General features: G+C 42.1%; 70 protein-coding genes, 1 rRNA gene, 1 pseudogene and 2 other annotated features (1 of these 74 only partly in view). All 72 genes and pseudogenes read left to right on the forward strand.

Annotation, left to right across the window (positions count from 1 at the left end; all coding sequences use genetic code 11):
* The first annotated feature begins 1 nt into the window (after position 1).
* Positions 2-117: ribosomal RNA gene (rrf, locus tag ACP69X_RS17970) — 5S ribosomal RNA — on the forward strand.
* A gap of 177 nt (positions 118-294) precedes the next feature.
* Positions 295-759, forward strand: a complete 465-nt coding sequence (locus tag ACP69X_RS17975) for a CtsR family transcriptional regulator (RefSeq protein WP_003217184.1) — start codon at positions 295-297, stop codon at positions 757-759.
* Positions 760-773: 14 nt separating this feature from the next.
* Positions 774-1,331, forward strand: coding sequence for a UvrB/UvrC motif-containing protein (locus tag ACP69X_RS17980; protein ID WP_024425862.1), 558 nt, complete (start codon positions 774-776; stop codon positions 1,329-1,331).
* 4 nt (positions 1,332-1,335) lie between these two features.
* Positions 1,336-2,427, forward strand: a complete 1,092-nt coding sequence (locus ACP69X_RS17985; RefSeq protein ID WP_041084744.1) for a protein arginine kinase — start codon at positions 1,336-1,338, stop codon at positions 2,425-2,427.
* On the forward strand, positions 2,424-4,859 hold the full coding sequence (clpC, locus tag ACP69X_RS17990; RefSeq protein ID WP_007496263.1) for an ATP-dependent protease ATP-binding subunit ClpC: 2,436 nt from the start codon (positions 2,424-2,426) through the stop codon (positions 4,857-4,859). The genes ACP69X_RS17985 and clpC overlap by 4 nt, the downstream gene beginning before the upstream one ends.
* Positions 4,860-4,952: 93 nt before the next feature.
* Positions 4,953-6,332 (forward strand): DNA repair protein RadA, encoded by a 1,380-nt coding sequence (gene radA, locus ACP69X_RS17995; RefSeq protein WP_041084743.1) that lies wholly within the window; start codon positions 4,953-4,955, stop codon positions 6,330-6,332.
* A gap of 2 nt (positions 6,333-6,334) precedes the next feature.
* The gene (gene disA, locus ACP69X_RS18000) at positions 6,335-7,414 is read left to right on the forward strand and encodes a DNA integrity scanning diadenylate cyclase DisA (RefSeq protein ID WP_024425581.1); all 1,080 of its coding nucleotides are present in this window, start codon (positions 6,335-6,337) and stop codon (positions 7,412-7,414) included.
* A gap of 153 nt (positions 7,415-7,567) precedes the next feature.
* Positions 7,568-8,668: a PIN/TRAM domain-containing protein gene (locus ACP69X_RS18005; protein ID WP_041084746.1), complete on the forward strand. Its 1,101-nt coding sequence runs from the start codon at positions 7,568-7,570 to the stop codon at positions 8,666-8,668.
* Between the two features lie 13 nt (positions 8,669-8,681).
* A complete protein-coding gene (gene ispD / locus ACP69X_RS18010) occupies positions 8,682-9,368 on the forward strand; it encodes a 2-C-methyl-D-erythritol 4-phosphate cytidylyltransferase (protein WP_041084742.1) in 687 nt (228 codons plus the stop codon).
* Between the two features lie 6 nt (positions 9,369-9,374).
* Positions 9,375-9,851, forward strand: coding sequence for a 2-C-methyl-D-erythritol 2,4-cyclodiphosphate synthase (gene ispF, locus ACP69X_RS18015; protein ID WP_003216928.1), 477 nt, complete (start codon positions 9,375-9,377; stop codon positions 9,849-9,851).
* A 94-nt stretch (positions 9,852-9,945) separates the two neighbouring features.
* Positions 9,946-11,397, forward strand: coding sequence for a glutamate--tRNA ligase (gene gltX, locus ACP69X_RS18020; protein ID WP_269104236.1), 1,452 nt, complete (start codon positions 9,946-9,948; stop codon positions 11,395-11,397).
* Positions 11,397-11,627 (forward strand) — a binding site (T-box leader). Its footprint overlaps the gene before it by 1 nt.
* 81 nt (positions 11,628-11,708) lie before the next feature.
* Positions 11,709-12,362: a serine O-acetyltransferase gene (gene cysE / locus ACP69X_RS18025; protein WP_034283914.1), complete on the forward strand. Its 654-nt coding sequence runs from the start codon at positions 11,709-11,711 to the stop codon at positions 12,360-12,362.
* On the forward strand, positions 12,359-13,759 hold the full coding sequence (gene cysS, locus ACP69X_RS18030; protein ID WP_075612257.1) for a cysteine--tRNA ligase: 1,401 nt from the start codon (positions 12,359-12,361) through the stop codon (positions 13,757-13,759). The genes cysE and cysS overlap by 4 nt, the downstream gene beginning before the upstream one ends.
* A gap of 3 nt (positions 13,760-13,762) precedes the next feature.
* The gene (locus ACP69X_RS18035) at positions 13,763-14,194 is read left to right on the forward strand and encodes a Mini-ribonuclease 3 (protein ID WP_024425587.1); all 432 of its coding nucleotides are present in this window, start codon (positions 13,763-13,765) and stop codon (positions 14,192-14,194) included.
* Positions 14,178-14,927, forward strand: coding sequence for a 23S rRNA (guanosine(2251)-2'-O)-methyltransferase RlmB (gene rlmB, locus ACP69X_RS18040; RefSeq protein WP_024425588.1), 750 nt, complete (start codon positions 14,178-14,180; stop codon positions 14,925-14,927). The genes ACP69X_RS18035 and rlmB overlap by 17 nt, the downstream gene beginning before the upstream one ends.
* 2 nt (positions 14,928-14,929) lie before the next feature.
* Complete coding sequence (gene rae1 / locus ACP69X_RS18045; RefSeq protein ID WP_024425589.1) at positions 14,930-15,442, forward strand: ribosome-dependent mRNA decay endonuclease Rae1/YacP; 513 nt, start codon at positions 14,930-14,932, stop codon at positions 15,440-15,442.
* A 63-nt stretch (positions 15,443-15,505) separates the two neighbouring features.
* Complete coding sequence (gene sigH / locus ACP69X_RS18050) at positions 15,506-16,162, forward strand: RNA polymerase sporulation sigma factor SigH (protein ID WP_008345424.1); 657 nt, start codon at positions 15,506-15,508, stop codon at positions 16,160-16,162.
* Positions 16,163-16,238: 76 nt separating this feature from the next.
* A complete protein-coding gene (gene rpmG, locus ACP69X_RS18055) occupies positions 16,239-16,388 on the forward strand; it encodes a 50S ribosomal protein L33 (RefSeq protein WP_008356502.1) in 150 nt (49 codons plus the stop codon).
* 34 nt (positions 16,389-16,422) lie between these two features.
* Complete coding sequence (gene secE / locus ACP69X_RS18060; RefSeq protein ID WP_008345422.1) at positions 16,423-16,599, forward strand: preprotein translocase subunit SecE; 177 nt, start codon at positions 16,423-16,425, stop codon at positions 16,597-16,599.
* Between the two features lie 171 nt (positions 16,600-16,770).
* On the forward strand, positions 16,771-17,304 hold the full coding sequence (nusG, locus tag ACP69X_RS18065) for a transcription termination/antitermination protein NusG (protein ID WP_003217197.1): 534 nt from the start codon (positions 16,771-16,773) through the stop codon (positions 17,302-17,304).
* A gap of 171 nt (positions 17,305-17,475) precedes the next feature.
* A complete protein-coding gene (rplK, locus tag ACP69X_RS18070; RefSeq protein ID WP_003216956.1) occupies positions 17,476-17,901 on the forward strand; it encodes a 50S ribosomal protein L11 in 426 nt (141 codons plus the stop codon).
* A gap of 99 nt (positions 17,902-18,000) precedes the next feature.
* Complete coding sequence (gene rplA / locus ACP69X_RS18075) at positions 18,001-18,699, forward strand: 50S ribosomal protein L1 (RefSeq protein WP_007496292.1); 699 nt, start codon at positions 18,001-18,003, stop codon at positions 18,697-18,699.
* Between the two features lie 49 nt (positions 18,700-18,748).
* Positions 18,749-18,889, forward strand: a sequence feature (ribosomal protein L10 leader region).
* A 69-nt stretch (positions 18,890-18,958) separates the two neighbouring features.
* Positions 18,959-19,459, forward strand: coding sequence for a 50S ribosomal protein L10 (rplJ, locus tag ACP69X_RS18080; protein WP_041084739.1), 501 nt, complete (start codon positions 18,959-18,961; stop codon positions 19,457-19,459).
* 48 nt (positions 19,460-19,507) lie between these two features.
* A complete protein-coding gene (gene rplL, locus ACP69X_RS18085; RefSeq protein WP_008345418.1) occupies positions 19,508-19,873 on the forward strand; it encodes a 50S ribosomal protein L7/L12 in 366 nt (121 codons plus the stop codon).
* A 96-nt stretch (positions 19,874-19,969) separates the two neighbouring features.
* Positions 19,970-20,575 (forward strand): class I SAM-dependent methyltransferase, encoded by a 606-nt coding sequence (locus tag ACP69X_RS18090; RefSeq protein ID WP_024425591.1) that lies wholly within the window; start codon positions 19,970-19,972, stop codon positions 20,573-20,575.
* A gap of 255 nt (positions 20,576-20,830) precedes the next feature.
* Complete coding sequence (rpoB, locus tag ACP69X_RS18095; protein ID WP_073978985.1) at positions 20,831-24,412, forward strand: DNA-directed RNA polymerase subunit beta; 3,582 nt, start codon at positions 20,831-20,833, stop codon at positions 24,410-24,412.
* Between the two features lie 61 nt (positions 24,413-24,473).
* Positions 24,474-28,073 (forward strand): DNA-directed RNA polymerase subunit beta', encoded by a 3,600-nt coding sequence (gene rpoC / locus ACP69X_RS18100; protein ID WP_024425592.1) that lies wholly within the window; start codon positions 24,474-24,476, stop codon positions 28,071-28,073.
* Between the two features lie 145 nt (positions 28,074-28,218).
* Positions 28,219-28,467, forward strand: a complete 249-nt coding sequence (locus ACP69X_RS18105) for a 50S ribosomal protein L7ae-like protein (protein ID WP_024425593.1) — start codon at positions 28,219-28,221, stop codon at positions 28,465-28,467.
* A 113-nt stretch (positions 28,468-28,580) separates the two neighbouring features.
* Positions 28,581-29,000, forward strand: a complete 420-nt coding sequence (gene rpsL, locus ACP69X_RS18110) for a 30S ribosomal protein S12 (RefSeq protein ID WP_008356518.1) — start codon at positions 28,581-28,583, stop codon at positions 28,998-29,000.
* Positions 29,001-29,121: 121 nt separating this feature from the next.
* On the forward strand, positions 29,122-29,592 hold the full coding sequence (gene rpsG / locus ACP69X_RS18115) for a 30S ribosomal protein S7 (protein ID WP_008356520.1): 471 nt from the start codon (positions 29,122-29,124) through the stop codon (positions 29,590-29,592).
* Positions 29,593-29,646: 54 nt separating this feature from the next.
* Positions 29,647-31,725, forward strand: a complete 2,079-nt coding sequence (gene fusA, locus ACP69X_RS18120; RefSeq protein WP_024425594.1) for an elongation factor G — start codon at positions 29,647-29,649, stop codon at positions 31,723-31,725.
* A gap of 118 nt (positions 31,726-31,843) precedes the next feature.
* Complete coding sequence (gene tuf, locus ACP69X_RS18125; RefSeq protein WP_034283892.1) at positions 31,844-33,034, forward strand: elongation factor Tu; 1,191 nt, start codon at positions 31,844-31,846, stop codon at positions 33,032-33,034.
* A 110-nt stretch (positions 33,035-33,144) separates the two neighbouring features.
* The gene (locus ACP69X_RS18130) at positions 33,145-34,104 is read left to right on the forward strand and encodes an alpha/beta fold hydrolase (RefSeq protein ID WP_269104226.1); all 960 of its coding nucleotides are present in this window, start codon (positions 33,145-33,147) and stop codon (positions 34,102-34,104) included.
* A gap of 218 nt (positions 34,105-34,322) precedes the next feature.
* Positions 34,323-34,631 carry a 30S ribosomal protein S10 gene (gene rpsJ / locus ACP69X_RS18135; protein ID WP_003156464.1) on the forward strand — a complete coding sequence of 103 codons (309 nt, stop codon included), beginning with the start codon at positions 34,323-34,325 and terminating at the stop codon, positions 34,629-34,631.
* Positions 34,632-34,668: 37 nt separating this feature from the next.
* Positions 34,669-35,298: a 50S ribosomal protein L3 gene (rplC, locus tag ACP69X_RS18140; protein WP_041084736.1), complete on the forward strand. Its 630-nt coding sequence runs from the start codon at positions 34,669-34,671 to the stop codon at positions 35,296-35,298.
* A gap of 27 nt (positions 35,299-35,325) precedes the next feature.
* On the forward strand, positions 35,326-35,949 hold the full coding sequence (rplD, locus tag ACP69X_RS18145) for a 50S ribosomal protein L4 (RefSeq protein WP_007496312.1): 624 nt from the start codon (positions 35,326-35,328) through the stop codon (positions 35,947-35,949).
* Entirely contained in the window at positions 35,949-36,236 is a 288-nt protein-coding gene (rplW, locus tag ACP69X_RS18150) for a 50S ribosomal protein L23 (RefSeq protein WP_003217016.1), read from the forward strand. The genes rplD and rplW overlap by 1 nt, the downstream gene beginning before the upstream one ends.
* A gap of 28 nt (positions 36,237-36,264) precedes the next feature.
* Positions 36,265-37,098, forward strand: coding sequence for a 50S ribosomal protein L2 (gene rplB, locus ACP69X_RS18155; protein WP_024425599.1), 834 nt, complete (start codon positions 36,265-36,267; stop codon positions 37,096-37,098).
* Between the two features lie 57 nt (positions 37,099-37,155).
* Entirely contained in the window at positions 37,156-37,434 is a 279-nt protein-coding gene (rpsS, locus tag ACP69X_RS18160) for a 30S ribosomal protein S19 (RefSeq protein ID WP_003216920.1), read from the forward strand.
* A gap of 17 nt (positions 37,435-37,451) precedes the next feature.
* Entirely contained in the window at positions 37,452-37,793 is a 342-nt protein-coding gene (gene rplV / locus ACP69X_RS18165) for a 50S ribosomal protein L22 (RefSeq protein WP_007496316.1), read from the forward strand.
* Positions 37,794-37,796: 3 nt separating this feature from the next.
* Positions 37,797-38,453 carry a 30S ribosomal protein S3 gene (rpsC, locus tag ACP69X_RS18170; RefSeq protein WP_003217241.1) on the forward strand — a complete coding sequence of 219 codons (657 nt, stop codon included), beginning with the start codon at positions 37,797-37,799 and terminating at the stop codon, positions 38,451-38,453.
* Between the two features lies 1 nt (position 38,454).
* Entirely contained in the window at positions 38,455-38,889 is a 435-nt protein-coding gene (rplP, locus tag ACP69X_RS18175) for a 50S ribosomal protein L16 (protein ID WP_003156478.1), read from the forward strand.
* Positions 38,879-39,079, forward strand: a complete 201-nt coding sequence (rpmC, locus tag ACP69X_RS18180) for a 50S ribosomal protein L29 (protein ID WP_003217155.1) — start codon at positions 38,879-38,881, stop codon at positions 39,077-39,079. Before rplP ends, rpmC begins: the two co-directional genes overlap by 11 nt.
* Positions 39,080-39,104: 25 nt before the next feature.
* Positions 39,105-39,368: a 30S ribosomal protein S17 gene (gene rpsQ / locus ACP69X_RS18185; protein WP_003216906.1), complete on the forward strand. Its 264-nt coding sequence runs from the start codon at positions 39,105-39,107 to the stop codon at positions 39,366-39,368.
* Between the two features lie 39 nt (positions 39,369-39,407).
* Positions 39,408-39,776, forward strand: a complete 369-nt coding sequence (gene rplN / locus ACP69X_RS18190) for a 50S ribosomal protein L14 (RefSeq protein ID WP_003216882.1) — start codon at positions 39,408-39,410, stop codon at positions 39,774-39,776.
* A gap of 35 nt (positions 39,777-39,811) precedes the next feature.
* Positions 39,812-40,123: a 50S ribosomal protein L24 gene (gene rplX / locus ACP69X_RS18195; RefSeq protein WP_008356538.1), complete on the forward strand. Its 312-nt coding sequence runs from the start codon at positions 39,812-39,814 to the stop codon at positions 40,121-40,123.
* 25 nt (positions 40,124-40,148) lie between these two features.
* The gene (gene rplE, locus ACP69X_RS18200; protein WP_024425600.1) at positions 40,149-40,688 is read left to right on the forward strand and encodes a 50S ribosomal protein L5; all 540 of its coding nucleotides are present in this window, start codon (positions 40,149-40,151) and stop codon (positions 40,686-40,688) included.
* A 22-nt stretch (positions 40,689-40,710) separates the two neighbouring features.
* A complete protein-coding gene (rpsN, locus tag ACP69X_RS18205; protein WP_008356542.1) occupies positions 40,711-40,896 on the forward strand; it encodes a 30S ribosomal protein S14 in 186 nt (61 codons plus the stop codon).
* A 31-nt stretch (positions 40,897-40,927) separates the two neighbouring features.
* Positions 40,928-41,326 carry a 30S ribosomal protein S8 gene (rpsH, locus tag ACP69X_RS18210; RefSeq protein ID WP_007496327.1) on the forward strand — a complete coding sequence of 133 codons (399 nt, stop codon included), beginning with the start codon at positions 40,928-40,930 and terminating at the stop codon, positions 41,324-41,326.
* A 31-nt stretch (positions 41,327-41,357) separates the two neighbouring features.
* The gene (gene rplF / locus ACP69X_RS18215; protein ID WP_008345395.1) at positions 41,358-41,894 is read left to right on the forward strand and encodes a 50S ribosomal protein L6; all 537 of its coding nucleotides are present in this window, start codon (positions 41,358-41,360) and stop codon (positions 41,892-41,894) included.
* 32 nt (positions 41,895-41,926) lie between these two features.
* On the forward strand, positions 41,927-42,289 hold the full coding sequence (gene rplR / locus ACP69X_RS18220; protein WP_008356544.1) for a 50S ribosomal protein L18: 363 nt from the start codon (positions 41,927-41,929) through the stop codon (positions 42,287-42,289).
* Positions 42,290-42,313: 24 nt separating this feature from the next.
* Positions 42,314-42,814, forward strand: a complete 501-nt coding sequence (gene rpsE / locus ACP69X_RS18225) for a 30S ribosomal protein S5 (RefSeq protein ID WP_007496332.1) — start codon at positions 42,314-42,316, stop codon at positions 42,812-42,814.
* 13 nt (positions 42,815-42,827) lie between these two features.
* Entirely contained in the window at positions 42,828-43,010 is a 183-nt protein-coding gene (gene rpmD, locus ACP69X_RS18230; RefSeq protein WP_003217067.1) for a 50S ribosomal protein L30, read from the forward strand.
* Between the two features lie 30 nt (positions 43,011-43,040).
* Positions 43,041-43,481: a 50S ribosomal protein L15 gene (gene rplO, locus ACP69X_RS18235; protein ID WP_003216888.1), complete on the forward strand. Its 441-nt coding sequence runs from the start codon at positions 43,041-43,043 to the stop codon at positions 43,479-43,481.
* Position 43,482: 1 nt separating this feature from the next.
* Positions 43,483-44,775, forward strand: coding sequence for a preprotein translocase subunit SecY (gene secY / locus ACP69X_RS18240; RefSeq protein WP_007496334.1), 1,293 nt, complete (start codon positions 43,483-43,485; stop codon positions 44,773-44,775).
* A gap of 55 nt (positions 44,776-44,830) precedes the next feature.
* Complete coding sequence (locus ACP69X_RS18245; RefSeq protein ID WP_024425604.1) at positions 44,831-45,484, forward strand: adenylate kinase; 654 nt, start codon at positions 44,831-44,833, stop codon at positions 45,482-45,484.
* Positions 45,481-46,227: a type I methionyl aminopeptidase gene (gene map, locus ACP69X_RS18250; protein WP_003217210.1), complete on the forward strand. Its 747-nt coding sequence runs from the start codon at positions 45,481-45,483 to the stop codon at positions 46,225-46,227. The genes ACP69X_RS18245 and map overlap by 4 nt, the downstream gene beginning before the upstream one ends.
* A gap of 27 nt (positions 46,228-46,254) precedes the next feature.
* Positions 46,255-46,560 (forward strand): annotated as a pseudogene (locus ACP69X_RS18255) (KOW domain-containing RNA-binding protein).
* On the forward strand, positions 46,538-46,756 hold the full coding sequence (gene infA, locus ACP69X_RS18260; protein WP_003217190.1) for a translation initiation factor IF-1: 219 nt from the start codon (positions 46,538-46,540) through the stop codon (positions 46,754-46,756). The pseudogene ACP69X_RS18255 and the gene infA overlap by 23 nt, the downstream one beginning before the upstream one ends.
* A gap of 31 nt (positions 46,757-46,787) precedes the next feature.
* Positions 46,788-46,901, forward strand: a complete 114-nt coding sequence (gene rpmJ / locus ACP69X_RS18265; protein ID WP_003156543.1) for a 50S ribosomal protein L36 — start codon at positions 46,788-46,790, stop codon at positions 46,899-46,901.
* Between the two features lie 21 nt (positions 46,902-46,922).
* On the forward strand, positions 46,923-47,288 hold the full coding sequence (gene rpsM, locus ACP69X_RS18270) for a 30S ribosomal protein S13 (protein ID WP_003217023.1): 366 nt from the start codon (positions 46,923-46,925) through the stop codon (positions 47,286-47,288).
* A gap of 20 nt (positions 47,289-47,308) precedes the next feature.
* The gene (gene rpsK, locus ACP69X_RS18275) at positions 47,309-47,704 is read left to right on the forward strand and encodes a 30S ribosomal protein S11 (protein ID WP_003217231.1); all 396 of its coding nucleotides are present in this window, start codon (positions 47,309-47,311) and stop codon (positions 47,702-47,704) included.
* A 175-nt stretch (positions 47,705-47,879) separates the two neighbouring features.
* The gene (locus ACP69X_RS18280) at positions 47,880-48,824 is read left to right on the forward strand and encodes a DNA-directed RNA polymerase subunit alpha (RefSeq protein WP_003217009.1); all 945 of its coding nucleotides are present in this window, start codon (positions 47,880-47,882) and stop codon (positions 48,822-48,824) included.
* A gap of 75 nt (positions 48,825-48,899) precedes the next feature.
* Entirely contained in the window at positions 48,900-49,262 is a 363-nt protein-coding gene (gene rplQ / locus ACP69X_RS18285; RefSeq protein WP_003216944.1) for a 50S ribosomal protein L17, read from the forward strand.
* A gap of 126 nt (positions 49,263-49,388) precedes the next feature.
* Complete coding sequence (locus ACP69X_RS18290) at positions 49,389-50,231, forward strand: energy-coupling factor ABC transporter ATP-binding protein (RefSeq protein ID WP_008356549.1); 843 nt, start codon at positions 49,389-49,391, stop codon at positions 50,229-50,231.
* Complete coding sequence (locus tag ACP69X_RS18295; RefSeq protein WP_039175989.1) at positions 50,207-51,076, forward strand: energy-coupling factor ABC transporter ATP-binding protein; 870 nt, start codon at positions 50,207-50,209, stop codon at positions 51,074-51,076. The genes ACP69X_RS18290 and ACP69X_RS18295 overlap by 25 nt, the downstream gene beginning before the upstream one ends.
* A complete protein-coding gene (locus ACP69X_RS18300; RefSeq protein WP_426052947.1) occupies positions 51,073-51,870 on the forward strand; it encodes an energy-coupling factor transporter transmembrane component T family protein in 798 nt (265 codons plus the stop codon). Before ACP69X_RS18295 ends, ACP69X_RS18300 begins: the two co-directional genes overlap by 4 nt.
* A gap of 11 nt (positions 51,871-51,881) precedes the next feature.
* On the forward strand, positions 51,882-52,625 hold the full coding sequence (gene truA, locus ACP69X_RS18305) for a tRNA pseudouridine(38-40) synthase TruA (protein WP_075612261.1): 744 nt from the start codon (positions 51,882-51,884) through the stop codon (positions 52,623-52,625).
* 165 nt (positions 52,626-52,790) lie between these two features.
* On the forward strand, positions 52,791-53,228 hold the full coding sequence (rplM, locus tag ACP69X_RS18310; RefSeq protein WP_003217042.1) for a 50S ribosomal protein L13: 438 nt from the start codon (positions 52,791-52,793) through the stop codon (positions 53,226-53,228).
* Between the two features lie 20 nt (positions 53,229-53,248).
* Complete coding sequence (rpsI, locus tag ACP69X_RS18315; protein ID WP_007496354.1) at positions 53,249-53,641, forward strand: 30S ribosomal protein S9; 393 nt, start codon at positions 53,249-53,251, stop codon at positions 53,639-53,641.
* Positions 53,642-54,189: 548 nt separating this feature from the next.
* Entirely contained in the window at positions 54,190-55,029 is an 840-nt protein-coding gene (locus ACP69X_RS18320) for an HNH endonuclease (protein ID WP_426052948.1), read from the forward strand.
* A 273-nt stretch (positions 55,030-55,302) separates the two neighbouring features.
* On the forward strand, positions 55,303-55,701 hold the 5' portion of the coding sequence (locus tag ACP69X_RS18325) for a GNAT family N-acetyltransferase (RefSeq protein WP_426052949.1). 126 nt of this gene lie beyond the right edge of the window; only the first 399 of its 525 coding nucleotides appear in the window; its start codon is at positions 55,303-55,305; its stop codon lies off the right edge, out of view.

The following is a 55,701-nucleotide window of genomic DNA, read 5'->3' on the forward strand; positions in this document are numbered from 1 at the left end:
GTTTGGTGGCGATAGCGAAGAGGTCACACCCGTTCCCATACCGAACACGGAAGTTAAGCTCTTCAGCGCCGATGGTAGTTGGGGGTTTCCCCCTGTGAGAGTAGGACGCCGCCAAGCTTCTATAAGGATCAGTTCCAGTCGGAACTGGTCTTTTTTGTGTTTTTGGGAGGTTTGGCACCATATAAATGTGGAAATAATATTGTTAGTTGAGCGATTATCTTGAAAAATCGACCGAAAAAATTTATAGTAAGATTAAAGTCAAATATAGTCAAAGTCAATGGAGGAGGAGGCGGAGTGGCACAAAATATTTCTGATATCATCGAGCAGTATTTGAAGGAAGTCTTAGATCAGAACGGTCGAGAAATATTAGAAATTAAGCGCAATGAAATTGCAGATAAATTTCAATGCGTACCTTCACAAATTAACTATGTTATCAATACACGCTTTACGAGCGAGAGAGGCTATATCGTTGAAAGTAAGCGTGGCGGCGGTGGCTATATCCGCATCATTAAAGTCAAAATGAATGATGAAGTCGACTTATTGAACAACATTATTTCCCAAATATATCATCGTTTATCACAGGCTGCATCTGATCATATCATCATGCGTCTTGTTGAAAATAACATTTTATCTGAAAGAGAAGCTAAGATGATGATTAGTGTCATGGATCGTTCTGTATTGCATATTGATTTACCTGAACGTGATGAACTGCGTGCTCGGATGATGAAAGCGATGTTAAATGCTTTGAAATTAAAGTAAAGCGGGTGAAAAGATTGATTTGTCAAGAATGTAATGAGAGACCAGCCACTTTTCACTTTACGAAAGTTATAAATGGAGAAAAACAAGAAATGCACATATGTGAACAATGTGCAAAAGAAAACAGTGATTCATATGCTATGAGTGGAAACCAAGGTTTCTCGATTCACAACTTATTATCAGGTTTATTGAATATTGATCCTAGCTTCACCACAAGTGCTAACAAGGGCTCGTCTATTTTTCAAGAAGCGAAAGAAGTGGACCAATGTCCTAAGTGTGGCTTAACCTTTCAGCAGTTCAGAAAAACAGGCCGATTTGGCTGTGCAGAATGCTATCGTACATTTGATCAGTATCTGAACCCTGTTTTACGGAAAGTCCATAGTGGAAATACAGTCCATAATGGGAAAGTCCCAAAACGAATTGCCGGCAGCCTGCATGTCCGGCGGAAACTTGAGTTAATGCAGCAAGAGCTGAAGCAGCTGATTGAACAGGAAGAGTTTGAAAAAGCAGCAGAAGTTCGAGATCAAATTCGTGCATTAGAGCATGAGCAATCTCAGCAGAGGGAGGGAGATTAACGACATGTCGCTCCAGCATTTTATTCAAGACGCTCTAAGTCAGTGGATGAAACAAAAAGGACCAGAAAGTGACATTGTTCTAAGCAGTCGTATCCGGCTAGCGCGCAATCTAGAGCATGTTCGTTTCCCAACTCAGTTTTCTCAAGAAGAAGCTGAAGCTGTTCTCCAGCAATTCGAGCAAAAGTTTGCTAGCCAGGCAGTGAAGGACATCGGAAACTTTGTACTGATTCGAATGAATGAAACGCAGCCTTTAGCAAAGAGGGTACTTGTTGAAAAACATTTGATCAGCCCCAATTTAGCTGAATCAAGATTTGGCGGCTGTTTGCTTTCTGAAAATGAAGAAATCAGTGTGATGTTGAATGAAGAAGACCATATTCGAATCCAATGCTTATTCCCAGGTTTTCAGCTAGCCAATGCACTAAAAGCGGCTAATCAGGTAGATGACTGGATTGAAGAGCAAGTGGATTATGCATTTTCTGAAAAGCGAGGATACTTAACAAGCTGTCCGACCAATGTAGGTACAGGTATTAGGGCTTCGGTCATGATGCATTTACCAGCATTAGCGCTCACAAGACAAATGAATAGGATTATTCCCGCCATCAATCAATTAGGTCTTGTGGTCAGAGGAATTTATGGTGAAGGCAGCGAAGCAATAGGGAACATCTTTCAAATATCAAATCAAATGACACTTGGTCAATCAGAAGAAGACATTGTAGATGATTTAAATAGTGTGACCGCTCAGCTCATTGAACAAGAGCGATCTGCACGAAAAGCGTTATATCAAACATCTAAAATTGAACTTGAGGACAGAGTGTACCGGTCCTTAGGGATTTTGGCCAATTGTCGTATGATTGAATCAAAAGAAACAGCAAAGTGTTTGTCAGATGTGCGGCTTGGAATTGATTTAGGTATCATTAAGGGGCTTTCAAGTAATATACTGAATGAACTCATGATTTTGACCCAGCCCGGTTTCCTTCAACAATATTCAGGAGGAGCCTTGGAGCCAAATGAACGAGATATAAAACGAGCAGCGATTATTAGAGAAAGGCTGCGCTTAGAAATGCATAGGAATGGACAGGAGGATGAAACGATATGATGTTTGGAAGATTCACTGAAAGAGCTCAAAAGGTATTAGCACTTGCACAAGAAGAAGCCATTCGCCTAGGCCATAAGAACATAGGTACTGAGCACATTTTACTTGGCCTTGTACGTGAAGGTGAGGGCATCGCTGCCAAAGCGTTAGAAGCACTGGGCCTTGTTTCAGATAAAATCCAAAAAGAAGTCGAAAGCTTGATTGGAAGAGGGCAAGAGGTGTCTCAAGCTATTCCTCACTATACGCCTAGAGCGAAGAAGGTCACTGAGCTTTCAATGGATGAAGCAAGAAAGCTAGGTCATTCCTATGTAGGGACAGAACATATTCTATTAGGTCTTATTCGTGAGGGAGAGGGTGTCGCTGCCCGTGTCTTAAATAACCTCGGAGTGAGCTTAAATAAAGCACGTCAGCAAGTCCTGCAGCTGCTTGGAAGCAATGAAACAGGTGCATCTGCAGCAGGCTCTAATAGCAATGCAAATACGCCGACGCTAGATAGCTTGGCAAGAGATTTAACTGCTATCGCAAAAGAGGACAGCTTGGACCCTGTGATTGGCCGAAGCAAAGAAATTCAACGTGTCATTGAGGTTCTAAGTAGAAGAACAAAAAATAACCCTGTGTTGATTGGTGAGCCTGGTGTTGGTAAAACAGCCATCGCAGAAGGTCTTGCACAGCAAATTATTCATAACGAAGTGCCTGAAATCCTGCGTGATAAACGAGTGATGACACTGGATATGGGAACTGTTGTAGCTGGAACGAAATATCGTGGTGAATTCGAGGATCGTTTGAAAAAAGTCATGGACGAAATTCGTCAGGCAGGAAATATCATTCTCTTTATCGATGAGCTTCATACACTCATTGGTGCTGGTGGAGCAGAAGGTGCGATTGATGCGTCTAATATCTTGAAGCCATCCTTAGCACGTGGAGAGCTTCAATGTATTGGGGCGACAACGTTAGATGAGTACCGTAAATACATTGAAAAGGATGCCGCGCTTGAACGACGTTTCCAACCAATTCAAGTAGATCAGCCGTCTGTTGATGAGAGTATTCAAATCTTAAGAGGCCTTAGAGACCGGTATGAAGCACATCACCGTGTGTCTATTACAGATGAAGCGATTGAGGCGGCAGTGAAGCTGTCTGACCGTTATATTTCTGACCGATTCCTTCCAGATAAGGCGATTGATTTAATTGATGAGGCAGGTTCGAAAGTCCGTTTACGTTCGTTCACAACACCGCCTAACCTAAAAGAACTAGAGCAAAAGCTGGATGAAGTACGCAAGGAAAAGGATGCTGCAGTTCAAAGTCAAGAATTTGAAAAAGCAGCTTCTCTTCGCGATACAGAGCAGCGTTTGCGTGAAAAAGTAGAAGTCACAAAGAAATCATGGAAAGAAAAGCAGGGACAAGAGAATTCAGAGGTATCTGTAGATGATATCGCAATGGTTGTTTCCAGCTGGACGGGAGTGCCTGTTTCGAAAATTGCTCAAACGGAGACAGATAAGCTTCTGAATATGGAACAATTGCTCCACTCTCGTGTGATCGGACAGGATGAAGCGGTTGTCGCTGTAGCAAAAGCGGTAAGACGTGCGCGTGCTGGCCTGAAAGATCCGAAGCGTCCAATCGGCTCCTTTATCTTCTTAGGTCCAACAGGGGTTGGTAAAACGGAGCTTGCAAGAGCACTCGCCGAGTCTATTTTCGGTGATGAAGAAGCAATGATCCGTATTGATATGTCTGAATACATGGAGAAACACTCTACATCCAGACTTGTTGGGTCACCTCCAGGCTATGTAGGCTATGATGAAGGTGGACAGCTGACTGAAAAAGTGAGAAGAAAACCTTATTCTGTCGTTCTTTTAGACGAGATTGAAAAGGCACATCCAGATGTATTTAATATCTTATTGCAAGTGTTAGAAGATGGTCGTCTGACTGATTCTAAAGGGCGTACCGTTGACTTTAGAAATACGATTTTGATTATGACATCAAACGTTGGAGCTAGTGAGCTGAAGCGCAATAAATATGTTGGCTTTAACGTGCAAGATGAAAGTCAAAATTACAAGGATATGAAAGGCAAAGTGATGGGCGAGTTGAAACGTGCGTTTAGACCTGAGTTTATCAACCGTATTGATGAAATCATTGTCTTCCACTCGCTTGAGAAGAAACATCTAAAAGAGATCGTGTCTCTCATGTCTGATCAATTGACAAAACGCTTAAAAGAACAAGACCTATCGATTGAATTGACGGAAGCAGCAAAAGCGAAGATTGCCGACGAAGGTGTAGATCTTGAGTACGGTGCGCGTCCGTTAAGAAGAGCGATTCAAAAGCATGTAGAAGATCGACTTTCTGAAGAGCTTCTGAAGGGCAATATTGAAAAAGGTCAACATATCGTATTAGATGTGGAAGATGGAGAAATTGTCGTAAAAGCAACGGCTGCTACGAACTAATATAGTAAGAAAAAAGTGTGAGGCATACCAGTAAGATGTATGCCTCCCTTTACTTATTTTCTGACCAGTATAAGGAGTTGTATTCTTCAATCTATGGCTAAGACAAAATCAAAATTTATATGCCAATCGTGCGGTTATGAGTCAGCCAAATGGATGGGGAAATGTCCAGGCTGTGGCACGTGGAACAGTATGACAGAAGAGGTCGTTCGCAAAGAGCCAGTAAACCGTCGAAGTGCTTTTAATCATTCTGTTCAAACCATTCAAAAACCTTCACCTATATCTGCAATTGAAACATCCGAAGAACCCCGAATTAAAACGAATTTAGAAGAATTTAACCGAGTATTAGGAAGTGGAATTGTCAAAGGCTCTCTTGTTCTCATTGGCGGAGATCCTGGGATTGGGAAGTCCACATTATTATTACAAGTATCCGCACAGCTCTCAGACAAAAATCAGAATGTGTTATACATATCTGGTGAGGAGTCCATTAAACAAACGAAGCTAAGAGCGGACCGCCTTGGCATTGAAAGCGCCTCTTTACATGTTTTGGCTGAAACCGATATGGAGTATATAACGTCTGCTATACAGGAGATGAAACCTGCTTTTGTTGTGGTGGATTCGATTCAAACCGTTTATCAAAGCGATATCACGTCAGCTCCCGGCTCTGTATCTCAAGTAAGAGAATGTACAGCGCAGTTGATGAAAATTGCCAAAACAAATGGTATTCCTATTTTTATCGTTGGTCACGTGACCAAAGAAGGTTCGATCGCAGGTCCACGCCTTTTAGAGCATATGGTGGACACAGTTCTTTATTTTGAAGGCGAGCGTCATCATACGTTTCGTATCTTACGGGCGGTCAAAAACCGATTTGGTTCAACGAATGAATTGGGAATTTTTGAAATGAGAGAGGAAGGGCTCACGGAAGTATTAAACCCATCAGAAATCTTTTTAGAAGAGCGGTCGGCAGGTGTATCTGGTTCGTGTGTTGTTGCCTCAATGGAAGGAACAAGACCCGTACTTGTCGAGATACAGGCATTAATTTCCCCGACAAGCTTTGGGAATCCGCGAAGAATGGCCACTGGCCTTGATCATAATCGAGTATCGCTGCTCATGGCAGTTTTAGAAAAACGCGTGGGGCTGCTGCTGCAAAACCAAGATGCCTATTTAAAGGTCGCAGGCGGTGTGAAGCTTGACGAACCGGCGATTGACTTAGCTATTGCCGTCAGTATTGCATCAAGCTTTAAAGATGCAGCGCCGCATCAAGCGGATTGCTTTATAGGAGAGGTCGGTCTGACGGGAGAAGTCAGAAGGGTATCAAGAATTGAACAGCGAGTGCAGGAAGCTGCGAAACTAGGGTTTAAGCGAATGTTTATTCCTCAGGCGAATATAGACGGATGGAAAAAGCCGAGAGGGATTGAGTTAGTTGGTGTAGAAAATGTAGCGGAGGCACTTCGAATTTCACTAGGGGGATCATAGAAATGGAAAAAGAGAAAAAAGGAGCGAGAGAACTCGATCTCTTAGATATTGTACAGTTTGTGGCACCAGGAACACCTCTGCGGGCAGGGATTGAAAACGTCCTAAGAGCCAATACTGGCGGGCTCATTGTTGTTGGTTATAATGACAAAGTAAAGAGTGTGGTAGATGGAGGATTTCACATTAATTCGGCCTTCTCCCCAGCACATTTATATGAATTGGCGAAGATGGACGGGGCTATTATTCTTAGCGATTCTGGTCAAAAAATCTTGTATGCGAATACACAGCTGATGCCAGATGCCACCATCCATTCATCGGAAACAGGCATGAGGCACCGGACGGCTGAACGTGTAGCAAAGCAGACAGGCTGCTTAATCATTGCCATTTCTGAACGGAGGAACGTCATTACCTTATACCAAGGGAATCGTCGTTATACGCTGAAAGATATTGGCTTTATTTTAACAAAGGCCAATCAAGCCATTCAAACACTTGAGAAATATAAAACGATTTTAGATCACGCCATTTCTGCGTTAAGCGCCCTAGAATTCGAAGAGCTTGTGACCTTTGGTGATGTATTATCCGTCCTGCACCGCTACGAAATGGTACTCAGAATCAAAAATGAAATCAATATGTATATCAAAGAGCTCGGTACAGAGGGACACTTGATCCGTCTGCAAGTCAATGAGCTGATTACAGATATGGAGCAGGAAGCGGCTTTATTTATTAAAGATTACGTGAAAGAAAAGATCAAAGATCCGTATGTGCTGCTTAAACAACTTCAAGATATGTCGAGCTTTGAGCTTTTAGATGATTCCATTCTGTACAAGTTACTTGGATATCCAGCTTCTACAAATATTGACGAATATGTGTACACAAGAGGATATAGATTACTCCATAAAATCCCTAGACTGCCAATGCCAATCGTCGAAAATGTGGTTGAAGCATTCGGTGTGCTAGATCGAATTATGGAAGCAGATGTACAAGAATTGGATGAAGTAGAAGGAATTGGAGAAGTAAGAGCGAAAAAGATAAAAAAAGGATTAAAAAGGTTACAAGAAAAACATTATATCGATCGTCAGCTTTAAGAAGAGAAATTTTTCTCTATTACGGTTAAAAATGGATGAATATGGGTATATTAATGATGGTTTTGTTTTCTGTTGCTCTTGATAGGAAACTTAAACATATATCAATGTCAGATGAAGGTGGATTGACAGATGAAAAATAAAGGAGGTGAAGGTATGTTAAAAAGAATCGTTCAGGCGTTTTTTATCATTTTGGGTGCAGTTGTGGGGATTTTTATCATTCCAGAGTTATTTCTGCTTTTAAATGTAAAGGACATACCTTTCATAACAAATGCTTACTCTTCAGCACTAATAGGAGCCATTGTGTTCTTCATCATTGGTAAATGGTGCACAGGTTATGTGGTAAATTGGGTGAAATGGATCGAGGATTCTCTATTGAAGGCGCCTCTTCCTGATCTTATATCTGGAAGTTTCGGATTAGTATTTGGACTTATTCTAGCATATCTTATTGTAAACGTGATCCCGCTAAACAATATCCCATATCATATTTTTGGTACCATTATTCCGATTTTCCTGGCTTTCTTTTTAGGATACCTTGGATTTCAGGTAGGCTTTAAGAAGAAGGATGAAATGATAGGGCTGTTCTCCCGATCTGCAAAGGTCACAAAGAAAAAAGGAGCAGCTGATGATGAACCTGAAATAGAAGATAAAAAGCTGAAAATTTTAGACACAAGTGTTATCATTGATGGAAGAATCGCAGATATTTGCCAAACTGGATTCTTAGAAGGCGTCATGGTCATTCCTCAATTTGTGCTCGAGGAATTACAGCATATTGCAGACTCTTCAGATGTATTAAAGAGAAATAGAGGCCGAAGAGGTCTTGATATTTTAAATCGTATTCAAAAAGAATTGGATATCAAAGTTGAAATTTACGAAGGTGACTTCGAAGACATTCAAGAGGTTGATAGCAAGCTTGTGAAGCTCGCGAAATTAACTTCAGGTGTTGTTGTGACCAATGATTTTAATTTAAATAAAGTATGCGAACTTCAAAAAGTAGCAGTGTTAAACATCAATGATCTAGCCAATGCCGTTAAACCGGTTGTACTGCCTGGGGAAGAAATGAAGGTACAGGTCATCAAAGATGGGAAAGAGCATAACCAAGGTGTTGCTTACTTAGATGACGGTACGATGATTGTGGTCGAAGAAGGACGCAATTACATTGGAAAAGACATCGATGTGCTCGTCACAAGTGTGCTGCAGACTGCTGCTGGAAGAATGATTTTTGCGAAGCCAAAACTTCTGGAGAAGGCGCTCTAAAGGGAGAACGAACATGTATTATGAAGTAGTTATTCCGGCTGCGGGGCAGGGGAAACGAATGAAGGCCGGCCGCAATAAGCTTTTTATCGAGCTGAAAAGAATGCCGGTCATCATTCATACATTAAAGGTATTTGACGCTCATTCACAATGCAAACGCATGATCCTAGCAATCAATGAAGAGGAGCGTCAAGACTTTGAAAGGCTACTCAAGGTACACGCTTTTCAAACGCCTGTTTCACTTGTCACTGGCGGTGAAGAACGTCAGCAAAGTGTATACGAAGGTTTAAAGGCTGTGAAAGATGCGGACATCGTGCTTGTTCATGATGGAGCAAGGCCTTTTATTAAGCATACACAGATTGACTTGCTCGTTAAAGCAGCGATTGAAAAAGGGTCCGCAGTTGTAGCGGTACCAGTGAAAGACACAATCAAACGCGTTCAAGAAGGCAAAGTGGAACAAACCATTGAACGTCAGAGCTTGTGGGCGGTCCAGACCCCACAAGCTTTTCGTCATTCTATTTTAAAAGAGGCGCATGAACATGCGGAGCGGACAGGCTTCCTTGGAACAGACGATGCCAGCCTTGTTGAACAATTACATGGCGAGAATGTGTATATTGTCCAAGGAGACTATACCAATATTAAGCTGACAACACCGGATGATTTATTGGTTGCCAAGGCAATTATGGATGCGGAAAGAGGGTAATAGATCATGTTGAGAATAGGACAAGGCTTTGATGTACATCAATTAACAGAGGGAAGACCTCTGATTATCGGCGGGGTCACCATCCCTTATGAAAAGGGACTACTAGGGCATTCAGACGCTGACGTACTGCTTCACACAGTGGCAGATGCCTGCCTAGGTGCGATTGCTGAAGGCGATATCGGCAGACATTTCCCAGACACAGATCCTGAGTTTAAGGATGCAGATTCTTTTAAATTATTGCAGCATGTGTGGGCACTTGTGAAAGAAAAGGGCTACACACTTGTGAATATTGACTGCACCATCATGGCGCAAAAGCCAAAAATGGCACCTTACATTCAACCAATGTGTGAGAAAATCGCAGAAGCGCTTGAGGCAGATGTCACACAGGTGAATGTCAAAGCAACAACGACAGAGAAACTCGGATTTACAGGCAGAGGCGAAGGAATTGCTTCTCAGGCAACAGTGCTTCTTCAGAAAAAGTAAAATCCATTTTGATGAGAATGGGTTTTGATGATAAAATACGTTTATAAAAAATTGGTGTCAGACAACATGATGCAGATGAAAGGAAGTTAAACTCATGGGAAATGAAGTGCGTGTTCGTTATGCACCGAGTCCAACTGGTCATTTACATATTGGGAATGCTAGAACGGCTCTTTTCAACTATTTGTTCGCACGCAGCCAAGGCGGCAAATTTATTATTCGAATCGAGGATACGGACCAAAAGCGTAATGTAGAAGGCGGGGAGGAAAGTCAGCTTCGCCACCTGCAATGGCTTGGTATTGATTGGGATGAGAGCATTGATAAAGATGGCGGTTACGGTCCTTACAGACAATCAGAGCGAAATGATATTTACAAGAAATATTATGACGAGCTGTTAGAGAAGGACTTGGCGTATAAGTGCTATTGTACGGCTGAAGAGCTAGAGGCAGAGCGTGAAGCACAAATCGCCCGCAGTGAAATGCCTCGATATTCTGGTAAATGCAGTCATTTATCAAAAGAAGAAGAAGAAAAGCTGATTGCTGAAGGAAGAGAGCCAAGCATCCGCTTCCGAGTGCCAAAAGGAGAAATCATCAAATTTGACGACATGGTCAAAGGCGATATTTCATTTGAAACAGACGGCATCGGTGACTTTGTTATTGTGAAGAAAGATGGCACGCCAACTTATAACTTTGCCGTAGCAGTGGATGATCATTTGATGAAAATGACTCACGTTCTTCGCGGAGAGGATCATATTTCAAATACGCCAAAACAAATCATGATTTTTAATGCATTTGGCTGGGATGTTCCGCTATTTGGACATATGACGTTGATTGTGAACGAGAACCGCAAGAAATTAAGTAAACGTGATGAATCAATTATTCAATTCATCGAGCAATATAAGAATTTAGGCTATTTACCTGAAGCCCTGTTTAACTTCATTGCATTACTTGGATGGTCTCCAGTAGGCGAAGAAGAACTGTTTACAAAAGAGCAATTCATCGACATTTTCGATGTAACCCGACTTTCTAAGTCACCAGCTCTATTTGATATGCATAAACTAAAATGGGTGAACAACCAATACGTGAAAGCACTTGATCTTGATCAGGTTGTGGCACTAACACTTCCACATCTTCAAAAAGCAGGCAAGGTAAGTGAGCAGCTGACAGAAGAAGAAAACACGTGGGTACGCAAGCTTATTTCTCTGTATCACGAACAATTAAGCTACGGAGCAGAAATTGTTGAGTTAACAGAGTTGTTCTTTAAGGAGCAAATTGAGTATAATCAAGAGGCAAAGGAAGTTCTAGCAGAGGAGCAAGTACCAGAAGTGATGGCATCTTTTGCAGGTCAGCTTGAACAGCTTGAGTCTTTCACGCCTGATGAAATCAAGGCTGCCATTAAAGCGGTACAAAAAGAAACAGGGCATAAAGGCAAGAAACTATTCATGCCGATTCGTGTGGCTGTCACAGGACAAACGCATGGCCCAGAACTTCCGCAAAGTATTGAATTACTAGGTAAGGAAACGGTATTAAACCGCATTAAACAAATATAAGAAAATCGTTGCGAGGGAGAAGTACAATGTACTCGTCCATCACAGAAAGAGTCTCCACCGGCTGAAAGAGACTTATGGGCAGACGTTGGAAATGCACCCTCAAGACCCTTGAGGAACACGTACGTTAGTATGCAAGGGCGGTACCCTCCGTTATGGGATTAAGTTGAGAAGGCTGAAAGATATGTGGCTTTCTAAACAGAGTGGAACCGCGTTTTCAAAACGTCTCTGTCATTTGGCAGAGGCGTTTTTTATTTGTCCAAAAAAAGAGAGCAAGTCCTAAGAGAGATTGATGGGGAGAACGGGGGGAGCATGTGTTTTTCAAAATGCTGAAAGAAGATATTGATACTGTGTTTGATCAAGATCCTGCTGCTAGAAGCTATATTGAAGTAGTGCTAACCTATTCAGGGCTTCATGCGATTTGGGCTCACCGTATTGCGCACGCATTTTATAAGCGGAAGCTGTATTTTATTGCGCGGATCATTTCTCAGGTCAGCCGTTTTTTCACAGGGGTGGAAATTCACCCGGCGGCAACCATTGGCAGGCGGTTCTTCATTGATCACGGCATGGGCGTTGTGATCGGGGAAACATGTGAAATTGGAGACAACGTCACTGTTTTCCAAGGCGTGACATTAGGGGGAACAGGGAAAGAAAAGGGGAAGCGGCATCCGACCATTTTAGACGATGCCCTCATTGCGACAGGTGCCAAGGTGCTTGGTTCCATTACAGTTGGAAAAGGAGCCAAGATTGGAGCGGGGTCGGTCGTGTTAAAGGATGTACCCGATCATTCCACCGTTGTCGGTATACCTGGGCGAGTCGTCGTTCAAAATGGAAAGAAAATCAATCGTGATCTCAATCATCAAGATTTGCCAGATCCAATTTCCGATCGTTTTAAAGAATTGGAACGAGAAATGGAAAAGCTAAAAGGTGAGCTGGCTTCATTGAGCAGAAAGGAAGAACAATCATGACAATCAATATTTATAATACATTGACACGTAAGAAGGAAGAATTTGTTCCGCTTGAGCCAGGAAAGGTCAAGATGTATGTGTGCGGACCAACCGTTTATAACTACATTCATATCGGGAATGCTAGACCTGCTATTGTTTATGACACTGTACGTAAGTATTTAGAATACAGCGGTTACGATGTGAACTTTGTATCAAACTTTACAGATGTGGATGATAAACTCATCAAGGCAGCCAATGAACTCGGAGAAGATGTGCCGACAATTGCTGACCGGTTTATCCAAGCTTACTTCGAAGACGTCAGTGCACTAGGCTGCAAAAAAGCAGACCTTCACCCGCGAGTAACGGAAAACATGGATGATATCATTGCGTTTATTGCGACATTGATTGAAAAAGGCTACGCCTATGAAGCGGATGGCGACGTGTATTACAGCACACGCTCATTTGAAGGCTATGGAAAGCTTTCTCATCAATCAATTGATGAACTGAAGACAGGTGCCCGTATTCGTGTAGGTGAAAAGAAACGAGATGCACTTGATTTTGCCCTATGGAAGGCTGCAAAGGATCAGGAAATCTCATGGGATAGCCCATGGGGCGAAGGACGCCCAGGCTGGCACATCGAATGCTCGGCAATGGTCAAAAAATATTTAGGTGATACGATCGACATTCATGCTGGCGGACAGGATCTAACATTCCCGCACCATGAGAATGAAATTGCCCAATCTGAGGCTTTGACAGGGAAGCCTTTTGCGAAGTATTGGATGCATAACGGGTATATTAATATTGATAATGAAAAAATGTCGAAATCACTTGGCAACTTTGTGCTGGTGCATGACATTGTGAAAGAACAAGATCCTGATGTGCTCCGCTTCTTTATGTTGTCGGTTCACTATCGTCACCCAATTAACTACTCAATGGATTTATTAGAAAGTACAAAGAGTGCGTTTAACCGACTCAAGACATCGTATGCGAATTTACATCACCGTCTCGAGAGCAGCACGAATATCACGGAAGACAATACTGAATGGCTGGCAAAAATTGAAGAACAGCGTGCGACATTTATTTCTGAAATGAATGATGACTTCAATACAGCAAATGCGATCTCTGTTTTATTCGAATTAGCAAAACAGGCGAATTATTATATGGAAAATGATCATACTTCGGAGGAAGTGATCAAGGCATTTATCGGCTTGTTCCAAGAAATTACTTCTGTTCTTGGCTTCTCATTAGAAGAAAAGCACACGCTTGACGAAGAGGTAGAAGCGTTGATTGAAAAACGTAATGAAGCTAGAAGAAATCGTGACTTTGCCCTATCTGATCAAATTCGTGACCAATTAAAGAACATGAATATTGTGTTGGAGGACACTCCTCAAGGTACTCGCTGGAAAAGAGGAGAATAGGCAATGTTGAATTTTGAAAAGCTGAAAGATGGTAAACAGCTGAACGGACTTGCGCTAGCTTATATGGGTGATGCCATTTTTGAAGTATATGTGAGGCATCACCTCCTCCAAACGGGGGCGACAAAACCAAATGAGCTGCACAAACGAGCAAGCAAAATTGTTTCAGCTAAATCACAGGCTGCTATTTTATTTACGCTTCAGCAGCAAGGCTTTTTCACTGAAGCAGAAGAAGCGGTGCTGAAAAGAGGAAGAAACGCAAAATCAGGCACAGTGCCTAAAAACACAGACGTTCAAACGTATCGTTATAGTACAGCGTTTGAAGCGCTCATGGGTTATTTATTTATCGAAAAGCAGGACGAACGCTTAGAAGAGCTGATTGGTCAGGCGATTGAAATCGGAACGTCAGGGAGGAAGACAAATGAGTCAGCAACATGATTATGTCATTGGGAAAAATGCAGTGATTGAGACACTGAAGTCAGATCGGGAGTTATACAAGCTCTGGATGGCAGAAAACACTGTAAAAGGACAAGCCCAGCAGGTCATTGAACTCGCTAAAAAGCAAAATATCACCATTCAGTATGTTCCGAGGAAAAAGCTTGATCAAATGGTTACAGGTCAGCACCAGGGAATCGTTGCACAAGTAGCAGCATATGAATATGCAGAATTGGACGATCTGTATCAAATCGCTGAAAAGCGGAATGAGCAGCCATTTTTTCTGATTTTAGATGAAATTGAAGATCCGCATAATTTAGGATCGATTATGCGTACGGCAGATGCTGTAGGGGCACACGGGATTGTCATTCCAAAAAGGAGAGCGGTCGGTCTAACAACAACAGTTGCTAAGGCATCCACTGGAGCAATTGAGCATATTCCTGTTGCAAAAGTGACCAATCTTTCAAGAGCCCTTGATGAAATGAAAGAAAGAGGAATCTGGGTTGCGGGAACAGATGCGTCTGCTAAACAGGATTACAGACAATTTGATGGTACAATGCCGCTGGCTCTTGTGATTGGCAGTGAAGGTAAAGGAATTGGCCGATTGATTAAAGAAAAGTGTGATTTTCTAATTAAACTGCCTATGGCCGGGAAGGTTACTTCTTTGAATGCATCAGTAGCTGCTGGTCTATTGATGTATGAAGTGTATCGAAAACGTTATCCGTTAGGAGAATAGAGATGGATATCCTCTTAGTCGATGGATACAACATGATAGGTGCATGGCCTCAGCTGCAGCACTTAAAGGAAAACAGCTTTGAAGAAGCCAGAGACGTTCTGATTCAACATTTAGCAGAATATCAAGCATACACAGGGTATCGAGTCATTGTCGTATTCGATGCCCATATGGTTAAAGGAATTGAAAAGAAGCGGACCAATCACCGAGTAGAGGTCATCTTTACGAGAGAGAATGAAACGGCGGATGAGCGGATTGAGAAGCTGGCGCAGGATTTGAATAATATTCGGACGCAAATTCATGTGGCAACCTCAGATTTTACGGAACAATGGGCTATTTTTGGACAAGGAGCTCTTCGGAAGTCTGCTCGTGAGCTTTTAAGAGAGATTGAAGTGATAGAACGAAAGATTGAAACGAGAGTCAAAAAGATTACTTCTGATAAACCAGCATCTAAGATTGAATTGTCAGAAGATGTATTGAAAACGTTTGAAAAATGGCGGCGCGGGAATCTGGAATAGCTTGACGATATTTCAACCATTAATGTATAATATTTCTATCTAGGTGCGGTCGGGGGGATCGAAGTGAATCTAAACAACAGCAAGGGTAAGTCCATCAGAGAGCAATTTTGCCAGTTGGAAGATGAACAAGTCATTGAAAGGGTTCATGTCGGAGATAGTGATGCGCTAGATTATTTAATAACGAAATACCGCAATTTTGTACGTGCGAAAGCAAGATCTTATTTCTTGATAGGAGCGGATCGAGAGGACATTGTCCAAGAGGGAATGATCGGACTTTATAAGTCTATCCGCGATTTCAGAGAGGACAAGCTTACTTCATTTAAGGCTTTTGCAGAATTATGTATTACCCGCCAAATTATCACCGCAATTAAAACAGCTACTCGCCAAAAACATATCCCGTTAAATTCCTATGTATCATTAGACAAGCCGATCTACGATGAAGAATCGGACAGAACATTATTAGATGTCATTTCCGGTGCTAAAGCGCTTAACCCAGAAGACTTAATCATTAGCAAAGAAGAATTTGATGATATCGAAATGAAGATGGGTGAACTGCTTAGCGAGCTGGAAAGAAAGGTACTTGTGCTTTATCTTGATGGCAGATCCTATCAAGAGATTTCTGAAGATTTAAACCGTCATGTGAAATCAATTGATAACGCACTCCAAAGAGTAAAGAGAAAATTAGAGAAATATTTAGAGCTTCGCGAAATTAGTCTCTAATCAAACCTATATTGACAGCTTTTTCGACACTGTGATAAGGTACTAATGAAATGATGTCGAGAAAATAGGTGTAAATATGAGGAAAAAGATTACTCTAGCCTGTAAAGACTGCGGAAGCCGCAATTATACGACAATGAAAAGTGTTGCTTCAGCAGCTGAAAGATTAGAAGTTAAGAAATATTGCAAGACTTGTAATTCACATAAAACACATTTAGAAACGAAGTAAGATTTGCGTTCTTTATTCTGTGGAGGTCTTTTACATGCGTATTATCAGTTTCTTAAAAAGTGTCGGAAAAGAAATGAAAAAGGTCAGCTGGCCAAAGAAGAACGAAATGGTCCGCTACACAATCACTGTTATTTTAACAGTCGTATTCTTTGCAATCTTTTTCTCTTTTCTTGATATAGGAATCTCACAATTAATCGAATTAATTCATTAATACTTGAATAATGGTCTGCTGAACGTGCTATAATAGATCATAATATGACTTGCCAAAAAACCCGTTTTACGGGTTTTTTCAATTGCTTGAAAATATTTACCGGTACTCGAGATTCGTCAAATAGACATTATGAAATGTGGGGAGGGAAGGACTAAATAGTCCTGAACGAAAATGGAAAAGAATTGGTATGTTGTGCATACGTACTCTGGCTATGAAAACAAAGTAAAAGCGAACTTGGAAAAGCGTGTTGAATCAATGGGCATGCAGGATAAAATCTTCCGCGTCGTCGTACCAGAAGAAGAAGAAACGGATATTAAAAATGGTAAGAAAAAAGTCGTCAAAAAGAAAGTATTCCCTGGCTATGTCCTAGTGGAAATCGTAATGACTGACGACTCTTGGTATGTCGTTCGTAACACACCGGGTGTCACTGGATTCGTTGGATCAGCTGGATCAGGCTCAAAGCCGACTGCGCTGCTGCCAGGCGAAGCTGAAACCATTCTGAAGAGAATGGGTCTTGAAGAACGCAAAACAGAAATCGACTTTGAACTGAAAGAAACAGTTAAGGTCATCGATGGACCATTTGCTAACTTCACTGGCTCGATTGAAGAAATTGATTACGATAAAAGCAAAGTCAAAGTATTCGTTAATATGTTTGGTAGAGAAACACCTGTTGAACTTGAGTTCACGCAGATCGATAAATTGTAATTTAAAAGAGCTTGAAATGAGTGTATAGAAGTGGTAATATAGCAAAGGTACGTCTTGAGTTCACTCAAGATCGCTAGCTAGTTATTTCGTCATTCATATAAAGAATGAAGTTGTTGAGTGGGAGGGGGATTCCCCTATTACCACATCACGGACTTTAAGGAGGTGTGTCTCGTGGCTAAAAAAGTAGTTAAAGTTGTTAAATTGCAAATTCCTGCTGGAAAAGCTAACCCAGCTCCACCAGTTGGACCTGCACTAGGTCAAGCCGGTGTTAATATCATGGGATTCTGTAAGGAGTTTAACGCTCGTACAGCTGACCAAGCTGGTCTTATCATTCCTGTTGAAATTTCGGTTTTTGAAGACCGTTCATTTACATTTATTACTAAAACTCCACCTGCTGCAGTTTTACTTAAAAAAGCAGCTGGTATTGAGTCTGGTTCTGGTGAACCTAACCGTAATAAAGTGGCAACTGTTAAGCGTGATAAAGTACGCGAAATCGCGGAAACAAAAATGCCTGACTTAAACGCTGCTAGCGTTGAATCAGCTATGCGCATGGTTGAAGGTACTGCACGCAGTATGGGTATTGTCATCGAAGATTAATTTTTTGTCTTGTTGGGTTGCGAGTTTGGTTTTGACAAGTTCGCAACCCTTATTCGTGGGAGGTTATTCCGCTAAAACCACATAAGGAGGATTTTTATAATGGCTAAAAAAGGTAAAAAGTATGTAGAAGCTGCTAAGCTGATCGAGCGTACTAAAGCGTATGATGTAGCTGAAGCTGTTTCTCTTACAAAAAAAGCAAATACAGCGAAATTTGATGCGACTGTAGAAGTTGCTTTTCGTTTGGGCGTAGACCCTCGTAAAAACGATCAACAAATCCGCGGTGCAGTTGTACTTCCTAACGGAACTGGTAAAACTCAACGCGTTCTTGTGTTCGCTAAAGGCGAAAAAGCAAAAGAAGCAGAAGCTGCTGGAGCAGACTACGTTGGAGATTCTGATTACATCACTAAAATCCAACAAGGTTGGTTCGAATTCGATGTAATCGTTGCGACACCTGACATGATGGGTGAAGTTGGTAAGATCGGTCGTGTACTTGGACCAAAAGGTCTTATGCCAAACCCTAAAACAGGAACTGTAACGTTCGAAGTTGAAAAAGCAATCAATGAAATCAAAGCTGGTAAAGTAGAATACCGCGTTGATAAAGCTGGTAACATCCACGCGCCAATCGGAAAGGTTTCTTTCGAGGACGAAAAGCTTGTTGAGAACTTTGCAACAATCTATGACACAATCCTTAAAGCAAAACCTGCAGCGGCTAAAGGTGTATACGTGAAAAACGTTTCTGTTACATCTACTATGGGCCCTGGCGTGAAAGTGGATCCATCTTCTTTCTCTGCAAAATAATTCTTGACTTATGACAACCATTTTGATAATATCAAAATGTTGTAAAATAGAATAATGTCCATTTATACCGTAGACAGCAGGGGCCTTATGGCTTAATTAACCCGCCGAGGTGTATATGTCACAGTCTTACGTTAACGTATGCTTGTATATACAGCCTCCATGTCTTAATGGAGGCTTTTTATATGGAGAACCGTTCGTTAGGAACGTGATGGCCTGATCGGTATAAGTGTTACACAAAGAATGTACAGGAGGTGTAACCATGAGCAATGCAATCGATACTAAAAAAGTTGTCGTTGATGAAATTACTTCTAAATTTAAAGATAGTATGTCTACTGTCATTGTAGATTACCGCGGTCTTTCAGTTTCTGAAGTGACTGAACTTCGTAAACAACTTCGTGAAGCTGGCGTAGAATTCAAAGTTTACAAAAACACTTTGACTCGCCGTGCAGTTGAACAAGTTGAACTAACGGGTTTAAACGATTTCTTAACAGGTCCAAACGCTATCGCATTCAGTAACGAAGATGTTATCGCACCTGCGAAAATCATCAACGAATTTGCGAAAAGCCACGAAGCTTTAGAAATCAAAGCTGGTGTCATCGAAGGAAACGTAGCGACTGTAGAAGAAGTGAAGGCTCTTGCGGAACTTCCGTCTCGCGAAGGCTTACTTTCTATGTTGCTTAGCGTTCTTCAAGCTCCAGTTCGTAACCTTGCTCTTGCTACTAAAGCAGTTGCAGAACAAAAAGAAGAACAAGGCGCTTAATGCCTACTTTACGTTTACGTAAAAAAACTTAAAATGGAGGAATTACAAATGGCTTTAAATATCGAAGAAATCATTGCTTCAGTTAAAGAAGCAACTGTACTTGAGTTAAACGACTTAGTAAAAGCAATCGAAGAAGAATTTGGCGTAACTGCTGCTGCTCCTGTAGCTGTAGCTGCTGGTGGCGGTGCTGCTGCTGAAGAAAAAACTGATTTTGATCTAGTACTTGCTGGTGCTGGAGACCAAAAAATCAAAGTTATCAAAGTGGTTCGTGAAATCACTGGTCTTGGCTTGAAAGAAGCTAAAGAACTTGTTGACAACACTCCAAAACCACTTAAAGAAGGTATTGCTAAAGAAGAAGCTGAAGAACTTAAAGCTAAGCTTGAAGAAGTTGGCGCTTCTGTAGAAGTTAAGTAATCTTCGCCTAATCTTTTGGGAAAGCTCGCTTTTACTGGCGGGCTTTTTCTTTTCTAATCTCCTGAAACGATTGAATCCAGAGGAGGTCCATTCACCATGAGTGACCACTATTATACGGAAAAGCCATCAGTGAAAAGCAATAAACAGACATGGGACTTCACCTTGAGAAACCGTACCTTTACTTTTACAAGTGACAGTGGAGTGTTTTCTAAGAAAGAAGTCGACTTTGGTTCAAGGCTTTTAATTGAAGCTTTCGAAGAACCTGACTTGGATGGCGATGTCTTAGATGTCGGTTGCGGTTATGGACCGATCGGCTTATCGTTAGCAAACGAAATGACTAGCCGTACCATTCATATGATTGATGTGAACGAAAGAGCAGTCGAACTTTCAAAGGAAAACGCTAAACATAATCGCATTGATAATGTTCGCATCTATCAAAGTGATTTGTTCTCGAATGTTCATTCCTCAGCTGCTTTTGCCTCTATACTGACCAATCCCCCAATACGGGCAGGGAAGAAAGTTGTACATGCGATCTTTGAAAAAAGTGCTGATCATTTATTGCCGGAAGGTGAGTTGTGGGTGGTTATTCAGAAAAAGCAAGGTGGACCATCTGCGATTGAAAAATTAGAGCAGCTCTTTGGAGAAGTCGAGGTTGTATTGAAAAAAAAGGGCTACTATATAATCAAAGCTAAAAAAGTTTGACGCAGTTTCCTAGCTGTGTTAACATTATAAAATGCCAATGTGTATATTTTGCTTGATAGGCTTAAAAAACAACTATTTTGTATAAATTATGCATACTTGGGAAAACTAATAAAATCGGTATTTGTTTTTGGATGTGGTTTTCTTATTTTAGAAACCCTTTTTTCTTTTGTCTTGTAAAAGTATTTCTTTACTGACATTTGAAAGACAGAAATACTTTTTACACATATAATACGCATGATTTGAGGGGTGAATCAGTTGACAGGTCAACTAGTTCAGTATGGACGACACCGCCAGCGCAGAAGCTACGCACGCATAAGCGAAGTGTTAGAATTACCAAATCTCATTGAAATTCAAACCTCTTCTTATCAGTGGTTTCTTGATGAGGGTCTTAGAGAGATGTTTCAAGATATATCCCCAATTGAGGATTTTACTGGTAACCTTTCTCTTGAATTCATTGATTACAGCCTAGGGGATCCTAAGTATCCTGTAGCAGAATCAAAAGAACGTGATGTAACTTACTCTGCTCCACTAAGAGTAAAAGTTCGTTTAATTAACAAAGAAACTGGAGAAGTAAAAGACCAAGATGTGTTCATGGGTGATTTCCCAATCATGACAGACACAGGTACTTTTATCATTAATGGTGCGGAACGTGTAATCGTTTCTCAGTTAGTGCGTTCTCCAAGTGTATATTTCAGTGGTAAAGTAGACAAAAACGGTAAAAAAGGTTTTACTGCGACTGTCATTCCAAACCGTGGCGCATGGTTAGAATACGAAACTGATGCGAAGGATGTAGTCTATGTACGCATCGATCGCACACGTAAGTTGCCGGTTACGGTTCTTTTGCGTGCTCTCGGCTTCAGCTCTGATCAAGAGATTCTTGACCTCATTGGCGAGAATGAATACTTACGCAACACGCTGGAAAAAGACAATACAGAGAATGCGGATAAAGCACTTCTCGAAATCTACGAGCGCCTCCGCCCTGGAGAGCCGCCAACTGTTGAAAATGCGAAAAGCTTGCTAGACTCTCGCTTCTTCGATCCGAAGAGATATGACCTAGCAAATGTTGGACGCTACAAGATTAATAAGAAGCTTCATATTAAAAATAGACTGTTCAATCAAAAATTGGCTGAAACGTTAGTTGACCCTGAAACAGGTGAAATTCTAGCAGAAAAAGGTCAAAATTTAGACAGAAGAGTTCTTGATAAAGTTCTTCCATACTTAGAAAACGGCATCGGATTTAGAAAGCTATATCCTAATGGTGGCGTAGTAGAAGATGAAGTAGAACTTCAATCTATTAAGATTTATGCACCGTCTGATCAAGAAGGCGAGCAAGTGATTAACGTGATTGGAAATGCATATGTAGAGGAAGCTGTGAAAAACATCACGCCTTCTGACATCATTGCATCAATCAGTTACTTCTTCAACCTTCTTCATGGTGTAGGTGACACAGATGATATCGACCACCTTGGTAACCGTCGTCTGCGTTCTGTAGGTGAACTTCTGCAAAACCAATTCCGTATTGGTTTAAGCAGAATGGAGCGTGTTGTTCGTGAAAGAATGTCAATTCAAGACACAAACACAATTACACCTCAGCAGCTGATCAACATTCGTCCTGTGATCGCTTCTATCAAAGAGTTCTTTGGTAGTTCTCAGCTATCTCAGTTCATGGATCAAACAAACCCGCTTGCTGAATTGACGCACAAACGTCGTCTGTCAGCGCTTGGACCGGGTGGTTTGACACGTGAGCGTGCAGGAATGGAAGTTCGTGACGTTCACTACTCTCACTATGGTCGTATGTGTCCGATTGAAACACCAGAGGGTCCAAACATTGGTTTGATCAACTCTCTATCTTCATTCGCAAAAGTGAATCGCTTCGGATTTATCGAAACACCTTACCGCCGGGTTGATCCTGAAACTGGTAAAGTGACACCGAGAATCGATTACTTAACTGCTGATGAAGAGGATAACTACGTAGTAGCACAAGCGAACGCTATATTAGGTGAAGATGGTTCGTTTATTGATGATAATATCATTGCTCGTTTCAGAGGGGAAAACACCGTTGTTCCTCGAAACCGCGTTGACTACATGGACGTTTCGCCAAAGCAGGTTGTTTCTGCAGCGACAGCATGTATCCCATTCTTAGAAAACGATGACTCTAACCGTGCTCTAATGGGAGCGAACATGCAGCGTCAGGCTGTGCCTTTGATGCAGCCAGAATCACCGATTGTTGGTACAGGTATGGAGTACGTATCAGGGAAAGACTCTGGTGCTGCTGTCATCTGCCGCTACCCAGGTGTTGTAGAACGCGTAGAAGCAAAAAATATTTGGGTTCGCCGTTATGAAGACGTTGACGGACAACAAGTCAAAGGAAACCTAGACAAATACAGCTTGCTGAAATTTGTCCGCTCTAACCAAGGGACTTGCTACAACCAGCGTCCTATCGTAAGTGTTGGAGATGAAGTCGTTAAAGGAGAAATCCTTGCAGACGGACCTTCTATGGAAAAAGGTGAATTGGCTCTAGGACGTAACGTTATGGTCGGATTCATGACTTGGGACGGTTACAACTACGAGGATGCGATCATCATGAGTGAGCGCCTTGTAAAAGATGACGTCTACACGTCTATTCATATTGAAGAATATGAATCAGAAGCTCGTGATACAAAGCTTGGACCAGAAGAAATCACTCGTGATATTCCAAACGTTGGGGAAGATGCTTTACGCAACCTTGACGAGCGCGGAATCATCCGTATTGGTGCAGAAGTAAAAGACGGAGACCTTCTTGTAGGAAAAGTAACGCCTAAAGGTGTAACTGAACTAACAGCTGAAGAACGTCTATTACATGCAATCTTCGGTGAAAAGGCTCGTGAAGTTCGTGATACGTCACTGCGTGTTCCACACGGCGGCGGCGGAATTATCCACGATGTAAAAGTCTTTAACCGTGAAGATGGCGATGAATTACCTCCAGGTGTAAACCAGTTAGTCCGCGTATACATCGTTCAGAAGCGTAAAATTTCTGAAGGTGACAAAATGGCTGGACGACATGGTAACAAAGGGGTTATCTCTAAGATCCTTCCAGAAGAAGATATGCCGTATCTTCCAGACGGAACACCGATCGATATCATGTTGAACCCTCTAGGGGTACCATCTCGTATGAACATCGGTCAGGTACTTGAGCTTCATATGGGTATGGCTGCACGTTACCTTGGCATCCACATTGCGTCACCAGTATTTGATGGTGCTCGTGAGGAAGATGTTTGGGAAACGCTAGAAGAAGCAGGTATGTCCCGTGATGCGAAAACAGTCCTTTATGACGGTCGAACTGGTGAACCATTCGACAACCGTGTATCTGTCGGAATCATGTACATGATCAAACTGGCTCACATGGTTGACGATAAACTTCACGCTCGTTCAACTGGACCATACTCACTTGTTACGCAGCAGCCACTTGGCGGTAAAGCACAGTTTGGTGGTCAGCGTTTCGGAGAGATGGAAGTATGGGCACTTGAAGCTTACGGTGCAGCATATACACTTCAAGAGATCTTAACAGTTAAATCGGATGACGTTGTGGGTCGTGTGAAAACATACGAAGCCATCGTCAAAGGGGATAACGTACCTGAACCAGGTGTCCCTGAATCATTCAAAGTGTTAATCAAAGAACTTCAAAGTTTAGGTATGGATGTCAAAATCCTATCTGGCGATGAAGAAGAGATAGAAATGAGAGATTTAGAAGACGATGAGGAAACGAAGAAAGCAGACGGATTAGCGTTATCTAATGACGAAGATGCTGCAGACCTCGCACCTGTCGATCTTGAACGTGACGCAGTCACAAAAGAATAGCAGAAACGATTAGAGCAAGTGACTAGGGTATAACCCGAAGATTAAAAGGGAGGTAGGCCCCTTGCTAGATGTGAACAATTTTGAGTATATGAACATCGGTCTCGCATCACCTGATAAAATCCGTTCTTGGTCTTTTGGTGAAGTGAAAAAGCCTGAAACGATTAACTATCGTACACTGAAACCTGAAAAAGATGGTCTCTTTTGTGAACGTATCTTCGGACCGCAAAAAGACTGGGAATGTCATTGTGGGAAGTATAAACGCGTTCGGTATAAGGGTGTTGTATGTGACCGTTGTGGTGTAGAAGTAACACGGGCAAAAGTCCGTCGTGAGAGAATGGGGCATATCGAACTGGCTGCCCCAGTTTCCCACATTTGGTATTTCAAAGGTATCCCAAGCCGTATGGGTCTTGTTCTTGATATGTCACCACGTGCGTTAGAAGAAGTGATCTACTTCGCTTCTTACGTCGTGACAGATCCGGGCAACACACCGCTTGAGAAGAAACAACTTCTTTCTGAGAAAGAATTCCGTGCTTATTTAGATAAATACGGTAATACATTCCAAGCAGCTATGGGTGCAGAAGCAATCAACAAACTTCTTCAAGATATCGATCTTGTAAAAGAAGTAGATACACTGAAAGAAGAGCTGAAAACTGCTCAAGGACAGCGTCGTACACGTGCGATCAAACGCCTTGAAGTGTTAGAAGCCTTCCGTAACTCTGGAAACAAACCATCTTGGATGATTCTTGATGTACTTCCGGTGATTCCACCAGAATTACGTCCAATGGTTCAGCTTGATGGTGGACGTTTTGCTACTTCTGACTTGAACGACCTTTATCGTCGTGTCATCAACCGTAACAATCGTCTGAAGCGTTTATTAGATCTTGGTGCGCCAAGCATCATCGTTCAGAACGAGAAGCGTATGCTTCAAGAAGCTGTCGACGCCTTGATTGATAATGGACGTAGAGGCCGACCAGTAACAGGACCAGGAAATAGACCATTGAAATCTCTTTCTCACATGCTGAAAGGGAAACAAGGACGTTTCCGTCAAAACTTGCTTGGTAAACGTGTTGACTATTCTGGACGTTCCGTTATCGTCGTAGGACCACATTTGAAAATGTATCAGTGTGGACTTCCGAAAGAAATGGCTCTTGAATTATTCAAACCATTCGTGATGAAGGAGCTTGTTGAAAAAGGATTAGCTCACAACATCAAGAGTGCGAAACGTAAAATTGAGCGCGTGCAGCCAGAAGTATGGGATGTTTTAGAATCAGTTATTCGTGAGCATCCAGTCTTACTAAACCGTGCACCGACTCTTCACAGACTTGGTATTCAAGCGTTTGAACCTACACTTGTGGAAGGACGCGCAATTCGTCTGCATCCACTTGTATGTACAGCCTACAACGCTGACTTTGACGGTGACCAAATGGCGGTTCACGTACCATTATCTGCTGAAGCTCAAGCTGAAGCTCGTATCTTAATGCTTGCTGCTCAAAACATTTTGAACCCGAAAGATGGAAAACCAGTCGTTACGCCATCTCAGGATATGGTGCTTGGTAACTACTACCTTACACTTGAGCGCAAAGGTGCTATCGGAGAAGGTATGGTCTTCAAAGATACTGACGAAGCCCTTCTAGCTTATCAAAATGGTTATGTGCATCTTCATACACGTGTAGCTGTTGCAGCTAGCTCGTTGAAGAATGTAACATTCACTGATGAACAGCGTTCTAAATTGTTGATTACAACAGTTGGAAAACTGATCTTTAACGAGATCTTACCGGAATCATTCCCATACATGAATGAGCCGACAAAGAGCAATATTGAAGAAAAAACGCCTGATCGTTTCTTCCTTGAAAAAGGTGAGGATGTAAAAGCTGCGATCGAGAAACAAGAAATCAATGCGCCGTTCAAAAAAGGTATTTTAGGTAAAATCATTGCAGAAATCTTTAAGAGATTCCATATTACTGAGACATCTAAAATGCTTGACCGCATGAAAAATCTTGGTTTCAGATACTCTACTAAAGCCGGTATTACGGTTGGTGTGTCTGATATCGTCGTATTAGATGATAAGCAGCAAATTCTTGAAGAAGCACAAGCGAAAGTAGATAACGTCATGAAGCAATTCAGACGTGGTTTGATTACTGAAGAAGAGCGTTATGAGAGAGTTATTTCAATCTGGAGTTCTTCTAAAGATGTCATCCAAGGTAAACTGATGAAGTCCCTTGATGAAGTCAACCCAATCTACATGATGAGTGACTCTGGAGCGCGTGGTAACGCATCTAACTTCACTCAGCTGGCTGGTATGCGTGGTCTGATGGCCAACCCGGCTGGACGTATCATTGAACTTCCGATTAAATCTAGTTTCCGTGAAGGTTTAACTGTATTGGAATACTTTATTTCCACTCACGGAGCGCGTAAAGGTCTTGCCGATACAGCCCTTAAAACAGCTGACTCAGGTTACCTTACGCGTCGTCTCGTTGACGTTGCACAGGATGTCATCATCCGTGAAACAGATTGCGGTACAGACCGTGGAATCTTGGCGAAGTCCATTAAAGAAGGAAATGAAATTATTGAGAAACTTGAAGAACGTCTGATCGGACGTTTTGCAAGAAAACCAATTGTTCATCCTGAAACAGGCGAAGTCATTGTAGCTGAAAACGAACTAATTGATGAAGATAAAGCACTTGAAGTAGTTGAAGCAGGAATTGAGGAAGTATGGATCCGTTCTGCATTTACATGTAACACGCCTCATGGTGTATGTAAACGATGCTACGGCCGTAACCTTGCAACTGGTACTGACGTTGAAGTCGGTGAAGCAGTTGGAATCATCGCTGCACAATCAATCGGTGAGCCAGGAACACAGCTTACAATGCGTACGTTCCACACCGGTGGGGTAGCAGGAGACGATATCACTCAAGGTTTACCTCGTATCCAAGAGCTATTTGAAGCGCGTAATCCGAAAGGCCAAGCGACAATTTCTGAAATTGATGGTGTCGTTGCTGAAATTAACGATGTTCGTGACAAGCAGCAGGAAATTGTGGTTCAAGGCGAAGTTGAAACTCGCTCATACACAGCTCCTTACAATGCACGTCTGAAAGTTGTTGAAGGTGACACAGTTACTCGTGGTCAAGTACTTACAGAAGGTTCCATCGATCCGAAAGAACTTCTTAAAGTGACTGACATGACAGCTGTTCAAGAATATCTGCTTCATGAAGTACAAAAAGTATACCGTATGCAAGGGGTAGAAATCGGAGATAAGCACGTAGAGGTAATGGTTCGCCAAATGCTTCGTAAAGTGCGTGTCGCTGATGCAGGGGATACAGACGTATTACCAGGCACACTTCTTGATGTACACCAATTCACTGAAGCAAACAAAAAAGTACTATTCGAAGGCAAACGTCCTGCAACAGGCCGTCCAGTTCTTCTTGGTATTACAAAAGCTTCGCTTGAAACAGACTCATTCTTGTCTGCGGCATCCTTCCAAGAAACGACTCGTGTCCTAACAGATGCGGCGATCAAAGGAAAACGTGATGAACTGCTTGGCTTGAAAGAGAATGTGATCATTGGTAAACTTGTTCCTGCTGGAACGGGAATGCCAAACTACCGTAAAGTTAAGCCGGTTTCGCAAGTGCAGCCGTCTGACGACATGGTTCCTGTAGAGTAATCTTTTCTTGTGAGATTCCTATAAAATCATCAAAAATGGTGAAGGATGTCAAGATAATCTGTCATACGATATTGACATCCTTCTGCCATGATGATAATATAACCAAGGTGCTCAAAATAAAACCTGTTACTTTGGAGGATATTCGATGTCTTATGATAAAGTATCACAGGCTCAATCCATTATTATTGGTACGAAGCAAACAGTAAAAGCTCTGAAACGAGATTCAGTAAAGGAAGTCGTCGTAGCGAAAGATGCTGATCCTGCTTTAACTGCTAGTGTATTGAAACTAGCGCAAGAGAAGGGTGTAGACATTTTAGTGGTAGATTCCATGAAAAAGCTCGGCAAGGCCTGCGGAATTGAAGTTGGGGCAGCAGCTGTTGCCATTATGTTATAACGTACTTGTTTTGTTTTTGCATGCTTAAAATGCAAAAGCATTGTTTTTTGCCTTTTGATGAACCACCTGGGTATGTGGGTTATAAAAAAAGTAATGAAGGGAGGAATAACAACATGCCTACAATTAATCAGCTAGTACGCAAAGGACGCGTGAGTAAAGTTGAAAACTCAAAGTCTCCTGCACTTAACAAAGGATACAACAGTTTCAAAAAAGAGCACACTAACGTAACATCTCCACAGAAGCGCGGGGTTTGTACTCGTGTCGGTACTATGACACCGAAAAAACCAAACTCAGCACTACGTAAATACGCTCGTGTACGTTTGTCTAACCTGATTGAAGTAACAGCTTACATTCCTGGTATCGGACATAACCTACAAGAGCACAGTGTAGTACTTATCCGTGGCGGACGTGTAAAAGACTTACCGGGTGTACGTTACCACATCGTTCGTGGTGCGCTTGATACTGCCGGAGTTGACGGTCGTATGCAAGGACGTTCTAAATACGGAACAAAACGCCCTAAACAAAGCAAATAATATAAACAAACATAAGGGTTTTTAGAAGTTGATAACAGATCAGTGGAGTCAGCAAGCTGACAATGATATTGAGATGAGAGACAGATAGAAATCCTTTTAAAAGAGAAGGGAGGCTATTCAGATGCCACGTAAAGGTCCTGTAGCAAAAAGAGACGTATTGCCAGATCCAATTTACAATTCTAAACTTGTATCTCGTTTGATCAACAAAATGATGATCGACGGTAAAAGAGGAAAAGCACAAACAATTCTCTACAAGTCATTTGATATCATCAAAGAACGTACTGGTAATGAAGCGATGGAGGTTTTCGAACAAGCCTTGAAAAACATCATGCCAGTTCTTGAAGTTAAAGCACGTCGTGTAGGTGGAGCTAACTACCAAGTTCCTGTAGAAGTTCGCCCAGACCGTCGTACTACTTTAGGTCTTCGCTGGTTAGTAAACTACGCTCGTCTTCGTGGAGAAAAAACGATGGAAGAGCGTCTTGCTAACGAAATCCTTGACGCAGCTAACAACACTGGTGCTGCTGTTAAGAAACGTGAAGATACACACAAAATGGCAGAAGCGAACAAAGCATTCGCTCACTACCGCTGGTAGGATTTATACCAAACTAAAAAAACTATTCCCTAATGAGGAAGGAGAAATTACCCAATGGCAAGAGAGTTCTCCTTAGACAAAACTCGTAATATTGGTATCATGGCTCACATCGATGCCGGTAAAACGACAACGACTGAGCGTATCTTGTACTACACTGGTCGTATCCATAAAATTGGTGAAACTCACGAAGGAGCTTCACAAATGGACTGGATGGAGCAGGAGCAAGAACGTGGTATTACAATCACTTCTGCTGCTACTACAGCACAATGGAAGGGTTACCGTGTAAACATCATTGATACACCAGGACACGTAGACTTCACTGTTGAAGTTGAACGTTCTTTACGTGTACTTGATGGTGCGGTTGCTGTTCTTGATGCACAATCAGGTGTAGAGCCACAAACTGAAACAGTTTGGCGCCAAGCAACAACTTACGGAGTACCTCGTATCGTATTCGTTAACAAAATGGATAAAACCGGTGCGGACTTCCTTTACTCTGTAAGCACATTAAGAGATCGTCTTCAAGCGAACGCTCATGCAATTCAATTGCCGATCGGCGCTGAAGATCAATTCGAAGGAATCATCGACCTTGTAGAAAACGTAGCATACTTCTACGAAGATGACCTTGGAACTCGCTCTGATGCTAAAGAAATCCCTGCAGAGTATAAAGACAAAGCTGAAGAGCTTCGCAGCAGCCTAATTGAAGCTGTCGCTGAGCTTGATGAAGAGCTTATGGAAAAATACCTTGAGGGTGAAGAAATCACAATTCCTGAATTGAAAGCTGCAATCCGTAAAGGAACATTGAATGTTGAATTCTACCCAGTTCTTGTTGGATCTGCTTTCAAAAACAAAGGTGTTCAGCTTGTACTTGACGCTGTGCTTGACTACCTTCCTGCACCAACTGATGTTGCTGCAATCAAAGGTATCCTGCCAGATTCAAATGAAGAGGTTGTTCGTGAGTCTACTGATGACGCACCATTCGCAGCTCTTGCATTTAAAGTTATGACTGACCCTTATGTTGGGAAACTAACTTTCTTCCGCGTGTACTCTGGAACACTTGATTCTGGTTCATACGTGAAGAACTCTTCTAAGAACAAGCGTGAACGTGTTGGACGTATCCTTCAAATGCACGCAAACAGCCGTGAAGAAATCTCTACTGTATATGCAGGGGATATCGCAGCAGCTGTAGGTCTTAAAGATACATCTACTGGTGACACTCTTTGTGACGAGAAAAATCTTGTTATCCTTGAGTCTATGGAATTCCCAGAGCCAGTTATCGATGTAGCTATCGAGCCTAAATCTAAGGCTGACCAAGATAAAATGAGTATCGCTTTAGCTAAACTAGCTGAAGAGGATCCAACATTCCGTACACAAACAAACCCTGAAACTGGTCAAACGATCATCTCTGGTATGGGTGAGCTTCACCTTGATATCATTGTTGACCGTATGAAGCGTGAGTTCAAGGTTGAAGCTAACGTAGGTGCTCCTCAAGTTGCGTACCGTGAAACATTCCGTTCTGGTGCAAAAGTTGAAGGTAAATTCGTACGTCAGTCTGGTGGACGCGGTCAGTTCGGACACGTTTGGATCGAATTCGAACCAAACGAAGAAGGCGCAGGCTTCGAATTTGAAAATGCAATCGTCGGTGGGGTTGTTCCACGTGAATACATCCCAGCAATTCAAGCGGGTCTTGAAGATTCACTTGAAAATGGTGTATTAGCTGGATTCCCATTAATCGACATCAAAGCAAAATTATTTGATGGATCTTACCACGACGTTGACTCTAACGAAATGGCGTTCAAAATTGCTGCATCTATGGCATTGAAAAATGCTGTCAGCAAATGTAACCCAGTTCTACTTGAGCCAATGATGAAAGTGGAAGTTGTTATCCCTGAAGAATACATGGGAGACATCATGGGTGATATCACATCTCGTCGTGGACGTGTAGAAGGTATGGAAGCTCGCGGTAACGCTCAAGTTGTTCGCGCTATGGTTCCACTTTCTGAAATGTTCGGATATGCAACTGCACTCCGTTCTAACACACAAGGACGCGGTACGTTCACTATGCACATGGATCACTACGAAGAAGTGCCTAAGAGCATTAGTGAAGAAATCATCAAAAAAAATAAAGGTGAATAATTGATTTTGCCTTTAAACTAAAGTATAACTACTATTGAAGATCAGAAAGTGAGAGGTAACTCTTCACTTTCTATCACTCTATACCAAATACAATGAACCTTTAAGGAGGATTTTTAGAATGGCTAAAGAAAAATTCGACCGTTCCAAATCGCATGCTAACATTGGTACAATTGGACACGTTGACCATGGTAAAACAACTCTAACTGCTGCTATCTCAACAGTTCTTCATAAGAAATCTGGTAAAGGTACAGCTATGGCTTATGACCAAATCGATGGTGCTCCAGAAGAGCGCGAGCGTGGAATCACAATCTCAACTGCACACGTTGAGTATGAAACTGAAACTCGTCACTATGCACACGTAGACTGCCCAGGACACGCTGACTATGTTAAAAACATGATCACTGGTGCTGCTCAAATGGACGGCGCGATCTTAGTAGTATCTGCTGCTGACGGTCCAATGCCACAAACACGTGAGCACATCCTACTTTCTCGTAACGTAGGTGTACCATACATCGTAGTATTCCTTAACAAATGTGACATGGTTGACGATGAAGAGTTACTTGAACTTGTTGAAATGGAAGTTCGTGACCTTCTTTCTGACTATGACTTCCCTGGTGACGATGTACCAGTTATCAAAGGTTCTGCTCTTAAAGCTCTTGAAGGAGATGCTGATTACGAAGCAAAAATCTTTGAACTTATGGATGCGGTTGATGAGTACATCCCAACTCCAGAGCGTGACACTGAGAAGCCATTCATGATGCCAGTTGAGGACGTATTCTCTATCACTGGTCGTGGAACAGTTGCTACTGGTCGTGTTGAGCGTGGACAAGTTAAAGTCGGTGACGAAGTTGAAATCATCGGTCTTCAAGAAGAAAACGGTAAAACAACTGTTACAGGTGTTGAAATGTTCCGTAAACTTCTTGACTATGCTGAAGCTGGTGACAACATCGGTGCACTACTTCGTGGTGTATCTCGTGAAGATATCCAACGTGGTCAAGTACTTGCTAAACCAGGTACAATCACTCCACACAGCCGTTTCAAAGCTGAAGTTTATGTACTTTCTAAAGAAGAGGGTGGACGTCATACTCCATTCTTCGCTAACTACCGTCCGCAGTTCTACTTCCGTACAACTGACGTAACTGGTATCGTACATCTTCCAGAAGGTACTGAAATGGTAATGCCTGGCGATAACACTGAGATGGAAGTTGAACTTATCTCTACTATCGCTATCGAAGAAGGAACTCGTTTCTCTATCCGTGAGGGTGGACGTACTGTAGGTTCTGGCGTCGTTTCAACTATCATTAAGTAATTAAACATACAAAAGAGACTCCTTGCAAAAGGGTCTCTTTTTTTGCTTTTCCAGATCAGAACGGCTACTATAAGCTATAGAATCTAAATGGAACCGAGAGGATCGCTGGAATGGCAAAGACATATTTGAAAAAATGGTTGATCGGCGGAATTGACCAATGGATTATGATGAAAGAAGATGAGATGAGTGAAACAAAGCCGGTACTCTTATTTTTACACGGCGGGCCCGGCTCAGCTCAAATCAGTTATATTGATTCCTTTCACGAGGAACTTGGTCAGGACTTTACCGTTGTCCATTGGGATCAGCGAGGCGCAGGACTTTCCTATCAAGAGAATCTTCCGGATGCATCGATGACCATTCAGCAATTTATTGAAGACACGATTGAACTGACTGAGAAGCTCCTATCTTATCTAGGTCACTCAAAATTGTATATCGCAGGATACTCGTGGGGATCTTTAATTGCCATACAAGCAGTACATAAGCGTCCAGATCTTTATCATGCTTACTACGGGATTAGTCAGGTAGTAGATGTGTTAAAGGAAGATATCGTTTCGTACGAACTTCTTTTGAAGAAATACCATCGCAATCGACTGTTTACTGGGTGTCTGCGATTACTGACGCCTCCTCCTTGGAAACGGACATCAGCTCATGCCTTGTTCTCTCTATATAAAGAGTTTGCGAGCGTAGGTCTCACACATAGATGGAAGCCGGTTTTTCAAATGCTAAAAGGGTTTCTTTTTAGTAAGCAATATCAGTTGAAAGATAAATGGAATTTCATGAAAGGGCAGAAGTTTAGTCAAGACAAGCTATGGGATCAGCTAATGAATGAGAGTATTCAATACCGAGTTTCTACTATATTAATACCGTGCTACTTTCTCATTGGCGATCACGACATGATTACCCCAGCTGCTGTATCAAAACCATATGTTGATCAATTAAAAGCACCCATTAAAGAATGGTTTACCTTTAAAGACTCTGCCCACTCCCCTCATATCGAGGAGCCAGATGAATTTATACGTATCATCAGAAAGACTGCTATACATCATCTTCAGGGAAAGCTTGATTTATAGGCTGAATCCCTGTATAATATGAAAAGTGTGCAAATCATAAATTTATCCGATTTATTATTGCAACACGCAGGCCAATTTGGTACAATAGTGCATGTTGGTCTTTGACTGCGATGAAGTGAGAGGTTGCTGACACACCCGGCCGCTTTGCCATGGCGAGGTGATCAGGTTTTTCTCACGGAGAACTGTCTAACGTAAGTAGGCGAAAAGGAGGGAAAATAATGGCAAAACAAAAAATTCGTATTCGTTTAAAAGCATATGATCATAGAATTCTTGATCAATCTGCTGAGAAGATTGTTGAAACGGCTAAGCGTTCTGGTGCTAGTGTATCTGGTCCAATCCCGCTTCCAACTGAAAAATCAGTTTACACAATCCTTCGTGCGGTGCATAAGTACAAAGATTCTCGTGAGCAATTCGAGATGCGTACTCACAAACGTCTAATCGACATCGTGAATCCAACTCCGCAAACAGTTGATGCACTTATGCGTTTAGATTTACCATCTGGTGTAGATATCGAAATCAAACTTTAATTCAAATAGAAAACACATATTATAGGAGGTGTGACGAATGACCAAAGGAATCTTAGGTAGAAAAATTGGTATGACGCAAGTATTCGCAGAAAACGGTGATCTTATCCCTGTAACTGTTGTTGAGGCTGCTGCTAACGTTGTTCTTCAAAAGAAGACTGCTGACACGGATGGCTATGAAGCAATCCAAATCGGTTTTGACGACAAACGTGAAAAGCTTTCTAACAAACCAGAGAAAGGCCACGTTGCTAAAGCGGAAACTGCTCCTAAGCGCTTCGTAAAAGAATTACGCGGTGTGGAGTTAGATGCGTATGAAGTTGGTCAGGAAGTCAAAGTTGATATTTTCGCAAATGGAGATATCGTAGATGTAACAGGAACATCAAAAGGTAAAGGATTCCAAGGGGCTATCAAACGCCACGGACAATCACGCGGACCAATGACTCACGGTTCACGTTACCACCGTCGTCCTGGTTCAATGGGACCTGTTGATCCAAACCGTGTATTCAAAGGTAAACTTCTTCCAGGTCGTATGGGCGGAGAGCAAATCACTGTCCAAAACCTTGAGATCGTTAAAGTTGATGCAGAACGCAATCTTCTATTGATCAAAGGAAACGTACCAGGAGCTAAAAAATCTCTAGTAACTGTAAAGAGTGCAGTTAAATCTAAATAACTCTCTTAGGAAAGGAGGAAACAAGTCATGCCAAAAGTAGCATTATTTAACCAAAACGGTTCTACTAACGGTGAAATCGAATTAAACGCTTCTGTGTTTGGAATCGAGCCAAACGAAAGCGTAGTATTCGATGCTATTCTTATGCAAAGAGCTTCCTTACGTCAAGGAACTCACAAAGTAAAAACTCGTTCTGAAGTACGTGGCGGAGGTCGTAAGCCTTGGAGACAGAAGGGTACAGGTCGTGCTCGTCAAGGTTCTATCCGTTCACCACAATGGCGCGGAGGCGGTATCGTATTCGGTCCAACACCACGCAGTTATTCTTATAAATTACCTAAAAAAGTTCGCCGCTTGGCTATCAAGTCAGTATTGTCTTCTAAAGTAATCGACAACAACATCATCGTTCTTGAAGATCTGACTCTTGATGCAGTGAAAACGAAAGAATTCGCAGGCATCCTTAAAGGATTATCTGTTGAGAAGAAAGCGTTGATCGTCACTGCGGATGCAAACGAAACAGTTGCTTTATCTGCTCGTAACATCCCTGGAGTAACAGTTGTTGAAGCTAACGGTATCAACGTTCTTGACGTTGTCAACCACGACAAACTTCTGATCACTAAAGCAGCGGTTGAAAAAGTAGAGGAGGGACTTGCATAATGAAAGATCCTCGTGATGTTCTAAAGCGCCCTATCATTACTGAACGTTCTGCTGATCTAATGACAGAGAAGAAGTACACGTTCGAAGTTGATGTCAGAGCTAACAAAACAGAAGTGAAAGACGCTGTTGAAGAAATCTTTGGAGTGAAAGTTGAGAAAGTCAACGTTCAAAACTACAAAGGAAAATCAAAACGCGTTGGACGCTACACTGGTATGACTAGCCGTCGCAGAAAAGCGATCGTGAAATTAACTGCTGACAGCAAAGAAATCGAAATTTTTGAAGCGTAAATCTTAAAAAGAAGGAGGGAAATTCAAAATGGCGATTAAAAAGTATAAACCAACCAGTAATGGTCGTCGTGGCATGACTACTTCAGATTTTGCTGAAATCACGACTGACAAACCAGAAAAATCGTTGCTTGCACCGCTACACAAAAAAGGCGGACGTAACAACCAAGGTAGATTGACTGTTCGTCATCAAGGTGGCGGTCACAAACGTCAATACCGTATCATCGACTTTAAGCGTGATAAAGACGGTATACCTGGACGCGTTGCTACAATCGAGTATGATCCAAACCGTTCAGCGAACATCGCTCTTGTAAACTATGCAGATGGTGAGAAACGTTACATTCTTGCTCCGAAAGGAATCCAAGTTGGTACTGAAGTTACTTCTGGACCAGAAGCTGACATCAAACCAGGTAATGCTCTTCCACTTATCAACATCCCAGTTGGTACAGTTGTGCATAACATTGAATTAAAACCAGGTAAAGGTGGACAATTAGTTCGTTCTGCTGGTACTTCTGCTCAAGTTCTAGGTAAAGAAGGTAAATACGTTCTTGTACGTTTGAACTCAGGAGAAGTTCGCATGATTCTTTCTGCTTGCCGTGCGACTATCGGTCAAGTTGGAAACGAGCAACACGAATTAATTAACATCGGTAAAGCTGGACGTTCTCGCTGGAAAGGCGTACGCCCAACAGTTCGTGGTTCTGTAATGAACCCTAACGATCACCCACACGGTGGTGGTGAAGGACGCGCTCCAATCGGACGTAAATCACCAATGTCTCCATGGGGTAAACCGACTCTTGGATTCAAGACTCGTAAGAAAACCAACAAGTCTGATAAATTCATTGTACGTCGTCGTAAAAACAAGTAACGGGGTTGTCTACGGTTCATTTAGGACCGTAGTTCAATCACGAAGGGAGGTTCCACAATGGCTCGCAGCTTAAAAAAAGGACCATTTGTTGATGATCATTTGATGGCTAAAGTCGAGAAATTGAATGAAACTGACAAAAAGCAAGTCGTAAAAACTTGGTCTCGTCGTTCTACAATTTTCCCACAATTCATCGGTCACACAATCGCTGTCTATGACGGACGCAAACATGTACCTGTTTTCATTTCTGAAGATATGGTAGGTCACAAATTGGGCGAATTCGCACCAAGCCGTACTTACAAAGGTCATGCTAGTGACGATAAAAAAACAAGACGCTAATGAGAGGAGGCTTTTAAATGCAAGCTAAAGCTGTCGCAAGAACAGTCCGTATTGCTCCTCGTAAAGCACGTCTAGTAATGGACCTGATCCGAGGTAAGCAAGTAGGAGAAGCAGTTTCTATCTTAAACCTTACACCTAAGGCTGCTTCACCAATTATTGAAAAAGTATTAAAATCTGCTATCGCAAACGCTGAGCACAACTACGAGTTGGACGCTAACAGCCTAGTGATTACTCAAGCATTCGTTGACGAAGGTCCAACACTTAAGAGATTCCGTCCACGTGCTATGGGTCGTGCGAGCGCAATTAACAAACGTACTAGCCACATTACAATCGTTGTATCAGAAAAGAAGGAGGGATAATCCGTGGGTCAAAAGGTAAATCCAGTAGGTCTTCGTATTGGCGTCATTCGTGATTGGGAATCTAAATGGTTCGCAGGAAAAGATTACGCTGACTTCTTACATGAAGACTTGAAAATCCGTGAATTCATCAGCAAGCGTTTGTCTGACGCGTCTGTTTCTAAAGTAGAAATCGAACGTGCTGCAAACCGCGTAAATATCACAATCCACACGGCTAAACCAGGTATGGTAATTGGTAAAGGCGGATCTGAAGTTGAAGCACTTCGTAAAGCTCTTAACAGCCTAACTGGCAAACGTGTACACATCAACATTCTTGAAATCAAGAGAGCAGATCTTGATGCTCAGCTAGTTGCTGAAAACATCGCTCGTCAACTTGAAAACCGTATTTCATTCCGTCGTGCACAAAAACAAACAATCCAACGCACAATGCGTGCTGGAGCACAAGGAATCAAAACAATGGTTTCTGGTCGTCTTGGCGGTGCAGATATTGCTCGTTCTGAATATTACAGTGAAGGTACTGTTCCATTGCACACACTTCGTGCTGACATTGACTATGCTACTGCTGAAGCTGATACTACTTATGGTAAGCTTGGCGTAAAAGTATGGATCTATCGTGGAGAAGTCCTTCCAACTAAGAAGAATACTGCGGAAGGAGGAAAATAATATGTTATTGCCAAAACGCGTGAAGTATCGCAGAGAACATCGTGGAAAAATGCGTGGTCGTGCAAAAGGCGGTACTGAAGTACATTTCGGTGAGTACGGTATCCAAGCTCTTGAAGCTTCTTGGATCACAAACCGTCAAATCGAAGCTGCTCGTATTGCTATGACTCGTTACATGAAACGTGGCGGTAAAGTTTGGATTAAAATTTTCCCTTCTAAGCCATACACAGCTAAACCTCTAGAGGTCCGCATGGGTTCCGGTAAAGGTGCTCCAGAAGGATGGGTAGCTGTAGTAAAACCGGGCAAAGTTTTATTTGAAATTTCTGGTGTGTCTGAAGAAGTGGCTCGTGAAGCTCTTCGTCTTGCATCTCACAAATTGCCAATTAAAACGAAGTTCGTAAAACGTGAAGAAATTGGTGGTGAATCAAATGAAAGCTAATGAAATTCGTGACCTTACCACTGCTGAAATTGAACAAAAAGTAAAGTCTCTTAAAGAAGAACTTTTCAATCTTCGTTTCCAATTAGCGACTGGGCAGCTTGAAAATACTGCTCGCATTCGTGAAGTGCGTAAATCAATCGCACGCATGAAAACTGTGATTCGTCAAAGAGAAATCGCTGCTAATAAATAATAATTAGAGGGGAGGCCCCGCAAACATGAGCGAACGTAACCAACGTAAAGTGTATCAAGGTCGTGTTGTTTCTGACAAAATGGATAAAACCATCACTGTTGTAGTTGAAACATACAAAAAGCATTCACTTTATGGCAAACGTGTAAGATACTCTAAAAAGTTCAAAGCACATGATGAAAACAACCAAGCAAAAATCGGAGACATCGTAAAGGTCATGGAAACTCGTCCTTTATCTGCGACTAAACGCTTTCGTCTAGTTGAAGTTGTCGAAGAAGCCGTTATTATCTAATAAAGTTCGGATTTCTTTTTCCGAAAGGAGGTAACATTAATGATTCAACAGGAGACTCGTTTAAAAGTAGCTGACAACTCTGGCGCACGCGAAGTACTAACGATTAAAGTTCTTGGTGGCTCTGGACGTAAAACGGCTAACATCGGTGATGTCATTGTTTGTACGGTTAAACAAGCAACACCTGGAGGCGTTGTCAAAAAAGGTGAAGTTGTGAAAGCAGTTATCGTTCGTACTAAGAGCGGAGCTCGCAGAAACGATGGATCTTACATCAGTTTCGACGAAAATGCATGTGTCATCATCCGTGACGACAAGAGCCCACGTGGAACTCGTATCTTCGGACCAGTAGCACGTGAACTTCGTGAAAACAACTATATGAAAATTGTTTCTCTAGCACCAGAAGTACTTTAATGAATACAATCCGCGACTCAAGGAGGTGCGATTAAATGCATGTTAAAAAGGGCGATAAAGTAGTGGTTATCTCTGGTAAAGATAAAGGTAAACAAGGTGTCATCCTTGCTGCTTTCCCTAAAAAGGAACGTGTTTTAGTAGAAGGTATTAACCTTGTGAAAAAACACTCTAAACCAACCCAAGCTAACCCTCAAGGCGGGATTTCTGAACAAGAAGCGCCGATCCACGTATCAAACGTAATGCCGCTTGATCCTAAAACGGGTGAAGTGACACGTGTTGGGTATAAAGTTGAGGACGGAAAGAAAGTCCGTGTAGCGAAAAAATCTGGGCAAGTTCTAGATAAATAGTAAATAAGGAAGGGAGGTCTTTCTCATGAACCGCCTTAAAGAAAAGTATGTAAAAGAAATTACACCTGCATTAGTTTCTAAGTTTGAATACACTTCAGTAATGCAAGTGCCAAAAATCGAAAAAATCGTGATCAACATGGGTGTTGGTGACGCCGTTCAAAACGCTAAAGCAATCGATACTGCTGTTGAAGAATTAACGTTTATCGCTGGTCAAAAACCTGTCGTTACTCGTGCGAAGAAGTCTATTGCTGGATTCCGTCTACGTGAAGGAATGCCAATCGGTGCGAAAGTAACACTTCGCGGAGAGCGCATGTATGATTTCCTTGATAAACTTATTTCTGTGTCTTTACCACGTGTACGTGACTTCCGCGGGATTTCTAAGAAATCTTTCGACGGTCGTGGAAACTACACGCTTGGTATTAAAGAACAGTTAATCTTCCCAGAAATTGATTACGATAAAGTAACAAAAGTCCGCGGTATGGATATCGTTATCGTTACTACTGCCAATACGGACGAAGAAGCACGTGAGTTATTAACTCAAGTAGGTATGCCGTTCCAGAAATAATCAATGAAAGGGAGGCGAAATCGTGGCTAAAAAGTCTATGATTGCGAAACAACAACGCAAACAAAAGTTTAAAGTTCAAGAGTATACGCGCTGCGAACGTTGTGGACGTCCACATTCAGTTATTCGTAAGTTTAAACTTTGCCGTATTTGTTTCCGCGAACTTGCATATAAAGGACAAATTCCTGGCGTTAAAAAAGCCAGCTGGTAATCCCCATAAATGGGAAGGAGGTTATTAAATAATGGTTATGACAGATCCGATTGCAGATTTGCTGACTCGTATTCGCAATGCGAACATGGTACGTCATGAGAAGCTAGAAGTACCGGCTTCAAAAATCAAAAGAGAAATTGCTGAAATCTTAAAGCGTGAAGGTTTTATCCGTGACGTTGAGTACGTCGAAGACAGCAAACAAGGAATTATCCGTTTGTTCCTTAAATACGGCCAAAACAACGAACGTGTTATCACTGGTCTTAAAAGAATCAGTAAACCTGGTTTACGCGTATATGCGAAATCAAATGAAGTACCACGTGTACTTAACGGACTTGGAATCGCAATTATTTCTACATCACAAGGTGTTTTATCGGACAAAGAAGCCCGTGCTAAACAAGCTGGTGGAGAAGTACTTGCTTACGTATGGTAAAAAAAGTTTAAGATGAATGGAGGTGCTTGGTATGTCTCGTATAGGTAAAAAACTAATCGAGATCCCTTCAGGAGTAACTGTGACAAACAACGATAACACAGTGACAGTAAAGGGACCAAAAGGTGAACTAACTCGTGCATTTCACCCTGATATGGAAATTAAAATTGAGGACAACGTCTTAACTGTAAGCCGTCCGTCTGAAAATAAAGAACACCGTGCATTACATGGTACAACACGTAGCTTGATTGCTAACATGGTTGAAGGTGTATCTAAAGGTTTCGAAAGAGGTTTAGAACTTATCGGTGTCGGTTACCGTGCAGCTAAATCTGGAAACAAACTTGTTCTTAACGTTGGATACTCTCACCCAGTTGAAATCGTTCCTGAGGCTGGAGTTGAAGTAGAAGTTCCATCTCAAACGAAAGTAATCGTTAAAGGTATCGATAAAGAGCGTGTAGGAGCTCTAGCTTCTAACATCCGCGCTGTCCGTGCTCCAGAGCCTTACAAAGGTAAAGGAATTCGTTACGAAGGTGAATTCGTTCGCCGTAAAGAAGGAAAAACTGGTAAGTAAGATCGCTTAAAGTGAAGAAAGGAGTGACTCGGATGATTACGAAAACTAGCAAAAACGCTACTCGTCTTAAAAGACATGCTCGTGTTCGTGCGAAACTTTCAGGTACTGCTGAAAGACCTCGCCTTAACGTTTTCCGTTCTAACAAGAATATCTACGCTCAAGTAATTGATGATGTTAACGGTGTAACACTTGTAAGTGCTTCTACTCTTGATAAAGAGTTAAAGATCGAGAATAGTTCTGACACTGCAGCTGCTACGAAAGTTGGCGAACTTGTTGCAAAACGTGCTGTTGAAAAAGGAATCTCTAACGTGGTATTTGACCGCGGAGGATACCTATATCATGGACGTGTAAAAGCTCTAGCTGAAGCTGCTCGTGAGGCTGGACTTAAATTTTAATAAAAGAAGGAGGGACACATCCGAATGAGTCGTATTGACCCAAGCAAATTAGAGTTAGAAGAACGCTTAGTTACGGTTAACCGCGTAGCGAAAGTTGTTAAAGGTGGACGTCGTTTCCGTTTTGCAGCTTTAGTTGTTGTCGGTGACAAAAACGGTCATGTAGGTTTCGGTACTGGTAAAGCACAAGAAGTACCAGAAGCGATCCGCAAAGCTGTTGAAGATGCGAAAAAGAATTTAATTGAAGTACCAATGGTTGGAACTACAATTCCACATGAAATCATCGGTCGATTCGGTGCAGGAAACGTTCTATTGAAGCCTGCTTCAGAAGGTACAGGAGTTATCGCTGGAGGCCCAGTGCGTGCGGTACTTGAGCTTGCTGGTCTAGCTGATATCCTTTCTAAATCTCTAGGTTCTAATACACCGATCAACATGATCCGCGCAACACTTCAAGGTTTAAGTGAGCTTAAACGTGCTGAAGATGTAGCGAAGCTTCGTGGAAAATCTGTAGAAGACCTGTTAGGATAAGGAGGGAACAATAATGGCAAATAAATTAGAAATTACCCTCAAACGCAGTGTAATCGGTCGCCCTGAAGATCAGCGTGTCACTGTTCGTACTCTTGGTCTTAAGAAAACAAACCAAACAGTCGTACATGAAGACAATGCAGCGATCCGCGGCATGATTAACAAGGTGTCTCATTTAGTTTCTGTTAAAGAACAATAAAACATTTTTAATCGATAAGGAGGTGCCCAAATGAAACTTCATGAATTGAAGCCTTCAGAAGGTTCACGTAAAGTACGCAACCGTGTTGGTCGTGGTATTGGATCAGGTAACGGTAAAACTTCTGGTAAAGGTCATAAAGGTCAAAACGCTCGTTCTGGCGGCGGTGTACGCCCTGGTTTCGAAGGTGGTCAGATGCCTTTATTCCAACGCCTTCCAAAACGTGGTTTTACAAACATCAACCGTAAAGATTACGCGGTAATCAACTTAGACAGATTAAACAGTTTTGACGAAGGAACGGAAGTAACTCCTGAACTTCTTCTAGAGACTGGTGCAATAAGCAAGTTAAAAGCAGGAGTAAAAATTCTTGGCAACGGTAAATTAGAAAAAAAATTAACTGTAAAAGCCAATAAATTCTCTGCTTCTGCGAAAGAAGCGATTGAAGCTGCTGGCGGTACAGCCGAGGTGATCTAACTTGTTTAAGACAATCTCCAATTTTATGCGCGTGAAAGATATACGGAATAAGATTATATTCACACTTTTAATGTTAGTCGTCTTTCGTATAGGTGCTTTCATCCCTGTGCCTAATGTGAACGCCGAAGTTCTCCAGGCACAGGATCAAATGAGTGTTTTCGGAATCCTCAACACGTTTGGGGGCGGGGCACTTTTCCAATTCTCCATTCTTGCAATGGGGATTATGCCGTATATCACTGCTTCGATCATCATTCAGCTCTTGCAGATGGATGTTGTTCCGAAGTTTACTGAGTGGTCAAAGCAAGGAGAGGTTGGCCGCCGAAAATTAGCACAATTCACAAGGTATTTTACAATTGTTCTAGGATTTATCCAGGCGTTAGGAATGTCATATGGATTCAACAATATGGCAGGAGGCATGCTGATTGAAAACCCTGGTGTATCAACGTATCTCTTAATTGCGGTCGTACTCACTGCGGGAACAGCATTTTTAATGTGGCTGGGCGAGCAGATTACTGCTCACGGTGTTGGTAACGGTATTTCGATTATTATCTTTGCCGGTATCATCGCTGGTATCCCTCAAACATTAAAACAAGTGTACGCTCAACAATTTGTAGGTGGAGATGGACAGCTGTTCATGCAAATCCTTAAAATTGCCCTTATTGTAATTGCCATTCTTGTCATTGTTATCGGTGTTATTTACATTCAAATGGCAGTGAGAAAGATTGCAATTCAATATTCAAAAGGAACTGGCCGTGCACAAATGTCTGCTAGTCAAGCAACACACCTTCCATTAAAAGTGAATCCAGCAGGGGTGATTCCAGTCATCTTTGCCGTTTCTTTCATTATTACTCCGCAGACGATCGCATCGTTCTTCGGAACCAATAATGTGACAACTTGGATAACCAACAACTTTGACTATACTAAGCCAATCGGTATGACGATTTATGTAGCACTGATTGTTGCTTTCACATATTTTTATGCCTTTGTCCAAGTCAATCCTGAACAAATGGCTGAAAATCTGCAAAAGCAGGGTGGCTATATCCCGGGAGTTCGTCCAGGGAAAATGACTCAAGATAGAATTACGAGCATTTTGTACCGACTCACGTTTGTGGGCGCCATTTTCTTAGCCGTGATTTCAATACTTCCTATCTTTTTCATTCAATTCGCTGGATTACCTTCCGCTGCACAAATTGGCGGCACAAGTCTTCTCATTGTTGTAGGTGTTGCACTTGAAACAATGAAACAGCTTGAAAGCCAATTAGTGAAACGAAATTACCGTGGATTTATGAAATAAAACAGAGGGCTGGGCAGCTGCCCAACCTCTCTAAGTAAGGAAGGGGAAATCCGAAATGAACTTAGTCTTAATGGGGCTTCCGGGTGCTGGTAAAGGCACTCAGGCAGAACGAATTGTTGATGATTATGGGATCCCTCATATCTCAACAGGAGATATGTTCCGCGCTGCTATGAAAGAGGAGACACAACTTGGGCTCGAAGCAAAATCCTTTATCGATAAAGGAGAGCTTGTTCCTGATGAGGTCACAATCGGTATTGTTAGAGAAAGACTTGGCAAAAATGATTGTGAACAAGGTTTTCTTCTGGACGGATTTCCGCGAACAGTCGCTCAGGCTGAAGCTTTAGAAGAAATTCTAAAGGACCTTGGCAGAACGATTGATTATGTCATTAATATTAAAGTCGATAAAGATGCTTTGATGGAGCGTCTGACTGGCCGAAGAATTTGCAAAAATTGCGGAGCAACATATCATTTAGTATTCAATCCACCTGCGAAAGAAAATGTTTGCGACAAGTGTGGAGGCGAGCTTTATCAACGTGCAGATGATAATGCAGAAACCGTTTCGACTAGACTTGAAGTAAACTTAAAGCAGACTGAACCTTTACTGAACTTCTATTCAGAAAAAGGATATCTTGCAAACATTGATGGTGCAAAGCACATTAACGATGTATATGCAGATATCAAGGACCTGCTTGGAGGATTAAATAAATGATTATCTGTAAAACTCCTCGCGAGCTTGAGATTATGAGAGAAGCTGGACGTATTGTCGCACTAACTCATGAAGAGCTGAAGAAACATATAAAACCAGGTATTTCGACAAAAGAATTGGATCAAATTGCCGAACGTTTTATTACAAAGCAGGGTGCAATCCCATCTTTTAAAGGGTATAATGGTTTTCGCGGGAGCATTTGCGTTTCGGTGAATGAAGAACTCGTTCACGGTATTCCTGGTAAACGGGTTTTACGTGATGGTGACATCATTAGTATCGATATTGGCGCAAAGTTAAATGGCTATCATGGTGACTCTGCTTGGACTTATCCAGTTGGGGTAATCAGTGATGAAGACCGCAAACTACTGGAAGTCACAGAGGAATCTCTATATAAAGGCTTACAGGAAGCAAAGCCAGGCGAACGTCTGTCGAACATTTCCCATGCCATACAAACGTATGTTGAAAATGAGAATTTTTCAGTTGTTAGAGAATATGTTGGACATGGGGTCGGACAGGATCTTCATGAGGACCCTCAAATTCCTCATTATGGTCCGCCCAACAAAGGCCCACGGCTAAAACCTGGGATGGTGTTGGCCATCGAACCGATGGTGAACGCAGGCAGCCGATATGTGAAAACATTGGCTGATAACTGGACGGTTGTAACGGTTGATGGGAAAAAGTGTGCTCATTTTGAGCATACGATTGCGATTACAGATACAGGTTTTGATATACTGACTAAGATTTAGGTCTTCACTGAAGCCTTTCAGGCCCAAATCGGGCAGGTTGTCTGTATAGTCCAAAGAAAGAACAAGATCAGTATACAGGTGTCATCGGCATGTTCGTTGGCTGCCATGTACTAATCGCAGACGGAGAAAAGCGTAAATTTCATTCTCCTAAGAAAAAATATCAATCATATAACCTTTTATGATTGCGTATCTCCGGAAGTTCAGAACAGTATATTCAAAACAGGTCGGGTGATAGATGAACAATTGAGAGATTCTCATTGGACATTTGTCAGAGAGCAAGTTACTGATTTGAAGAAGGGAGAACACTTGAATGGCGAAAGACGATGTAATTGAAGTGGAAGGTACTGTAGCAGAAACTTTGCCAAACGCAATGTTCAAAGTTGAACTAGAGAATGGTCATACAGTTTTGGCTCATGTATCAGGAAAAATCCGTATGCACTTCATTCGCATTTTACCTGGAGACAAAGTTACGGTAGAATTATCTCCATATGACTTAACTCGTGGTAGAATTACGTACCGTTACAAATAAAGCAACTCCGGAAGAAGGAGGTTGGAAACACATGAAAGTGAGACCATCTGTTAAACCTATCTGTGAAAAATGTAAAGTGATTCGCAGAAAAGGAAAAGTAATGGTGATCTGTGAAAACCCAAAACATAAACAAAAACAAGGCTAATAACAAGGAGGTGCCCAAATCATGGCTCGTATTGCTGGTGTAGATATTCCACGTGATAAGCGTGTTGTCATTTCTTTAACATATGTTTTTGGAATTGGTCGTACGACTGCGCAACAAGTCCTTAAAGAAGCAGGTGTTTCTGAAGACACTCGCGTTCGCGATCTAACTGAAGACGAACTTGGTAAAATCCGTGATATCATTGACAAACTTAAAGTAGAAGGTGACCTTCGTCGTGAAGTTTCACTTAACATTAAGCGTCTAATTGAAATCGGAAGCTACCGCGGAATCCGTCATCGTAGAGGACTTCCTGTTCGTGGACAAAACACAAAAAACAACGCGCGTACTCGTAAAGGTCCGCGTCGTACTGTAGCTAACAAGAAAAAATAAGTAAAGGAGGTAGTTAAAGAATGGCTGCTGCTCGTAAACAAAATACGCGTAAACGTCGCGTGAAAAAGAATATTGAAGCTGGAATCGCTCATATTCGTTCCACTTTCAACAACACGATTGTAACGATTACTGATGTTCATGGAAACGCAATTTCTTGGTCAAGTGCTGGTGCATTAGGATTCAGAGGTTCTCGTAAATCTACTCCTTTCGCTGCACAAATGGCTGCTGAAACTGCTGCTAAAGGTTCTATCGAACATGGTCTTAAAACACTTGAAGTAACTGTTAAAGGTCCTGGTTCTGGTCGTGAAGCTGCAATTCGTGCGCTTCAAGCTGCAGGTCTTGAAGTTACTGCAATTAGAGACGTAACTCCAGTTCCTCATAACGGATGCCGTCCACCAAAACGTCGCCGCGTGTAATTTGTTTGTATAGATTTTGTGTCCCTGTCAATAATGGGTTATGATACAGTTATTTATGAGACGAATACACGACTCGTTGCCTGAGCACATACGGGACTAAACAATGAGGAATTTCGGATGGAATCTCATATGATTCTATTCGAGGTTTCGACGTTTTGAAGGAGGGTTTTATTAGATGATCGAAATTGAAAAACCAAAAATCGAAACGGTTGAAATCAGCGACGATGCCAAGTATGGCAAGTTTGTCGTAGAGCCACTTGAGCGTGGATATGGTACCACTTTAGGGAACTCCCTTCGTCGTATCCTTTTATCCTCACTTCCTGGTGCAGCTGTAACATCGATCCAGATAGATGGTGTCTTACACGAATTCTCAACGATCGAAGGCGTGGTTGAAGATGTTACAACGATTATCTTAAACATTAAAAAGCTTGCACTCAAAATCTACTCTGAAGAAGAGAAGACGCTTGAAATTGATGTACAAGATGAAGGTACTGTAACAGCTGCTGATATTACACACGACAGCGATATTGAAATCTTAAATCCAGATCTTCACATCGCAACTCTTGGCAAGAATGCGAGCTTCCGTGTTCGCTTAACTGCACAAAGAGGTCGCGGGTATAATCCTGCTGATGCAAACAAAAGAGACGATCAGCCAATCGGTGTGATTCCGATCGACTCAATCTATACACCTGTATCTCGTGTGACTTATCAAGTGGAGAACACCCGTGTTGGGCAAATCACAAACTATGATAAATTAACACTAGATGTATGGACTGATGGAAGCACAGGACCGAAAGAAGCGATCGCTCTAGGTTCTAAGATTTTAACTGAACACCTGAATATTTTCGTTGGGTTAACTGACGAAGCTCAGCATGCTGAAATCATGGTTGAGAAAGAAGAAGACCAAAAAGAAAAAGTGCTTGAAATGACAATTGAAGAGCTTGATCTTTCTGTTCGTTCTTACAACTGTTTGAAGCGTGCGGGTATTAACACTGTTCAAGAGCTTGCTAACAAGACAGAAGAGGATATGATGAAAGTTCGTAACCTTGGACGTAAATCTCTTGAAGAAGTGAAAGCGAAACTAGAAGAACTTGGACTGGGTCTTCGTAAAGACGATTGACTAGTTTCATTGTGAACTAGGATTTTCGTGTGTTTTTTATTCATACAGCATCTCTAATTAAGGAGGGGACATCACATGGCATACAGAAAGCTAGGACGCACTAGTGCACAACGTAAAGCAATGCTTCGTGACCTAACGACTGATTTGATCATCAACGAACGCATCGAAACAACTGAAACACGTGCGAAAGAACTTCGCTCTGTAGTTGAAAAAATGATCACTCTTGGCAAACGCGGAGATCTTCATGCTCGCCGTCAAGCTGCAGCCTACATTCGTAATGAAGTAGCTAACGCTGAAACAAACCAAGATGCACTTCAAAAATTATTCGCTGACGTTGCAACTCGCTACGAAGATCGCCAAGGTGGATACACTCGTATCATGAAGCTTGGACCTCGTCGCGGCGATGGCGCACCAATGGCTGTCATTGAATTAGTTTAATCACATATCGTGTATCTAAGAAAGGGCGGGACAGTTCATAACTGGATCTATGCCCTTTTTTAGGTACTACGGCTTTTTTTAGGAATAAGCAAAGAAGAGGTTGAGCTGAGAGGAGGTCCGGTAGAGATGGGGAAGACATTAATTGACGTAAAGGACATTGTATTTCGTTATCACAAGGATGCGGACAAGCCCGCTTTAGATCAAGTGTCACTGCATGTGAATCAAAATGAATGGCTCGCCATTGTTGGTCATAACGGTTCAGGTAAATCCACACTTGCCCGTGTGCTGAATGGGCTCATTTTACCGGATGCTGGTACGGTCAAGGTTGGAGAGATTGAGCTCAAAGAAGAAAGTGTTTGGGATATTCGCAAAAAGGTCGGAATGGTCTTTCAAAACCCAGATAACCAATTTGTGGGCTCAACGGTTCGTGATGATGTGGCTTTTGGTTTAGAAAATAACGGGGTTGAGCGGGAATTGATGATAGAACGTGTAGATTGGGCTGTCAAACAGGTCAATATGCAGGAGTTTCTTGATCAAGAGCCGCACCATCTATCAGGCGGGCAGAAGCAGAGAGTCGCTATTGCAGGTGTGCTTGCCGCAAGCCCTGACATCATGATCTTGGATGAAGCAACATCAATGCTTGATCCAATTGGCCGTGAAGAAGTGTTAGAGACTGTTAGACTACTGAAGGAACAAGGAACAGTCACAGTCATTTCCATCACACATGATTTAGACGAGGCTGCCAAGGCAGACCGCGTTATTGTGATGAATGGCGGGAAGAAATTTGCCGAGGGAACGCCAGAGGAAGTATTTGAACTAGATGAACAGCTGGTTCAGATTGGACTTGATCTGCCATTCTCCTATCGCTTGAGCAAGCAATTGAAGCAGCAGGGTGTGCCGCTTGCAAATGCCCATTTGACACAAGAAGGATTGGTGAAAGAGCTATGGACATTACGATCAAAGAATTAGAGCATCGTTATCAAATGAAAACGCCGTTTGAGCGTCTCGCTTTGTATGATGTCAATGCTTCCATCAAAGAGGGCAGCTATGTCGCTGTCATTGGTCATACGGGCTCTGGCAAGTCTACATTGCTGCAGCATTTAAATGGATTGCTCAAACCAACGAAGGGGAGCATTGCGCTTGGAGAGACGGTTTTACAAGCCAATAAAAAGCAGAAGGATATGAAACCCCTCCGGAAAAAGGTAGGCATCGTGTTTCAGTTTCCTGAGCATCAGCTCTTTGAGGAAACCATCCTCAAGGATATCTGCTTTGGCCCGATGAACTTTGGTGTTCCTCAAGAGAAAGCAGAAGCGAAGGCGAAGGAGATGCTGAAGCTGGTGGGTCTTCCTGAATCCCTATTATCTCGATCTCCCTTTGAACTAAGCGGCGGTCAAATGAGACGTGTGGCGATTGCAGGCGTTTTAGCGATGGAGCCAGAAGTGCTTGTGCTTGATGAGCCGACTGCTGGGCTGGATCCACGCGGGCGGAAGGAAATTATGGACATGTTCTATGACCTTCATCAAAAGGCAAACCTCACCACGATCCTGGTCACACACAGTATGGAGGATGCCGCTCATTATGCGGATCAAATGATTGTGATGCATAAAGGGACAGTGAAGGCGACAGGCACGCCGAGAGAGTTGTTTGCCAATCGTACAGATATGTCTTCATTTGGTCTCGACCTCCCGGAAACGATTAAATTCCAGCAGACTGTAGAAGAAAAGCTGGGTATTACGTTTCCAAGGCCGCTTCTGACCATGGATGAAATGGCAGAAGCCTTAACAGCTCTTTATCAGGAGGACACGACATCATGATGGATAGTATGATTATCGGCAAATATGTGCCAGGTTCATCCTTTGTCCATCGTCTTGATCCAAGGACAAAGCTGTTATCAATTTTCTTTTTTGTTTTTATTGTCTTTTTTGCTAATAATTACATCACTTACGGGCTTTTAGGTGTCTTTACCATTCTTGTGGTGATGGTTTCTCAGGTGCCGCTATACTTTATTCTCAAGGGAATGAAGCCGATCCTATGGATTGTCCTGTTTACCTTTATTCTGCATATTTTCATGACGAAGGATGGCGCCTTGCTATTTCACTTTGGTTTTTTGAATATTTATGAAGAAGGTCTAAAGCAGGGGGTCTTCATTTCACTCCGTTTTGTCTATCTCATTATGATGACGACACTTCTTACGTTAACCACAACGCCTATAGAAGTGACAGACGGAATGGAGAAGCTGCTGCACCCATTCCGTAAAATCAAACTGCCCGTTCATGAGCTTGCTCTCATGATGTCCATCTCTCTTCGGTTTATTCCGACTTTATTAGAAGAGACGGACAAAATCATGAAGGCACAAATGGCTCGAGGCGTTGATTTTACAAGCGGACCTTTAAAGGATCGCATGAAAGCCATCGTTCCTTTGCTTGTTCCCCTTTTCGTCAGTGCGTTTAAGCGTGCAGAAGAACTGGCGACCGCGATGGAAGCGAGAGGCTACCGCGGGGGAGAAGGACGGACGAAATACCGTCAGCTTGTCTGGGGTATGAAGGACACGTTCACGCTGCTTCTATTCATCCTGTTAACAGCGCTCCTTGTGCTGCTTAGAAATTAGGTGATTCCTAGATGAAGGTCAAATGTACTGTATCCTACGATGGGACACATTTTAAAGGCTATCAGGTGCAGCCAGGGCAGCGAACCGTACAGACGGAGATCGAGTCTGCCCTTGCAAGAATGCACAAACAGGATGAACTGATTCCGATTGTGGCTTCCGGCCGGACAGACAGCGGTGTTCATGCAAAGGGACAGGTCATCCATTTTGAGACCCCGCTCTCGATTCCGATGGAGAGATGGCCTTTTGCCCTCAACAGCCTGCTGCCGGATGATATCCGTGTTTTAAAGGCTGAGGAAGTCGATGACTCGTTTCATGCCAGATTTGGTGTTGTTTCGAAGGAGTACCGTTATAAGGTCTCAACAGAAACACACCAAAATGTGTTCACGAGACAGTATGCCTGCCACTATCCTTACCGGCTGGATGTCGAAAAAATGAAAGAAGCCGCTGAGCACCTGATTGGGACACATGATTTTACAAGCTTTTGTGCGGCCAATACAGAGGTACAGGACAAGGTGAGGGATATTTATGCCCTCGAGTGGAAAAACGTCTCAGACGGGCTTGAAATGCGTGTGAGAGGGAATGGTTTTTTATACAACATGGTGAGGATTATCGCTGGAACGTTGCTTGAAATCGGTTCTGGTAAATTTCACCCTGAAGAGATAAAAGCCATGCTTGCCGCCCGAAATCGCGAAGCGGCAGGCAAGACTGCGCCTAGTCACGGACTGTATTTATGGGAAGTTTTCTATGACAACTAAACCAGGTGTAACATGTTCTTGACACAGGAAGCAGAAAGTTATAAGATATCATATGGTATGTATTTCAACCCCACAAATAAGCCCCGGAAGACTTATCTGTGTTTTGAAATAGAACGTAGCATTTGATTCAAGGAAAATTCATTGATTTATTTAGGAGGGAAACTCATGCGTACAACACCAATGGCGAACGCAAGCACAATTGAGCGCAAATGGCTAGTTGTTGATGCGGCAGGCAAGACTCTAGGTCGTCTTTCTACTGAAGTAGCATCACTTTTGCGCGGTAAGCACAAACCAACTTATACACCACACGTTGATACAGGTGATCATGTCATCATCATCAATGCTGAGAAAATCGAATTAACTGGTAAGAAATTGACGGACAAAATTTACTACCGTCACACTATGCACCCAGGTGGTTTGAAACAAAGAACTGCTCTTGAGATGCGTACAAACTACCCTGAAAAAATGTTGGAGCTTGCTATCAAAGGTATGCTTCCAAAGGGTCCACTAGGTCGTCAAATGTTCAAAAAATTAAATGTGTACCGTGGTTCTGAGCATCCACATCAAGCACAACAACCTGAAGTTTACGAACTTCGCGGTTAATTATAAGGGAGGTTAACAATTTGGCACAGGTTCAATATTACGGTACAGGTCGTCGTAAAAGTTCTGTAGCGCGCGTTCGCTTAGTTCCAGGTGAAGGCCGTATCGTCGTTAATAATCGTGAAATTACTGAATACATTCCATTCGCTGCTTTAATCGAAGACGTGAAACAGCCTTTGAACATCACAGAAACAGCTAACAGCTACGATGTTCTTGTAAATGTTCACGGTGGTGGATTCTCTGGTCAAGCTGGAGCAATTCGTCACGGTATCTCTCGTGCTCTTCTAGAAGTAGATCCTGAGTACCGTACACCACTTAAACGTGCTGGACTTCTTACTCGTGACTCTCGTATGAAAGAGCGTAAGAAATACGGTCTTAAAGGCGCTCGTCGCGCACCTCAGTTCTCAAAACGTTAATTCTATTACGTTTCTCAAAGGCTCTCAAGCTTATGCTTGGGGGTCTTTTTTTAGGCTCTAAAATTATAGGACTACGAAAAATTTATTGCTGGTTATAACTCTATACCTTTGAAACTTTTGAGCGGTTTGATCTTTTAGAGTTTCTGTTACGTGTTTATAAATGTTCATAGTCATTGGATGCCTAATCGAGCCTGTACAACTTTAACGCCTGATCCCGCTTCCAATAAACTTATAATATGAAAATAGGTCATTACTGCTATTGCCTCAGAGCGGTTGTATTTTCCGTAATCAGCAGAGGCAAACTCCTCACTATTGAGACAGCATTTATTCCATGATTTGATGAGTTCTTGTGTAGCAAAACTCGCCAATTTTTGTTAGTCAATTTATGATGTATGGTAAGAGGAAAATAGGGAAAATAAAGTATTTTTGCTATATACTTTGCCTAAAGGTCTTTGAATCATCTTTATTGACCACTATGTTGAACTGTAGATGCGGTCTAGGAATATTTATTAATACGTGAAGTTATTAAATTATAGGTAGGTGCAATAGTGAGTTTAGTGAAAATAGAACCCAGAAGTACACTTAATAATAGTGAGATAACTGAAATTTTTAAATGTGCTCCTCAAGGAGGTATGAGGCGCTCGCTTGAAACGAATACCTTAGTTTTAGTATCGGATCATACAAAAGCATTGTATGAAGACCGGTGGGATGGAAATGTTTTTCATTATACTGGTATGGGAAGAACGGGAGATCAGACATTGACATCTCAAAATAAAACTGTGGCTGAATCATTAAGTAATAAAGTGGAGATGCATTTGTTCGAAGTGTTTGAAGCGAAGAAATATGTGTATCGTGGGGTAGTGAAACTAGCTGATGAACCATATCAAGAAGAGCAGCTAGATGATAATGACCAACTGCGACAAGTATGGGTCTTCCCTCTTGTGTTGGCAGACGATCAAAAGATAATCATTCCAGATAAGTTGATAAAGATGAAACAAGTGTTGAGGGAAAAGAAGGTAAGAAAACTGGGTGAGAGCGTTTTAGAAAACAGAGCTAGAACCGCCAGAAGAAAAAGTAGTAAACGTAAGACTATCTCAACTACATATGAACGTGACCCATATGTTACAGAATTTGCAAAACGCTGGGCAAAGGGAGTTTGTCAGTTGTGTGATCAACCGGCCCCATATTTAAATATGAATGGGGAGCCTCATTTACATACCCATCATATTAAATGGTTATCACGTGGTGGAGATGATTCAATATACAACACTATTGCTCTTTGTCCTAATTGCCATGATAAAATGCATATTTTAGATTTGGAAGAGGACGTAAGAAAACTTCAAGAGAAAGTGTTAAAGAGCGTAGAAGTAGGAACAATCAAAATTTGAACCAATTAACTAAGGTTAATTTTGGTCACATTTTGACACCAAATATACAGTACGACATTCATTCTTTTTTGCTGATGCAAAAATAGCCCGTTAAATTAGCGCATCTCACACTTCGTTAATCAATTTTATATTGTATGGACGTTTAACCATATATGAAAAGCATCAGCATCCTGCTGGTGCTTTTTTATTTGTGTTTTTTTCTGTATGGAAACATATAAAATAGGAGCATAGCAAGGTTTCTGTTTAAAAAACGAAGTCTATGGAGGGTGTCATATGAATCTAACAACAGAAAGGTGTATCATTCGACCATTTGCTGAGGATGATTGGCATGATGTCTATGCATATACATCTGATCCGGCGGTGATGAAGTATATTCCGGAAGGTGTTTTTTCTAAAGAAAATGCGAAGGAATTTGTCGAAAATAATTGTCTTAAAACAGCCAAAAATTTTGCTGTTCTATTAAGGGAAGGTCAGATTTGCATCGGGCATATCGTGTTTCATCCATACTTTGGTGAGCACACATATGAGATTGGCTGGGTCTTCAATCCTGCCTATCAAAACAAGGGCTATGCATCAGAAGCGGCGTATGCTGTCCTACATCATGGTTTTCACACACTGAACTTACATCGGATCATTGCCACTTGTCAGCCTGAAAATGTGCCATCGTGGAGA

Origin of the sequence: Bacillus sp. DC4300-2b2 (assembly GCF_049895685.1) — a bacterium.
Taxonomy (GTDB): Bacteria; Bacillota; Bacilli; order Bacillales; family Bacillaceae; genus Bacillus; species Bacillus safensis.

Excerpts from the sequence above, each read along its gene's own strand:
- rae1 (WP_024425589.1), top strand. The coding sequence starts at position 14,930 with ATGGATATCCTCTTAGTCGATGGATACAACATGATAGGTGCATGGCCT.
- rpmD (WP_003217067.1), top strand. The coding sequence starts at position 42,828 with ATGGCAAATAAATTAGAAATTACCCTCAAACGCAGTGTAATCGGTCGC.
- rplO (WP_003216888.1), top strand. The coding sequence starts at position 43,041 with ATGAAACTTCATGAATTGAAGCCTTCAGAAGGTTCACGTAAAGTACGC.
- infA (WP_003217190.1), top strand. The coding sequence starts at position 46,538 with ATGGCGAAAGACGATGTAATTGAAGTGGAAGGTACTGTAGCAGAAACT.
- secE (WP_008345422.1), top strand. The coding sequence starts at position 16,423 with ATGCGTATTATCAGTTTCTTAAAAAGTGTCGGAAAAGAAATGAAAAAG.
- ACP69X_RS18300 (WP_426052947.1), top strand. The coding sequence starts at position 51,073 with ATGATGGATAGTATGATTATCGGCAAATATGTGCCAGGTTCATCCTTT.
- rplN (WP_003216882.1), top strand. The coding sequence starts at position 39,408 with ATGATTCAACAGGAGACTCGTTTAAAAGTAGCTGACAACTCTGGCGCA.
- ACP69X_RS18090 (WP_024425591.1), top strand. The coding sequence starts at position 19,970 with ATGAGTGACCACTATTATACGGAAAAGCCATCAGTGAAAAGCAATAAA.
- gltX (WP_269104236.1), top strand. The coding sequence starts at position 9,946 with ATGGGAAATGAAGTGCGTGTTCGTTATGCACCGAGTCCAACTGGTCAT.
- ACP69X_RS18035 (WP_024425587.1), top strand. The coding sequence starts at position 13,763 with ATGTTGAATTTTGAAAAGCTGAAAGATGGTAAACAGCTGAACGGACTT.
- radA (WP_041084743.1), top strand. The coding sequence starts at position 4,953 with ATGGCTAAGACAAAATCAAAATTTATATGCCAATCGTGCGGTTATGAG.
- truA (WP_075612261.1), top strand. The coding sequence starts at position 51,882 with ATGAAGGTCAAATGTACTGTATCCTACGATGGGACACATTTTAAAGGC.
- rplJ (WP_041084739.1), top strand. The coding sequence starts at position 18,959 with ATGAGCAATGCAATCGATACTAAAAAAGTTGTCGTTGATGAAATTACT.
- rpmG (WP_008356502.1), top strand. The coding sequence starts at position 16,239 with ATGAGGAAAAAGATTACTCTAGCCTGTAAAGACTGCGGAAGCCGCAAT.
- rpsQ (WP_003216906.1), top strand. The coding sequence starts at position 39,105 with ATGAGCGAACGTAACCAACGTAAAGTGTATCAAGGTCGTGTTGTTTCT.
- map (WP_003217210.1), top strand. The coding sequence starts at position 45,481 with ATGATTATCTGTAAAACTCCTCGCGAGCTTGAGATTATGAGAGAAGCT.
- ACP69X_RS18005 (WP_041084746.1), top strand. The coding sequence starts at position 7,568 with ATGTTAAAAAGAATCGTTCAGGCGTTTTTTATCATTTTGGGTGCAGTT.
- ACP69X_RS18295 (WP_039175989.1), top strand. The coding sequence starts at position 50,207 with ATGGACATTACGATCAAAGAATTAGAGCATCGTTATCAAATGAAAACG.
- fusA (WP_024425594.1), top strand. The coding sequence starts at position 29,647 with ATGGCAAGAGAGTTCTCCTTAGACAAAACTCGTAATATTGGTATCATG.
- rplR (WP_008356544.1), top strand. The coding sequence starts at position 41,927 with ATGATTACGAAAACTAGCAAAAACGCTACTCGTCTTAAAAGACATGCT.
- rpsG (WP_008356520.1), top strand. The coding sequence starts at position 29,122 with ATGCCACGTAAAGGTCCTGTAGCAAAAAGAGACGTATTGCCAGATCCA.
- rplD (WP_007496312.1), top strand. The coding sequence starts at position 35,326 with ATGCCAAAAGTAGCATTATTTAACCAAAACGGTTCTACTAACGGTGAA.
- rplE (WP_024425600.1), top strand. The coding sequence starts at position 40,149 with ATGAACCGCCTTAAAGAAAAGTATGTAAAAGAAATTACACCTGCATTA.
- nusG (WP_003217197.1), top strand. The coding sequence starts at position 16,771 with ATGGAAAAGAATTGGTATGTTGTGCATACGTACTCTGGCTATGAAAAC.
- rplB (WP_024425599.1), top strand. The coding sequence starts at position 36,265 with ATGGCGATTAAAAAGTATAAACCAACCAGTAATGGTCGTCGTGGCATG.
- ACP69X_RS18280 (WP_003217009.1), top strand. The coding sequence starts at position 47,880 with ATGATCGAAATTGAAAAACCAAAAATCGAAACGGTTGAAATCAGCGAC.
- rplQ (WP_003216944.1), top strand. The coding sequence starts at position 48,900 with ATGGCATACAGAAAGCTAGGACGCACTAGTGCACAACGTAAAGCAATG.
- clpC (WP_007496263.1), top strand. The coding sequence starts at position 2,424 with ATGATGTTTGGAAGATTCACTGAAAGAGCTCAAAAGGTATTAGCACTT.
- ispF (WP_003216928.1), top strand. The coding sequence starts at position 9,375 with ATGTTGAGAATAGGACAAGGCTTTGATGTACATCAATTAACAGAGGGA.
- rpsS (WP_003216920.1), top strand. The coding sequence starts at position 37,156 with ATGGCTCGCAGCTTAAAAAAAGGACCATTTGTTGATGATCATTTGATG.
- cysS (WP_075612257.1), top strand. The coding sequence starts at position 12,359 with ATGACAATCAATATTTATAATACATTGACACGTAAGAAGGAAGAATTT.
- rplL (WP_008345418.1), top strand. The coding sequence starts at position 19,508 with ATGGCTTTAAATATCGAAGAAATCATTGCTTCAGTTAAAGAAGCAACT.
- rpsK (WP_003217231.1), top strand. The coding sequence starts at position 47,309 with ATGGCTGCTGCTCGTAAACAAAATACGCGTAAACGTCGCGTGAAAAAG.
- rlmB (WP_024425588.1), top strand. The coding sequence starts at position 14,178 with ATGAGTCAGCAACATGATTATGTCATTGGGAAAAATGCAGTGATTGAG.
- rpmJ (WP_003156543.1), top strand. The coding sequence starts at position 46,788 with ATGAAAGTGAGACCATCTGTTAAACCTATCTGTGAAAAATGTAAAGTG.
- rpsJ (WP_003156464.1), top strand. The coding sequence starts at position 34,323 with ATGGCAAAACAAAAAATTCGTATTCGTTTAAAAGCATATGATCATAGA.
- rpsL (WP_008356518.1), top strand. The coding sequence starts at position 28,581 with ATGCCTACAATTAATCAGCTAGTACGCAAAGGACGCGTGAGTAAAGTT.
- disA (WP_024425581.1), top strand. The coding sequence starts at position 6,335 with ATGGAAAAAGAGAAAAAAGGAGCGAGAGAACTCGATCTCTTAGATATT.
- rplV (WP_007496316.1), top strand. The coding sequence starts at position 37,452 with ATGCAAGCTAAAGCTGTCGCAAGAACAGTCCGTATTGCTCCTCGTAAA.
- ACP69X_RS17985 (WP_041084744.1), top strand. The coding sequence starts at position 1,336 with ATGTCGCTCCAGCATTTTATTCAAGACGCTCTAAGTCAGTGGATGAAA.
- rpsH (WP_007496327.1), top strand. The coding sequence starts at position 40,928 with ATGGTTATGACAGATCCGATTGCAGATTTGCTGACTCGTATTCGCAAT.
- rplM (WP_003217042.1), top strand. The coding sequence starts at position 52,791 with ATGCGTACAACACCAATGGCGAACGCAAGCACAATTGAGCGCAAATGG.
- ispD (WP_041084742.1), top strand. The coding sequence starts at position 8,682 with ATGTATTATGAAGTAGTTATTCCGGCTGCGGGGCAGGGGAAACGAATG.
- rplC (WP_041084736.1), top strand. The coding sequence starts at position 34,669 with ATGACCAAAGGAATCTTAGGTAGAAAAATTGGTATGACGCAAGTATTC.
- tuf (WP_034283892.1), top strand. The coding sequence starts at position 31,844 with ATGGCTAAAGAAAAATTCGACCGTTCCAAATCGCATGCTAACATTGGT.
- rplF (WP_008345395.1), top strand. The coding sequence starts at position 41,358 with ATGTCTCGTATAGGTAAAAAACTAATCGAGATCCCTTCAGGAGTAACT.
- rpsE (WP_007496332.1), top strand. The coding sequence starts at position 42,314 with ATGAGTCGTATTGACCCAAGCAAATTAGAGTTAGAAGAACGCTTAGTT.
- rpmC (WP_003217155.1), top strand. The coding sequence starts at position 38,879 with ATGAAAGCTAATGAAATTCGTGACCTTACCACTGCTGAAATTGAACAA.
- rplW (WP_003217016.1), top strand. The coding sequence starts at position 35,949 with ATGAAAGATCCTCGTGATGTTCTAAAGCGCCCTATCATTACTGAACGT.
- ACP69X_RS18105 (WP_024425593.1), top strand. The coding sequence starts at position 28,219 with ATGTCTTATGATAAAGTATCACAGGCTCAATCCATTATTATTGGTACG.
- rplP (WP_003156478.1), top strand. The coding sequence starts at position 38,455 with ATGTTATTGCCAAAACGCGTGAAGTATCGCAGAGAACATCGTGGAAAA.
- ACP69X_RS18130 (WP_269104226.1), top strand. The coding sequence starts at position 33,145 with ATGGCAAAGACATATTTGAAAAAATGGTTGATCGGCGGAATTGACCAA.
- ACP69X_RS18290 (WP_008356549.1), top strand. The coding sequence starts at position 49,389 with ATGGGGAAGACATTAATTGACGTAAAGGACATTGTATTTCGTTATCAC.
- ACP69X_RS18245 (WP_024425604.1), top strand. The coding sequence starts at position 44,831 with ATGAACTTAGTCTTAATGGGGCTTCCGGGTGCTGGTAAAGGCACTCAG.
- rplX (WP_008356538.1), top strand. The coding sequence starts at position 39,812 with ATGCATGTTAAAAAGGGCGATAAAGTAGTGGTTATCTCTGGTAAAGAT.
- rplA (WP_007496292.1), top strand. The coding sequence starts at position 18,001 with ATGGCTAAAAAAGGTAAAAAGTATGTAGAAGCTGCTAAGCTGATCGAG.
- rpsM (WP_003217023.1), top strand. The coding sequence starts at position 46,923 with ATGGCTCGTATTGCTGGTGTAGATATTCCACGTGATAAGCGTGTTGTC.